The sequence below is a fragment of the Zobellia russellii genome (genome assembly GCF_044597075.1).
GTDB classification, from domain to species: domain Bacteria; phylum Bacteroidota; class Bacteroidia; order Flavobacteriales; family Flavobacteriaceae; genus Zobellia; species Zobellia russellii.
On record NZ_CP139000.1, the window covers coordinates 4484747 to 4542417 of the forward strand.

The following is a 57671-nucleotide window of genomic DNA, read 5'->3' on the forward strand; positions in this document are numbered from 1 at the left end:
CCGTCTTGTGGTTCGTAACAATATCCAGGACCTATTTCCGCAATTTGGGTAGTAGAACCTGTACCAAAATTCTCTAGTAGTACAGTACTTTGCCCAGCTGAAATTGTACTGGTATAACCTACGGTTACCGTTTGTGTTCCAGATGCTACATTATTAAAAATGTTGCTGTCAATTGGTGTATTATCGGTTCCGTTTAGTTGATAAGTATATGTAAAATCAGTTGTGTTGGATGGCGTAATCGTTATGATCCCGTTTCCGTCACAAGCGTAGGTAATAGCATTATCAAAACTTGGGTCGTTTGCTGTAGTCGGTACGGTAATTTCTAAATCCGTAGTACATCCTAACGCGTCCATTACTACCATTTGGTGGGTTCCAGGAGCTAGGCGTTTTTCATCCACAACATCAAAAGAACTACCTCCGTCAAAGCTGAATTCATAAGGTGCCTGACCTCCTGTAGTATTTAAGATTTTTACAAGTGCGGTTGCAGGCGTAGCTCCGGAAGTATCGCAAGAAGCATCTTCTATGATAGCTGGGGATGCAGTAAGTCTAAACGGCTGCATTACCTCATAGTCAATAGATTCCTCACAACCATTTCCGCTAGGGTTGCTAGAATCCTTAACGGTTATAGTGTAAATACCAGCTGAAATGTTGTTGAAAAAATTCTCGGATTGATAGGTTGTTCCCCCATCAAGACTGTATTGATATGGAGCGATACCTCCTGTGGCGTTAATCGTTAGTACCGATGTGGCTGAATCGGCACAGTTGATATCTGTATTAGATGCGGTGATGCTCACTGAACCAAAATCGTTCATGGTTACGATATTGGAAAGCCCGTAACAGCCATTGTCATCTCTTACAACAAAAACATAATCACCATCTTCATTAGGGATGTAGGTGGAAGAAGCTAGGTCATAACCGAATAAGAATGTGGCATTCTCTGAAAATTCAGAATCCGGTATAGTGGTTTCATCGGCATAAGTAGCAACTCCGTCTTTACTATATATAGCATACTCATAGCCAGTTGTTCCACCCGATACTGAAAGGTTAATAGCACCAGAGGTACAAGTGATGTTCTCCAGATTGGTCGCTGTCAGGCTTAATTCTGGAATTTCATTTACCGTAATAGTGCTTTCATCTCTACAGCCATCCACTGTAGTGGTTACCACTACATAGTCACCTTCAGAAAGACCGATAAATGTATGCGTGTTATCTGAGGAAACAAGGTTGTTGGTAACAAACGCTCCGGCATTACCACTTCCGTCACCATAATAAAGTTCATAACTGTATTCTGGAGAAACGTTCAACGCTTGTACGGATATGGTTCCAGAATCATTACAATCAAAAGGAGTTGAACCTAGGGTTACCTCAAATATCCTTTCCGAAATACCAACTTCTTCCGTCTCAAAAATACAACTGTTGGCTATTGGACTACCCGTAGATGGGTTAATTTGTGTAATCTGTACTTTATACGTTCCGCTTACGGCAATGTCAAAAATTGGTCCTTGCCCGGCACTGAACGGCACTGCTATTGTATTGTTTTCTACATCGTACAACTGATATCCGTAGCCCGATCCCAAATCGATAACACGTATGGAACCATCTGTATCACAAATAATATCTGATGTATCCGGTTCTGGTATATCCAAAGTGTTTTGGTAGGCATTGAAATAGAACCTGCTAAAACAACCTCCTTCGTAAGCGATTACCACTCTGTATTTACCACTATTGGTAATCGTAAAATTGTTGGATACTTCTTCTTGCGTCCAAGACCAGTTACTGTCCGTATTCGCACAGTCATCACTTACCTCGCCACATGTAGCTTCGGAACAGCTACTTTCGTCAAGTTTTTCCCAAGTAATACTCTGTGCATCTGTAATGCCCAACTGAATAAAGGCGCTGTCTCCAGTTCCACAAAGGAATATGTTTGGCATGGAGTTACCGTCTATAGAGCAGGTAACTATTTCACCTTGAATATCATTATCGGGATTCGTGTCTCCGTTTACTTGATTAAAGTATTCTATAATAGGGTTGGTCTGCGTTTCTCCATAGCGTTCTACGGAAATAAGTTCAGTATGGTTAGAACAACCGTTACTAACTGTTTTTTCTACTATATAGTTGCCAATGTTGGTTATAGTGATTGTACTAGGGTCGTTATCTGGGTCTCCGTCGTTAAGGATAGTGTCACCAGAATCTATAGTTCCGTTGTTATTATTGTCAATAGCCCAATTGTAGGTTTCAAAACCAGATCCGGCCGTAAGTTCAGCTTCCGTTCCACAAAGTTGTACGGAACGTGCCACATTACAGTTGGTTAAAGCATCGGCGACGTTATTGTTGGCAACTTCAAGGTCGGTAACACAAGAGCCCGCCGTATTGCTACCGTCTTCGTCAGAAAAGGTATTCGTATTAACGATACCTTGGTACGTAGCAAAAGCTTGATTTTCCAATTGAGAGGCGCAAGCAGCCACAAATTCAGAACAATCACCGGATATGGTAACCGTAATCTTAATTTTATATTCTGGGTCATCAATTTCGACCAAGTTATCTGGAATAGTAAAATCTATGGTATTCGTGCCTGCATTGTAGGTATTGGTTACTCCAGGAGCGTCATCAATATTGATATTATCTAGCGTAACATTATTTGGCAATACATTTCTAATCGTAAAATTGGTGGCATCATCATCACCTGTATTTTGAAAGCGGAGCACATAGTTAAACGTATCTCCTAGATTCACATCTTGCCCGTTAATATCCGTGCCGCCCAATAATTCAGAAGTGTTGCCCAAGTTAATGACCGGTGCGTAAACTTGTGTGTAAGAAGCTGCATTTACGGTACCGTCATTAGGGTCTACTACAGGAACACCAGTACCGTATTCTCCGCCATCTCCGCCATCTGCGGAATCACTTTTGTAAAATTCGTTTGCATCGCTACATCCATCATCATCACTATCTAAGTCCAAATGATCAGGATAACCATCCATATCCGTATCCAAGTTCGAGCAAAATCCGGAGAAGGACGCTGTATTGTAGGATAAAAATGCAACATCGGCATTTGAACTAAGTTGCAAGCGTAGATAGGCCACATTACTTAAACTAGCGGTGGGTATTCCAAATTCTGATAATTCTACTGTGGCCAAGCGGTAATCTCTTGTGGTGTTATTATAGAAAATACTTCCGTTTGCGTGATAAATATCTAATCTGTACGAACCAACAACATTTGCAAGTGCACCGCCGCTATAGGCTTGCACACGTACAGCATTTCCTAGAGGAGCGCCTGAAGCATCATAAAGACTAACAACATGACCTACACCACTTGGGTCTGCCACTTGGGTCAATAATATATCTGGTATACCATCTCCAACATTGGTAGCTACTATAGGATCTATTTCATAGGTCCATGTGTCACCAATGTTAACAATACCAGAACCAAGATCTAATCCATTTTGTCCGTGGGTCAATAAAGGATTTAATGGGTCTGAGGTAGGGTCGTTAACAATGGTCAACCCTAAAGCATTATTGTTGTTACCGTCATTTAAATTCGCTTCAAATGTTGCTTCGCCATAAATATTATTTGAAGGTGTCAAGGCCATCCAGCTAGATTCTGTAGCCGAAATGTCTGCAATTCCATCATTATTGGAGTCTATGCCATCTAATAAACCATTAGCGTCAGCATCAAAAAGATTATCGTCTGCAACACCGGTGGAGAAAGTAGTACCTCCTGATGTGAATGCCAATAATTCATGTGATAAGTTAGGTAATACGGGATTATTTGAAGCTGTAGAACTTCGCCAAAAACCTCCGTAATTAGAGAAAATTTCTGTTACCGCAGTACCCCCTTGTATAGTACTTGAAGGAGAAGTGAAATTAACATCACTAGATATGATACACATTTGTTCAACAGCATCATAAATACCGTCATTATCATCATCCAAATCAACACTATCTACTACGCCGTCATTATCAAAATCATTATGTACTATAATTCGGGCAGAGGGCTCGTCCCTTGTAGTGTTGGCATCCGTTTGGTCTTGAGAATTGGTAGCCGTATTGACGAGGTTGACTAAAGGCAAAATGTCTATTTCATCTGCAGTTACTTGCAAGTTTAAAAAGGCAACTTCTCCTGGAGCCAAGGTGCCAATGTTCCAAACACTACCATTCCAAGAACCTTTAATGGTATTAGCTGAGTTTAAGGTCAACCCTGCTGGAATATTATCTGTAATCCGTAAGTTGGTAATATCATTAAAGTACAAATTCTCTACTCTAATGGTAAAGGTGGCCGTTTCGCCTTCTACTATTTCTGGTTTATCAACTGTTTTGTCAACCTTAACGTCTGGTTCACAGTAGAAAATTTTAATAGATTGCGAATCATAGGTACAAGGTCCTTTTGTACCTCTTACGAAGTAGTCACCCGCAATAGTCGCGGCATAATCAAACGAGTTTGCACCTGGAATCAACACTCCATCAAAATACCATTGATAGGCATCAAAATTATCATCCGATGCTTCGAAAATACTAGAACCGGAAAAACATTCTCCAACGGTACCTCCGTTAATTTCGAGCCTTACTTCCGGAACGGTATCAAAACCTGAGAAATAACCTGCAACACCCTGTGCCCCGTTATAACCAAAGAAACCGATAGCCATAGGCCCGGTTGAAGTAACACTGATATCTCCATTTAGATTAGGTATGAAAAATGTTTTCCAGTCTGACGAGCCGGCAACCGCTTCGGACGCTGGTTTGCTTATTTCTACACCATCTTGAAAAACCTTTACATTATTGTCCGGTGTATTTACCGATGCGGTAATCGTTAGTCCACCGGTCATTATTGATGTGGCTACGTTCCTGATATCCGGAATGTTGTCCATTCTATCCGGTAATAAACAATTTACCGGAGCCACAAAATTTAGACCTTGGGTATACAACGCGGAGGAACCCGCTACGGATTGATAAGCGTATGTATCTTTTGATGTTTGAACGAACATGTTACCACCAGCGGAATTGCGAGAATAATTACTGCTAGGAATTTTAAAATACTCGCCATTGTCTATTGTTGCGATAGGGGCTGTATTCCCGTTTACAAAAATCTGTGTATTATCTGCCGTAGCAATAATCAATGGAAATTCTGTAAGTCCGTTGGTATTTCCGTTACCTCTGATAAAAACATAGTCCTTACCCAGTTTATTTACTGGAACAGGTTGGTCAATACCGGCATCCCTATGACTTTGCCCGTCTTGACTACCAAAGTTTATAGAACCGTTACTAATTACAATATCATTGTTAGAAACAATTGAAGCCCCGATCCAACCATCTTCATGGGCTCGGGTATATGAATTACCTATATAGGTCTCAAATACGAACGATTCATTTTTATCTAAAGTTATAGTGTAGGAGTCTGCAGTAATACCGGCCCTGTTGTTACCGACCCTAAACTGACAGCCGGAATCATAACCGGACAAGGTTACTGTGGTATTATCCTCAGTGGCCATAATACCTAAGGTGTTGGATTTTGAAGAATGGGTACCTTTATTCGGTACACCTCCCCATTTAAAATTAGTACCTAGCGCTTGCCTTCCCTTTGCGGTTAAAGAAGCGGCCTGTGATCCGGACTTACCTCTATAGTTAACATAGAATTCTTGCCCGCCCGGTGCCTCAAAACGCAATCCGCTATTTGTAAGTACAACCCCGGTATTACTGTTACTAACCAATGTAATATTGTTGTCTCCGTTACTTAGGGTCCAAACGGCCGAATTTAGATTGTCAATAGAAAAGGTCTGTATAGGAGTATTGCTCGTACCTCTATAGGCGTTAACGGTAAAAGGTGTTGTTTCAGGTGTAGACAAATGAATTGCCTGGTTTTGTATACCTTGGTTATTTTGACCTTGCTTTAATGGGGGTAGGTAATGAAGATCACTTAATTGTGAATAACCGAAAAATGCATTAAACGCAATAAAAAGATAAAGGATGCCCTTTAGAGATGGCTTTAGTAACGTATTCATTGGTCTGGTCAATTTGGAACTGTAACAAAATAACTAAGGTTGCCCCACTCTGCTAAATAAATGTTGTAAACCCTCTAAAAGATGTTGTTTTAAGCGTAATTCTTGTAAGTTGTCTTATAATTTGTGGGAATTGATTAATTTGTAAGGAAATTGGAAATATGTCAGAAGAACGACTCATGTCGAAGAAAAAACCAGCGTACCCGGTGAGCAAGAAGCTAGACCAATATTTAGGGCATTATAGCCGAAAAATAGAGATACCCATCTTTTATGAGGATTTGTTACGTTTTGCTGGCTCTGTAGTGGTCTATGATTCTGATGATGAGGATACACTGTGGATACGGGTATATTATTCAGAGTTTGATAGAATTGAAATTGATAATAGCCTAAAGAAGGTATATTCCATACTCCATTCGGATGGTAGTGATAACATTCATCAATACTTAAATGTAGATGCAGTAGACTTTTGCACCTTTGGAAACTCCAAACCTTTTCGGATAAAGGTCAGGAATATTTTAAACGATAACTTCACCTATTTTTATGTAAAAAAGACCGATGCATCCAGGATATACGGACTGGAATTAGAGCATATGCTTTCTCCTTATAACCTTAACTTTTTGGTCTACAAAGACACCTTGATAGAAGAGCATATTGCCGGTATTCCGGGAGATGTTTTTATAAAGGATATGTTGCCCAATTGTACGGAATCCGAAAAATCTCAATTGGCCAAAGAATTCGTAAAATTCAATGAGCGTTGTATGATTCGTTTATTGGGAGATATGAGGTCTTACAATTACGTTATTGTTCCTGTTCATGACTTTGACCATGTGGTTTATCGTATACGTGCCATAGATTTTGATCAACAGTGTTTTGAAGGGAAACTAAAGGTATATAGACCTCAATTTTTTAAGGAAAATTTTCAGATGGTAGAGCTTGTAAGGAAAAAGCTGAGAAGAGATTCCGTAGATCAATATAAGTTGGAAGAAAGGTCTATTGTTGCCAAGCGAATTTTAAGTTCTGGAGCACGTATAAAACGGCTTCGTGGCATTGTTAAGAAAGATACGATTTCTACTCGGGAAAATTTAGAAATGTTACGAGAACAAATCTACGAACTAACACTGGACCAGCAATTTAGGAAGTCTGAAACTATGGGCGAAGTATTGGATTTAGCCTTGAACTTTGTACGTCGTAATTACGAAGATGTGAGTATGAAGCAAATATTGGAACAACGTATAAAAATACAGTAATAAAAGGGGTTGTTGGCATCAAAGGTAATAGCACTTTAGTGATACCAACAACCCTAATTTTTAGTTTTTTTCCTCTTTGTTAAAATAAACAAGGTAGTAGTACATTTGGCGTTCTTCGTCCCAGCCCTTTTCTACAAATTTCTCTGCAGATTCTGGATTTATAAAATCCATTTTAATCTGTATGTTGGTGTCTAGGTTAATGACATTTTTTATTTTCTTTCGAGCGTCGGATACGGCTTTGTTCGCAATATCAAAATTAGATACGTCCTCAATACTAAATTTGGGTCCTTTTTCTACCTTATAGTTTTTGAATTCGGGTATTAATTCAGGATTTTCCATTACTTCGTTCAGGAATCCTGTCTCTTCAAAAGCATCGTTCTTAGCAAAATGGTTAACCGCACGGTTCATAAAGAGAACCTCTTGTTGCTTATCCTCGGCAGGCAATACCACATCTTTTGCAAAATTCTGACAAAACTTCAAATAGTTTTTAGTGTAGAAGTTTTCATCAGCAAGTGCCTCTACATCCAAGAAATTTTCTAGCCAATATTTGGTGTCATAGCGGTTACTGTCTACAGAAAGAATTTTATATCCTTCTTCTTTGTTTACGTTGAATATAAGACAACCTTTATCTAATTTGTTAATGTTGATACCTTGCTGGATTACAATATCTAGGTTGCTTCCTTTTTCCTCAAATTGAAGAAAATCATGTTTTAGCTCACTTTTGAAAACACCAATAGCTTCGGTCTTTTCATTATCCAGCATAACATTAGACAAATGCGCCACATAGACCTCACCACTTTTAATATGTGGGTGGTTGGATTGTTCAAAAAGGTGTTGTGCTATTTTTTTAGAATTTACGTGCATGCTTTCCGGATCGGAAAACATATCTGTAACTACTTTAAAGAGTTCGTTAAACTCAACATCTACATCATTTACAAACTTAAAATAGTTCTCTTCCTTCTCACGAAAAGGCTTAAAAAAGTACTCTTTAAGGAGACCGGTAGTCTCATCATTTAAAGAAAAAGGCTCCTCGGAAAGAAAGATACCTTCGCCTTTGTTTTTGTTCCCCACACGGTGCAGGGAAATTGTTTCGATTTGGGTAGGATATAGGTTAATCATATTTTAATAGCTGTTTTAATTCTTGATAAGGTACGTGTTGCTTAAAATTAGAATGCTAAATGGATTTGTAAAGATGGATATATTGCTGGTCCGAAAGAAACAAATTAATTCCAGTTTTCATCAAAATCCAAATCATCGTAATTGTCAAAAGTATCGTCAAAATCAAACTTGGGTTTGGACTCAAAATTCTTTTCTGGTGGAGTTTCGGGAAGTTCACCAAAGCTGAACAATACGTTGGGGTATGCAATACCGGATTCAGGTTCAACAATATCCGCTAGTTCTACATAGAACGTCCACATACTTAAAAAATCATAAACGTAAATCAGTTTTGGGCTGTTTTCCGTCATGATATCCTCCAAAAACGTTTCGTTCATCAAGCGTACGTCAGAACCGTTATCGCTCATATCAAAAAGGGCGATTTCCTCATCTTGGTTCCATTCTTCATCGCAAGTGTAAAAAGAGGCCATTTCATTTCCAAGAAACCCAAAAGATTGTGCAATAGCATTATGAAACTCTTCCATAGAAGTACTGGCTTCTATTTCTAGGTCTCGGAAAATATCCTCTTTTGCATCTAATATGACACGTATTTTGTAAATCATAACCACAATTTTTAAGGGTTGACAAAGTTACAAAGATTTATAGCTTCTTTTAGCACTTAACGCTTCTAAAAGCAAATAAAACTGAACCCCAAAAAGCAAGCTGGCCAATACCAGATGAATAGGCTGTGATGCGAACGGAAAATGAAAGTAGTACATGACAACACCGGACAAGGCCTCTAACAGCAAGAATAGTAGTACCCAATTTATTTTAGGGAAATTAAGTTTGTATTTAAAAATGCGTTGAGCCAGAAAAACGTTGAGCAGTACAACAACTATTGAAAACGAACGATGTACGTAAAAATGCCAATCTGCATTAACTAGCCATTGGTTTTTTGCCGCATCGCCAAAAATATCCATCTGATCATCTACAAATTGTCTTACCTGAGTACCTAGAATTACTTGCACCAAGGTCATAAAAAGTAGCAGCGCTACAAGCGGAACAATATCTCTGTAATTTTTGGGTTTTTCTACTTTTCCTTTTGTTAAGTAGATAATGTATAGAAGAACGGCCACAATAACCAATGCCATAACCATGTGGACCGTGATTTTAACCGGCTCTAAGACGGAATAGACTACCGTTGCACCCAACCAGGCTTGAAAGCCCATACCGAAGACTACGAGCCATGACAGAACGGTTATTTTTTTATTGGTTTTAAATTGCGGGATAGACATAACGGCAAGCACTAAAGTAGCCAGACCTGCCAAAGCACCAAATAGGCGATTGATGTACTCTATCCATGTATGGGCGGGATTAAACTGAGCATAATCATGTTTGGTGTAAGTTTTCCAGTTGTTTTTATCAAACGAAGTGCTGGTTCTAAAACTTTCCGTGGCCACTTGAAGAGTTTCGTCTACAATAATGATTTGGCCTTTCTTGATATCGGTATCTGGCTTCCATTGTAGTTGTGAAATTTCAGTGGGAGGAATATAGTGTCCAAAACATTTGGGCCAATCCGGGCACCCCATTCCACTTCCTGTTCCACGTACCACGGCACCGGCAACAATAACAAGATATACGAGGACCAGGGCTACTTTAGCCACTTTTCTGAAGTTCTTTTGCATAGGAAGTTTCCTTTGTGCAAAAATAAGGCTCCTAGAATTATTTTACCCCCTCTCTAATGCTATTTCTTAGACAGGAACCAAGTTATTTTTCTATTACAATAAATTCTGAACGTCTATTCAGTTGATGCTTGCTTTCCGAGCATCTTACACCATTGGCGCAATCGTTCAATAATTGGGTTTCACCGTAACCCGTACCGGAAATTCGGGAAGAATCTATTCCTTTTGATGTTATGTAAGCTACCGTTCTCATAGCCCTTCTTTTGGATAACCATAAATTATAGTCATCTCCCTCACGGCTATCCGTATGTGATCCTACGGCAATTTTTATATCCGGTCTTTTACTCATATAATCAACTACCTTGTCCAATTCGGTGTAGGCGTCCTTTCTTAGGTAGGAGCTGTTCAGGTCAAAATAAATAGGGGTAAGCTTTAATATTTTGACCAAATCGGAACCTACATCTGCAACTTTGGTAGACAGTTCTAGCTCTAAACGCGTACCACTAATCTGTTTTTTATCGCTGGTAGTGAGCATAAACAACGTGCCAACCTCATAACCTTCTTTTTTGCCGGAGAGCTGGTATTGCTTTTCTTGGCAGGGGATACGTATAGTGTACGAGCCATCAGAAGCGGTCAGGGTCTCTGCCAACTTCTGCCCATCATAGTCCAGCGCTTCAATAAGAGTTTCTGCCAATGGTTGGTCAGAATCCTTATCATAGGCATTTCCTTCTATAAAGGTAAAGCAGTCAGTATCATTTCGTTTTAAGGTATATATATCGTCATTGCCTTTTCCACCTTTTCTGTTGGAAGCAAAATAGCCTATTTCTTCGGATGGGTCCAATACAAGTGAAAAATCATCTTCGGGGCTATTAATAGGGCTTCCCAAATTGGTTACCTTATTTTCAGTATTAATATCGAATTTGAAAATATCAAGTCCGCCTAGACCAGGGTGTCCATTAGAGGCAAAATATAAAATTCCTGAATCCGAAATAAAGGGAAACGTTTCTTTACCTTCGGTATTTATAGGAGCTCCTAAATTCTTGGGTTCTCCAAAACTACCATCGGATAATACATCTACCACGTAAATATCAGAAGCGCCCATTCCACCGGGCATATCGGAAGCAAAATAGAGTTTTGTTCCGTCTGAACTTAAAGAAGGATGGGCAACCGAAAAATTGGTGCCGTTAAAGGGGAGGTCTTCTGGTTCTTGCCAAATTTCATTTGTATTGAAAGCTCTGTATATCTTTAACCTACTGATTCCATTTTTATCCCTTTTGAAAGATTTTTTGGAAAAATTGTTCCTTGTGAAATAAACAGTTTTTCCATCCTTTGAAAAAGATGTAGAGGATTCATTGGCTTTGGTATTTAGAACCTCTGAAAGTACAGAAAGCTGTCCCGTTTTGCCCTTTTCTCCAACTTCGCACTCATATAAATTAAGGTAGGGAAGGGGACTGTATTTTTGGGTTTCCAAGTCTCTGGAGGTAGTAAATACGAGGTTTTTTAAAAAATGAGATGGGGCAAAATCCGATTCTTCGGAATTAATTGCAGCTAGGTTCTCTATCGTATATTGTTCCTTTGGAATTTGAATCTCTTTTAGATATTCCGGATTACGGGCGTGCAGATTGGCCCGGGTGTCATTGTTCTTTATTTTTTTGAATTTCTCCATCCATTGGTTGGACTCATCATATCGTTTTATGGATTTGAGCGCTAAAGCATACCTGTAAAGATAGTCTGGAGAAACTGCAACTTGGTCGTTTTCTAAAAGCTTCCCATACCAAAAAGTGGCTACGTCATAGTTGGCACTATGGTAATTGGCATTACCAAGTTTCTTGTGAATAGTGACTTCATCATACCCTTTTTCCAGCAAAGATGCATAGGACTCAATTTCCTGCATGTAGGCATAATGGTCAAAGTTATCAACATCCGTGTCTTTCTTTTTCCTCTGCGAAAAACAATTCGTGCTCCAGCAGATTAAAAGGATTAGAAGTAATAGATATGTGGGTTTTATCTTCATATCTAAAAGAATCTTGGGGTTAAATCTATTTTAGCGCTTTTAATGAATTCATATCTAAGGAACATTTCAAAAGAACCGTTGTTAAATTGTTGCCCTCCCAGAGATGATATTTCACGGTCATAGGCTAGTCCTAGCATAAACTTTTTTCCCATTTGAAATCCAAATAACGCGCTCACTGCAGCATCTAGCCGATATGCCGCTCCCAATGTGAATTTTTCATTGAGCAGGAAATTGGCGGAAACATCCACTTGAAGTGGAGCTCCGGCAACTGCCTTGATGAGGTATGCCGGTTTGAATTTTAAGTTTGAATTTAGGTCAAAGACATAACCCGATATTAAATAGACATTCACACGCTCTGAAGCTATTACGGTGCCATCATCATCTGGATTTTGAAAATGTCCGGTTTCTAAGAGGTTAGGGGTAGAGAGACCTATGTAGAACTTGTTGGAGTAGAAATAAACGCCAGCCCCAATACTAGGGGAAAACTTTTTGTAGAGTTCACTTTCTACGGAAGGTGCCAAGTTAGCACTATAATTCCTTAACTTATTGAAATCTACATTTAATAGATGACCTCCGGCTGAAAGGCCGAATGAAAGTTTGTAGTTTTCCGATGTTGGAATATTATATGAGAAACCAAGATCAAAATTTGTGTTTTGGTTGGTGTTATTCCCTATTTCGTCATGAACGATAGAAAAACCTAAACCTATTTTATTAGTATAAGGTCCTTGGATATTGAAGGTTTGGGTACTAGGTGCGCCATCCAAGCCTACCCATTGTGACCTATGTAATAGGGAGACCCCAAGGACATCTCTAGAACCGGCATATGCAGGGTTCACAGACAATGTGTTGTACATGTACTGAGTGAACTGCGCATCTTGCTGACCAAAGCAAAAAACAGTGGTTAGAAGTAGTATTAGAGATGTAAGTTTTTTTTTCATCCTTAATTATTGGCGCATCAAATAGAGATACCCGCTTATCATTTTATCTTCTCCTTTTGAGACATATTTTATTTGATAGAAATAAACACCAGAGGGTAATTTCTGATTTTCGATTATAGTTATACGTCCTTGTGAAGAACCTTCAAAAGCATTATTCTGATTATCATAACCCTCGGATTCCCAAACCAAAATTCCCCATCGGTTAAAAATTTCTACGTGGTTATCGGGGAATCGGTCAATATTTATAATTTTAAAAGCTCCGTTTAAAATATCCCCGGGCTTAACTATATCTATTTCAACGAACAACTCACATGAAATATTGGCTGGTGGATTTCCTCCTACGGAATCGCACGGATCAAGCGGGTCTGTGTTATCCAAAACTTCTTGACCGTCGGTAATTGTATCCCCATCGGTATCCGGATTTGCAGGGTCGGTTCCTCTCATTACCTCCTGTTGGTTGTTCAGGTTGTCCATATCGCAATCTTCCAACTTCCAATCTGCGCTAGGTTCAAGAGTCTGACTTACCAATAAGAAATCGCAAGAATCCAAGGGGTCGGTATTATCAGTTACTTCCTGTCCGTCCAGTACGCCGTCACCGTCGGTATCAGGTTTCTTAGGGTCTGTGCCCAATAAATTTTCTTCCTCTTCTGAAAGGTTATCATTGTCACAATCACTATTGGACAAGGGGGTTCCACCAATGGAGTCGCAATCATTAAAACGATCGGTAGTATCCAGGTCTTCTTTACAATCTATAATGGTATCTCCGTCTGAATCTAGATTTGATATTGTTACTGTAACTGAAGCCTCAGAATTTCCGCCGCAAATATTGCCTGCAATGCTATAGACATAAACCCCTGCACCAGCGTTCTCGGGATTTGGACTCCAAGTTCCTCCAGTTTCTGAAGTTCCTAAGAGTGAAAAAAGTTGAGCAGTGGATACTGTAGTATCAGGGCATATGATTAATGAGGTGCTGGTACCGGCATCCGGCAATGTTTCTTCATTAACAGTAACGGTAGCAGTTGCATTGGGACATGAGAAACCTTCTATAGTGTACGTATAGGTTCCCGCTCCAGAGGGAGTTGGCGACCATGTCCCACCGGAATCAGGATTACCACCGAGCTGAGCAAAAAGCTGTGATTCTGTAACTGTCGAACCTTGGCAGATGGTCAACGTTCCGTCGGTACCCGCATCGGGAGCTGCCTGTTCGGAAACTACTACCTCGGAAGTATCATCAACGGTACAAGGTGCTGTCGCCGCAACAGTGTAGGCATAGGTTCCTGCTCCCGAAGGAGTAGGTGACCAAGTCCCTCCTGATTCCGGAGAGCCACCCAGTTGAGAAAAAAGTTGTGATTCGGTAACTGTCTCCCCTTCGCAGATAGTCAACGTTCCGTCCGTACCTGCATCGGGAGCGGCCTGTTCGGAGACTACTACTTCTGAAGTATCATCAACGGTACAAGGTGCTTTCGCTGTAACGGTGTAGGTATATGTGCCAGCACCTGCCATTGTAGGAGACCAAGTCCCACCGGAATCCGGAGTTCCACCGAGTTGGGCAAAAAGTTGGGTTTCGTTTACCGTTGCCCCTTCGCAAATGGTCAACGTTCCGTCTGTACCTGCATCGGGAGCGGCCTGTTCGGAGACCACTACTTCTGAAGTATCATCAACGGTACAAGGTGCTGTCGCCGCAACGGTGTAGGTATATGTGCCGGCACCTGCCATTGCAGGAGACCAAGTCCCACCGGAATCCGGAGTTCCACCGAGTTGGGCAAAAAGTTGTGCTTCTGTAACCGTTGTGCTTTCACAGATGGCCAACGTTCCGTCCGCACCTGCATCGGGAGCGGCCTGTTCGGAGACGATTACTTCGGATGTACTGTCTAAGGTACAGGGTGTTGTCGCCGCAACGGTGTAAGTATAGGTTCCTGCGCCTGATATTGCTGGAGACCATGTCCCACTGGAATCCGGAGTGCCACCGAGCTGAGCGAAAAGCTGTGATTCTGTAACCGTTGTGCTTTCACAGATGGTCAATGTTCCGTCTGTACCTGCATTTGGAGCAGCCTGTTCCGAAACGATAACTTCCGATATACCGTCGATAGTACATGGTGCAGTAGCTGCGACCGTGTAGGTATAGGTTCCTGCTCCTGAGGGAGTAGGCGACCATGTCCCACCTGAATCGGGAGTTCCACCAAGTTGAGCAAAAAGCTGTGATTCGTTTACCGTTGCGCCTTCGCAGATAGTCAACGTTCCGTCCGTACCTGCATCGGGAGCGGCCTGTTCCGAAACAATAACTTCTGAGATATCATCAACGGTACAAGGCGCTGTCGCCGTAACGGTATAGGTATATGTGCCGGCACCTGCCATTGCAGGGGACCAAGTCCCACCTGAATCTGGTGTTCCACTGAGCTGAGCAAAAAGCTGAGATTCGGTAACCGTCGAACCTTCGCAGATGATCAATGTTCCGTCCGTACCTGTATCGGGAGCGGCCTGTTCGGAGACTACTACTTCTGATGTGCTGTTAATTGTACATGGTGAAGTTGCTGTAACGGTGTAGGTATATGTGCCGGCACCTCCCATTGCAGGAGACCAATTCCCCCCTGAATCTGGAGTGCCCCCGAGTTGAGCAAAAAGTTGGGTTTCGGTAACCGTCGAACCTTCGCAGATGATCAATGTTCCGTCCGTACCTGTATCGGGAGCGGCCTGTTCGGAGACTACTACTTCTGATGTGCTGTTAATTGTACATGGTGAAGTTGCTGTAACGGTGTAGGTATATGTGCCGGCACCTCCCATTGCAGGAGACCAATTCCCCCCTGAATCTGGAGTGCCCCCGAGTTGAGCAAAAAGTTGGGTTTCGTTTACCGTTGCTCCTTCACAAATGGTCAACGTTCCGTCGGTACCTGCATCGGGAGTTGCCTGTTCGGAGACCACTACTTCGGAAGTATCATCAACGGTACAAGGTGCTGTCGCTGCAACCATGTAAGTGTAGGTTCCTGCACCTGCCATTGCTGGGGACCAAGTCCCACCTGAAACGGGAGTTCCACCGAGTTGAGCAAAAAGTTGGGTTTCGTTTACTGTTGAACTTTCGCAAATGGTCAACGTTCCGTCTGTACCTGCATCTGGAGCGGCCTGTTCCGAAACAATAACTTCTGAGATATCATCAACGGTACAAGGCGCTGTCGCCGTAACGGTGTAGGTATAGGTTCCGGCACCTGCCATTGTTGGTGACCAAGTTCCTCCTGAGTTGGGAGTTCCTCCAAGCTGGGCAAAAAGTTGGGTTTCGTTTACTGTTGACCCTTCACAGATCGTCAATGTTCCATCGGTACCTGCATCGGGAGCGGTCTGTTCGGAAACTACCACTTCGGATGTGTTGTCCACTGTACATGGTGCAGTAGCCGCAACGGTGTAGGTATAGGTTCCTGATCCTGAGGGAGTTGGCGACCAGGTCCCTCCTGAGTTTGGAGTTCCACCGAGTTGAGCAAAAAGTTGAGTTTCGTTTACTGTTGATCCTTCGCAGATGGTCAAGGTTCCATCGGAGCCTGCATTTGGAGCGGCCTGTTCGAAAACGACTACCTCGGATGTGCTGTCAATTGTACATGGTGAAGTTGCTGCGACCGTGTAGGTATAGGTTCCTGCTCCTGAGGGAGTAGGCGACCATGTTCCACCTGAATCGGGAGTTCCACCGAGTTGTGCGAAAAGTTGAGTTTCGTTTACTGTTGACCCTTCACAGATGGTCAACGTTCCATCGGTACCTGTATCGGGAGCGGCCTGTTCGGAAACTACCACCTCGGATGTGCTGTTTATTGTACATGGTGAAGTCGCCGCAACGGTGTAGGTATAAGTACCGGCACCTGCCATTGCCGGTGACCAGATTCCTCCGGAATCGGGTGTGCCGCTGAGCTGTGCGAAAAGTTGGGTTTCGTTTACCGTTGCGCCTTCACAGATTGTCAAAGTTCCATCGGAACCTGCATCGGGAGCGGCCTGTTCCGAAACTACCACTTCGGATGTGTTGTCCACGGTACATGGCGCTGTTGCTGCAACGGTATAGGTATAAGTTCCGGCGCCTGCCATTGCTGGCGACCATGTCCCACCGGAATCAGGAGTACCGCCAAGTTGAGCAAAAAGCTGAGATTCGTTTACCGTTGCACCTTCGCAGATGGTAAAAGTTCCGTCGGTACCTGCATCAGGGGTGGCCTGTTCGGAAACTACCACTTCGGATGTGCTGTCCACTGTACATGGTGAAGTTGCCGTGACCGTGTAGGTATAAGTTCCGGCGCCTGCCATTGCTGGCGACCATGTCCCACCGGAATCAGGAGTACCACCGAGCTGAGCGAAAAGTTGAGTTTCGGTAACCGTAGAACCTTCACAGATGGTCAAAGTTCCGTCGGAGCCTGCATCGGGAGCGGCCTGTTCGGAGACCACTACTTCTGAAGTATCATCAACGGTACATGGCGCTGTCGCCGTAACGGTGTAGGTATAGGTTCCGGCACCTGCCATTGTTGGAGACCATGTTCCACCTGAATCGGGAGTTCCACCAAGCTGTGCGAAAAGTTGGGTTTCGTTTACTGTTGAACCTTCGCAGATGGTCAAAGTTCCGTCTGTACCTGCATTGGGAGCGGCCTGTTCCGAAACAATAACTTCTGAGATATCATCAACGGTACAAGGCGCTGTCGCCGTAACGGTGTAGGTATAGGTTCCCCCACCAGCCATTGCAGGAGACCAAGTTCCTCCTGAGTTGGGAGTTCCTCCAAGCTGAGCGAAAAGTTGAGTTTCGGTAACCGTAGAACCTTCACAGATAATCAAAGTTCCGTCGGAGCCTGCATCGGGAGCGGCCTGTTCGGAGACCACTACTTCTGAAGTATCATCAACGGTACATGGCGCTGTCGCCACTACGGTGTAGGTATAGGTTCCTGCTCCAGCCATTGCAGGAGACCAAGTTCCTCCTGAATCAGGGGTTCCACCGAGTTGAGCAAAAAGTTGGGTTTCGTTTACTGTCGCTTCTTCGCAGATGGTCAATGTTCCATCAGTACCTGCATCGGGAGCTGCCTGTTCGGAAACTACCACTTCGGATGTGCTGTCTAAGGTACAGGGAGCTGTCGCTGTAACGGTGTAGGTATAGGTTCCGGCACCTGCCATTGCTGGCGACCATGTCCCACCGGAATCTGGTGTACCTCCAAGCTGAGCAAAAAGCTGTGATTCGTTTACCGTTGCCCCTTTGCAGATGGTCAACGTGCCGTCTGTACCTGCATCGGGAGCTACCTGTTCGGAGACCACTACTTCTGAAGTATCATCAACGGTACATGGAGCAGTAGCCGTAACGGTGTAGGTATACGTACCGGCACCAGCCATTGCCGGTGACCATGTCCCCCCTGAATCGGGAGTACCTCCAAGCTGGGCAAAAAGTTGGGTTTCGTTTACCGTTGCCCCTTCACAGATGATCAAGGTTCCGTCTTTACCAGCATTCGGTAAAGCTTGTTCGGAAACTACCAGCTCGGATGTACTGTCCACAGTACATGGTGAAGTTGCTGCAACGGTATAGGTATAGGTTCCAGCACCTGCCATTGCAGGAGACCAAGTTCCTCCTGAATCAGGGGTTCCACCGAGTTGAGCAAAAAGTTGGGTTTCGTTTACTGTCGCTTCTTCGCAGATGGTCAATGTTCCATCAGTACCTGCATCGGGAGCTGCCTGTTCGGAAACTACCACTTCGGATGTGCTGTCTAAGGTACATGGCGCAGTAGCCGCTACGGTGTAGGTATAAGTTCCGGCACCAGTCATTGCCGGTGACCAAGTCCCACCTGAATCTGGTGTACCTCCAAGCTGACTGAAAAGCTGTGATTCGTTTACCGTTGCGCCTTCGCAGATAGTCAACGTTCCGTCTGTACCTGCATCGGGAGCGGCTTGTTCTGTAATGGAAACCGTGGCGTGTTGGGTGTATCCTTTGCTATCCCTTATTCCGTAAACAAAACTGTCTGAGCCGGTATACCCCGTGGCCGAAGTATAGGTTATATAGTCGTCCAAAGGGTTGGATGAAGTACCATTGTCATTAACCAAAACAGTTCCCGAACTTGCGGAACTGACAATAAATATACTGTTAGAGGCAGGCCCATTTCCACCAAAATCATCGTTTAAAAGAACATTAATATCAATTGTGTCTTCTTCACATATGGTAACGGTTTCATTTTCTGCAGTAGGGAAATAGCTTATGGTAGGGTCGTCTTCAATGTTTCCATCGGTATCAATGCCGTCATCGGAAAGGTCGTTTACGTCATCGGTTCCATATGGACTATCGGCAAGAACAGTAATTTGATTGCTGACCCCTCCAGCTTCTATAGCGGTTGAGTTTAGAGCGAAACTTGCTAAGTAAGTTGCGTTTTCGGTAGGAAGGAGTGTTCCTTCACCAGAACCCATAGTTGATGAGTTAAAGGTTGGGCCACTTGTTAGTGATAATGTATTTGTGTCTATATCGGTAAACGTATCCATTAGGTCTATGGCGTTCAAAGCAACGTTTCCGGTGTTTTCTACGGTAATGGTATAATCAATTGTATTTCCAATACTGACCGGGTCTCCAAAATTTTCAATGACCGTTTTGGTTACTTCAATTTTTGGGTCGGCAATGATGAGATTGGTAAGTACGAATTCGACTTCATCGGAAGCAGTAAGGAGAGAAAGTAAACCGCCAGTGACATCTACATCCATTTCTATGGAACTTGTAACATTTTCAACACGTAAGCTTCCTCCACCTGTTCCAATGTTGGAACCGTTTACACATTCTCCTCCTCCACTAATCAACAGGGAAGTGTCGTCAATATTGAAAAGGGTAGGGGTAGATTGAAAAATAGGACCATTGGAACTTAACTCTGTCCATGTGCCGTTTGTAATATTAAAGTTTCCAGTTGCTGCATCGGAAAGTATTGCGACCACGGCAAAAGTGCCCACTTTATCAGCATGCAAAATGGGATTTACAATATGAACGGGATCCCCTGTAATTGCATCAAAAAAATAAAAGTTTAAATTGCCATCGGCAGTGGAACTTGCGGAAATTTCTAAAGAATTACTACCAAATACCAGAGGGTCGCTATAAGTGGAAGCGTTTGTACAGCCCATGGTTTCGTTTCCTAAAACAGTCACCCCTCCTGCTACTCTACACTCCACACGCACTAACCCATCATCGGTAACAGACTCCCATACAGAAGAGGATACCGCTGTCCAATTTGTGGTTTGTTGGGCGTTTGCCACATGGGCAAGTAAGAACAAAAGAAAGGCCCCGAAAATTTTTTTAAAACGATTCGCCAAAAGGGAATGTATTTTATGCGGTCTTTATAAAATTATTGTAGATAAAGACTTACAACGTTGTAACGTAAATTTAAGCAGGGATACAGACGTCTCAAATTATATGTTGTATAGTACGAAAAACCAGATGTATAGACCTTATAAGCTGTAGGATGATTTATTTGCCATAGGGTAGATACGGTAGATTGAGAAAAAGGGAAGTAGGGAGAAAGAATGGTTAATACCGAAAAAATTTTTTTAAAGCTGTTGTGGAAATTTTTTTAAAAGAATCTTGGAGCGGTTGTTCTTCTATACCTAGATTTAAATTCATATCTCAATACCACTTCAAAAGAGCCATCGTTAAATCTGGTGCCACCTAATTCCGTAACCTCTCTGTCATAAGCCAGACCTAGCAATATTTGGTCCGAGGCTTGAAAACCGAACATGCCACTTAGAGCCGCATCCCAACGATAACCCGCCCCCAATATAAATTTATCGTTGAACATGAAATTAGCGGATATATCTATTTGTAATGGAGCTCCATTAACTGCTTTTAATAGTACTGCGGGTTTAAACTGCCATCTTTGGTTTAGGTCATAGATATATCCCGAAACCAAATAAAAATTCATGCGTTCTTTGGCTAAAAAAGAAGAGCTAGAGGCATCACCGTCAAAATGTTTTGTAGCCAAGAAATTAGGCACGGAAAGCCCCATGTAAAATCGTTCATCGTAATAATAGACACCGGCTCCAAAATTTGGGGAAAGCTTATTGTCAATGTTGGTAAGGCCTGCTCCAGAGGCTTCGTTGCTGTAGTTGGACAATTTACTAAAATCCAAGTTTAGGACATGAGCACTGGCTTTTAGTCCAAATGAAAGATTTGCTTCTCTTGAAATAGGTACCGTATAGGAAAAAACACCGTCAAAATAGGTTTCTTGGCTGGTTCCGTTTCCTATGTCATCATTTACAATGGAAAGACCAACGCCTACCCTGTCATTGATAGGAGTGTGCAAACTGAGAGTCTGTGTTTTTGGCGCGCCTTCTACACCAACCCATTGCGAACGGTGCAATCCCGCAATACTAAATACGCCGCGAGAACCGGCGTAAGCTGGATTAATAGCCATAGTATTGTACATGTATTGTGTATATTGGGCATCTTGCTGTGCTCTAAGTCCACAAAGTGAGGCAGCGGTTAAAAGTACAATCAGGAGGAATTTTTTCATGACTTTTTAGTTGGATAAAAAGAAGGCAATTTTGTATATGTGGTTGTAAAGGTATCTATTTTTGTTGCTAAGCACTACTGTTCTTTGTTCATCACCAGAAAAGCGGGTACTTTAACCTGCAAACAGAGGTTGCTAAAAAAACACCTCACATATTTTAATTGTTTTTCATTTGTGTTCAACATTAAAACGTGATAATCTGCGGTGTATTGTTAAGCTAAGTCCAATCTTTTTTAGGGATATAAATAGGCATTGTACCCTATTTAGGAGGGTGTAAGACCAAGCGCTTTTCCTTTTGCCAACATAAATTCTTTTGCGGCCTCGTATTCATTGGGAATTTCACCTTCTAGAATGGCTTCTTTGATAGCCTCTTTAATGATACCAATTTCCTTTGACGGTTTTAGGTTGAAGGTTTTCATGATTTCTTCACCGCTCACCGGAGGTTGAAATTGGCGTATATGGTCTCGCTCTTCTACTTCAATAATTTTTTGACGGACAACTTTAAAGTTGTTCTTATATCTTCTTTGTTTCTTAGGGTTTTTGGTAGTGATATCGGCTTCGCAAAGCGTCATTAAATCCTCTACATTTTCCCCTGCGTCAAAAACCAAGCGGCGTACAGCAGAATCCGTAGCATAATCTTCCGCAAGAACAATAGGTCTAGAACTCATTAGTACCATTTTTTGAACGAATTTCATTTTATCGTTCAATGGCATACGGAGTCTTTTAAACAGTTTGTAAACCATTTTAGAGCCCACAAATTCATGTCCGTGGAATGTCCAACCAATTTTTTTGTGAAACTTTTTCGTTGGCGCTTTCCCGATGTCGTGCAATAGTGCGGCCCAACGCAACCATAGGTTATCCGTAGTTTTTGAAATGTTGTCTACCACCTCTAATGTATGCCAAAAGTTGTCTTTGTGGCGTTGCCCTTCAATTTCTTCTATGCCTTGCAATGCTACCAGTTCAGGAAGAATATACGGCAGAAGCCCAGTTTTATGGAGTAAGGCGAACCCGGTTGAAGGTGATTCGCAGGATAGAATTTTATTCAGTTCATCAACTATTCGCTCCTTGGAAATAATTTTTATACGCTCCTTGTTATCCGTAATGGCTTGTAGAGAAGCTTGCTCAATGGTAAAATTTAGCTGTGTAGCGAAGCGAATGGCACGCATCATCCGCAACGGGTCATCAGAATAGGTAATACCCGGTTCAAGAGGGGTGCGAATGATTTTTTTCTCTAAATCGGCAACCCCATCAAAGGGGTCAAGAAGCTCTCCAAAGTTATCGGACTTTAATGATAGTGCCAATGCATTTATGGTAAAATCCCGCCTATTTTGATCATCGGCCAGGGTTCCGTCTTCTACTACGGGTTTACGGCTATCCCTATGGTAACTTTCTTTACGGGCCCCAACAAATTCCAGTTCTATATCACCATGACGTAACATAGCTGTCCCAAAATTTTTAAATATGCTTACCTGCGGTTTTCCCTTGAGCAGGACCGCCACCTTTTTTGCCAGTTCAATACCACTTCCAACAGCAACAATATCTATATCTTTGGCCGTTCCTCTTTTTAAAAGGAAATCCCTGACAAATCCCCCAATAACATAACAGTCCACACCAATTTCATCGGCTGCTTGAGAAACGATTTTAAAAATAGGGTTGGAAAGCGCTTTTTCGTAGTTCAAAGATTTCATTTTTAGTATACTGCCCAAAATACGAATAACTAATAAGGGTCAATGTCTTGAAAGACATGAACTTTATTCACGTATGATTTTTACCGTGCCATCACTGCTTAATTTGATAATGGCAGAAGGAACTGCATTTTTTTGTTCGGGCTGCAAATTTACCACATAGTCTACACCTTTTAAAATAACTTCGTCTATTTCGGCGAAACTTTTGGGGGTTGGCTGCCCTGAAATGTTGGAAGAGGTAGAAACTATAGGTTTTTTGAACTTATTGATCAGGTAACGGCAGAATTTATCCGAAGCTACACGAATGGCCAGAGTATTGTCTTCTGCAATTAAATTTTTGGCAATCCCTTTTGGGCCATCATATACAATAGTGGTGGGTTTGGTAGAAAGGTCCATGATATCATAGGCCAAATCGGGAACATTTTCTACCGTTCTTTCGAGCATGGCATCGTTGGCCACCAGACAAATTAAAGCTTTACTGTCTTCTCTTTGCTTTAGGTCGTAAATTTTTTTTACGGCCGCTTCATTGGAGGCGTCGCAACCAATGCCCCAAACAGTATCAGTTGGGTAGAGAATGAGGCCGCCTTGATTTAGGACTTCTATGCATTTGTTGATTTCTTCGGTCATGATTCAATAAATTATTACTCTAGAGGAAAAAATAGTTGTTCCGTATTTCTCATCATTTTTTCTAAAGAAAAACTACTTGTGATTCTCTGTTTTAAATAATCGGGCTCAAATTTTATATGTTGCTCCATTATGGATTGAATACCATTGGCCATAGCGGTCACATCATTTATTTCAGTTAAAATACCGTAGGCACCGTTATCCAACAATTCTTCGCTACCAGGTACTTTTGTGGATACAATGGGCACACCGTGACTTAATGATTCCAATAATACGTTGGCCATGCCCTCTTCTCTAGAACATAATAGGAACACATCAATATTTTGAAAAAATTGGTCCATTGTACTAACATGTCCAAGAAAGTGAATACGTGATAAAAGATTGGGGTATTTGGATAGTATTTCATCCATATTCAGTTCAAAACCACCAGTGCCCGCATGTAATATATGCACATTTTGGGGTAATTTTTCTAGTATCTCAGGTAAAAGATCGAATCCTTTTCTGTAATTCAACCATCCCGCAACACCTACGAAAAATGTATCTGCGGGAAGATTTAGAGATTTTAAAGGAAGCCAATCTTCATCTTTTTTAGTAATTGGGAGTTCTATACCATTATTAATTTTAATAAGATTACTTGAATTAAAGTGAGAGCTATTTTGTAACAAGTCATCTTTTAAAGAATCGCTATTGACCAACACCTTGGACTTAAAAACCTCAAATACTAGACGATACTTTAGACTGGACTTAACCTTTCTGAGGTTGCCAAGATATAGGATTTTATTGGGTACTTTGGTTAAGTGGGCCGATAACGAAACTAACCACCAATCTCGTTTAAGCGCTGCAAATACCGTTATAGGCCTAACTTTTTTAATAAGTCTTACATATCTTAAAACAACAAAGAAATTTAAATCTCCACCCCGTTTTGTAATTGTGTGAACAGTAACATTTGTGAGATTTAAAAAATTTGTTTCGAATGTGTTTTCTAATAGTACTACTACAACTTTATAGCCAGCATTACCTAAATATATGGCTCTCAATAAAAGATTTTTTTCTATCCCACCCCAATTTTTTGTGGGACAGAAAAGGATTATACTTTTAGGATTCCGTCTCATTTATAATTTGCTGAATTCAGACGTTTAAGTTCTTTGAATCTGGTGTAAACCCCCAGTGCATTTAGATAGGAAATAACAAGACCTTTTTTGCCATCTAAAAATCCCAATCTAAGTATATAGTGATTAAAGAATTTCCAACTGGGTCTTAAAACCGAATGATACCACCTAGCTTTTTTACCTGCATCAAAGGATTCTTTGGCCTTCATTTTACCATATTTAACCATCTTTGATTTATACTCTTCATAACTGTTGAAAGAGTAATGTATAAGTCTGTTTTTTAGAGTTTCAGACCTGCCATTGACTTCTAGGGTTTCATGAACAATCCTGTCAGAAACGAATTTTACTTTATCTTTTTGAAACAGTCGGTAATTTTTGTCCGTTTGCCATCCACTAAAATGTAGGACTTTGTCTTTGTACATGAATATTCTTAAAAAATAATAAGCGGCAGCAGGATCGCTGGCGTGCTCAATTTCATGAAGAATTTCTTTTTCAAGATCAGGGGTAACTCGTTCATCGGCATCCATGAACAGCACCCAGTTAAAATTAGCTTGATCTAAAGCGAATTGTTTTTGATCGGTATAATTTTTAAAAGGGCGTTGTATGAGTTGTACATTCCGGTGCTTTTCTATAATTTCTATAGTGCGATCAGTACTAAAAGAATCCACAACAATGATTTCATCACAAAACGATAAGTTCTGTAAGACCGCATCTATGTGTTTTTCCTCGTTGAGAGTAATTAGTAAAGCCGAGATTTTCTCCTTTCTATTCATCTATCAAGTACGCTTCTATTTCTCTTAGTTTTTTTGATTTTTCAAATTGATTTACTGCAAAAGCTCTTGCTGCTGCACCCATTTTCTCAATCAGAAATTTATCCTTAACAAAAGTTTCGATAGCTTCTACAAAGCTGTCTATATTGTTAGGGGGAGTTAATATTCCGGTTTTTTGGTGCACAACTACTTCCGGGTTGCTACTAATATTAAAAGCAATAGATGGTTTGCCACAAAGTGCCGCTTCTGCCAAAACATATCCAAAGCCCTCCCAATGAGATGAAAGCAAAAAAACGTCACCCATGGAAATAAAATCATAAGGTTTTTCAATGAACCCCCTAAGCTCTACATTTTTTGATAGACCTTCATTATCTATTCTTGATTGTAATTCATCGCGTAAACGTCCTTCACCACCAATCAATAACTTAAAATCTATTCCTTTTTGTAATAATTTGTTGGCGACATCCAGCAGAAAACCTTGGTTTTTTTGATGCTCTAATCTGCCTATATTTATTAATGTAATAGTTTTGTTTTTTTCGGGAGGACTATCCGTTTTTGGTAATTTTGGAACTTTAACCCCGTTGTATATGACCGTTATTTTCTCATTAGGAAACAGCTTGGGGTTGTATTCCAAAACGGTTTTTTTTGTAGCTATTGAATTGGCAAGTATTTCTGTAAGAACTTTTTTAAATAGATACCTATTGAGAAAAGTATCTTTGATAGGAATAGCACTACCACGCCTATAAATAACTCTTGGGATATTCAGGGATTTAGCTATTGGCCCCGCAATTTTCACATCACTTGATAGATTCATAACAATAGAATCAATGATACAAGTTTTTAAAATATTTCTTACCAGCACTATTTTTAAAGGGTTTATAAAGCTAAGGTTGGAGAGTGCAATTTCTTTATGGGGAATGTCTGTTTTCTTTAGTTTTTCTAATAATATACTTTTTGAGTGTGCAACTACAAAAACGGGTATTCCTTTGTTATGGAGGTGTTGGCTGACTTCAAAGTGCCACTTTTCTCCTCCGCCCCAAGCAATGGCCGTATTAAAAAAGCAAATAGACCCCATTTATCCAATTTTTTTATAGAGAGCAACAAGACTGGCGCCCACATTTTCATCATTGAATTTTTGAACATAAGAATAGCCTTTTTCAGCTAACTCTTTTCTTAATTCGGGATACTCATATAATTTCTTAATATTTTGTAGAATCTCGTCGGTATTATCCGGGTCAATATAAATAGCATCAGGCCCAGCAGCTTCCGGAAAACATCCACCTTTGGTAACAATAATGGGTATTTTGCTGAATAGCGCTTCAATCAAAGGAATGCCAAACCCTTCACAATATGAAGGATAGCAGAGTAGGGTGGCAGCTTGGTATAAAATGGCCAAATCTTGAACGCTTATCTTTTTTACAAAGGTTACCTGTTTCTGCATGTTATGCTCTTGGATGTATCTGCGTACCTTTTTTGCATAAGACTTTTCTCCTCCTACCAGAGCCAAATGGTAGTTGGTACCTTTTATAGATTTAATTATGGCCAAGACGTTTTTACGCTCCTGAATAGTACCTACATTTAGTATAAATTGTTCAGGAAGAAAATAACGTGCTCTAATCTCATTTTTTTGTTCTTCGGAATATATAGTTTTGAATGCGTTGTGACATCCTTGATACACTACCGTAATCTTATCAGGAGATACTTTTAAGAACTTTATTATATCTCTTTTGGTTTGTTCGCTAATAGCCACAATATGGTCTGCCGCATGCACCGCATAATAAAATTTTAGGCGATAAATGACACGGTCCCAAAAATTATAATATTTAGGGTGGCTTATAAAAATAAGGTCGTGAATTGTGACAATTTTTGCTGTACCTTGTTTTTTAAGCTGAATTGGAATTTCTCCGGATAGGCCATGGTACCAGTCTAACTTTAAATGGTTTATTTGATTCCATTGGCCGAACAAACGCCATAAGGCGGGAAAGTTTTTCCAAAACCAGCCCGTTGGATAGATAATGGTTGATTTTTCTAAAGCAATTTTTCTATTTACGCTCGGGGTTTTGGTGTTGAAAAGGAAAAACTCTTCCATTTCAGGATATGAGTTCATTATTCTCAGGATGTCGCGACCATAGTTGCCTAATCCAGTTCTATTGTGAAAAATCCTTTTGGCGTCATAACCTATTCTCATGTGTCTCTAAAAAGCTATAATCGTAAAGCTAAACATTATTCATTAAAGAGCTTAAAAAATCTAAATTATAAGTCACATTTAATGTGTTAGGCGAAGAAAATTAAGGTAGTTCTTTTTCTGGTTTTCAAATGACCATTTATCTAACTGTTTAATAGCAGGATGCTTTAGATTTCTCTTATCAAGTTCTTCAAGAATGAAATGTAAATTATCTTTATGAAAAAAGATTGCATGTCCTGAAAAATCAGGTATATCCATGAAAAAATCTTGGGCCAAGATAGGTTTTTCATAGGCATACGCTAAATTAAAGCTTCCGGATATTTTATGATTTAAGTAGGAACTGTCCGATTTTAATAGAGGCATTATAAAATCTGCACTGGACAAGTATGCCTGATATTCTTCATTTTCAATATAATAATCAAAAAAGAGAATTTTTTTAAAGAAAGCACTTTTTTTGAATTCAAAAAGAAGTGCTTTGCCATCTTTAGTTGTTTCCAATAGCTTTCCTAAAAAAATAAACCTAACGTTGGTTAGAGTACTCACCTTTTCTAAGGCGTTTGAGAGTAAAGTATAATTTCTTCTTGAAAAGTCTATTCTTCCAGGAATAACGATCCAAATTTCATTTTCTTTTTTAACAACGCTTGTTTTAATTTTTGGAAAGTAAATAGGGTAGAAGCTTTCAAGTTTAATTTTTCTTGAAGGTGATTTAACGAGATGGTCGGCTAGAACAAAGTACTGCTTTATTTTGGTGGAAATTATTTTTTGGGTAAAGCTAGACTCTAACTTTTTGGTATTATGGAGTAGGCCAATACATTTGGTTTTTGGGTAAAGATTTAGAAGGAATATGGTATTTCTAATTAATTTGCTGGAACTAGCAGTATTAAAAATAATAAGGTCATAGTTTTTCAATTTTTTTACAAGTTGAATTGATGACCAGAGTTTTTTAAACAATCCACTCTCTTCTTTAGCAAAGAAAATGCTTTTAAATAACCTTTGATAGGAAGCAATTTGGGAATTTAGATTAGGGTGAATATAAAGGTCAAGTTCAAATTCTGTATTCTGCATAAATCTAGCCTGAGAATAAAAACATTCTTCATGGCTGGTACTAACTTCCACAAGTGCCGTTTTTGTCATATTATTTTGCGCCAATTATAAAATGTAGATTTATTTTGTTCAATATGAAGGCTCAATGGGTAATAGCAATTTTCATCCGTTTACCGAAGTGTGAAAATAGGAATATAAAAACAAACGGTTGTGAAGGTTTGGAAAAAGAGAACAAATCTATTCTATTTCCTAATACAATTTATTGATTAGGACCATAGAGTTTAGTTGGTTACTATATCAACATTATTAAGTTTATAAGCTTCCTTGCCTATAGTTTTTTGTGCTTTAGCATTTGCTTCTAGCTTAGAAAGCTCAGAATATCTAGTATAGACACTCAAAGCGTTTAAGTAACAAACAGTAAAACCTCTATGTAAGTCAATGAAACCTAGCCGTATGAAGTAATTATAGGCAAATTTCCAAATAGGTTTAATGAGAAGCTTCAAAATATTGCAAGATTTTTTATGGGCGTATAATTCCTTAGCTTTTAGTCTCCCATAATGAACCATTTTTGCTTTATAGTCCGAATAGCCTTTATAGCAATAATGGATTAGTTTTTCTCTAAGGACACCAGTTCTACCGTTTACTTGCAAAGTTTCGTGAACTAATTTGTTTTGGGTGAACTGACATTGACTTTTTTTGAATAACCTTATATTCTTATCGGTTTGCCATCCGCTATAGTTCAGTTTACAATTTTTGAACATGAACTTTCTATAAAACCAATAGGCACTCAAGGCATTTGGGTCGTGTATGGTTTGGGTAATTTCAGTTTTTAAAGAGCTAGGTACAACTTCATCGGCATCTACAAATAGAATCCAATCGTTAGATGCTCTGTTTAGGGTAAATGACTTTTGATCGGTGAAATTTTTAAACGGACGTTGAATTACCTGAACATTGGGTAGTGCATTTAAGTATTCGTACGTACCATCAGTACTATAGGAATCAACCACGATTATCTCATCCGCAAAGGAAACGGAAGCAATACATTTTTTAATGTGCTCCATTTCGTTAAAGGTAATGATCAATGCCGAAAGCTTATGGTCAGAATTACTCAAAATCAATGAAAATTTATATATGTTCGTTCTTAACTTGCTAGTTTATAACTTAAAAAATAACTATAAATTGCTTTTTTAAGTACTTTTCTTACGCTTCACTTATTAACTAGACCAAAGAATTTAAAAAGGTTGCGTACAAATCACATTATTTTACCAAAAAAGCCCATAGACGCTTACAGTAAACGACTATGGGCTTAATTGATATTTTAGTTTACTTAAACCGCTACATCATATTCCCTTAAAGCATCGTTTAAAGAAGTCTTTTTATTTGTACTTTCCTTTCTTGTACCAATGATTAATGCGCAAGGCACTTGAAATTCACCGGCAGGAAACTTCTTTGTATAGCTCCCTGGTATAACAACTGAACGTGCAGGAACCCTACCTTTAATTTCAATAGGTTCATCTCCGGTAACGTCTATGATTTTTGTAGAGGCCGTAAGAACTACGTTAGCTCCTAGAACTGCTTCTTTTTCAACACGAACACCTTCTACAACAATGCACCTAGAACCTATAAAAGCATTGTCTTCAATAATTACGGGGGCAGCTTGTAACGGCTCAAGAACGCCACCAATTCCTACACCACCACTTAAGTGAACATTTTTGCCTATTTGGGCACAGCTACCAACAGTGGCCCAGGTATCTACCATAGTTCCTTCGTCTACATAAGCACCAATGTTAACGTAACTTGGCATTAGAATGGTTCCGGCAGAAATGTATGCGCCATGACGTGCAACAGCGTTTGGCACTACACGAATACCTTTTTCTTGATAACCGCGTTTTAGAGGAATTTTATCATGGTATTCAAATATACCGGCTTCAAGAGTTTCCATTTTTTGAATAGGAAAGTAAAGTACCACGCCTTTTTTTACCCATTCGTTGATTTGCCATCCATCTGCGGTTGGTTCTGCACAGCGTAATTTACCTTGGTCCAAAAGATTTACAACTTCTCTTATGGCATCTTGGGTGGCCGTTTCCTTTAAAAGATCTCTGTTCTCCCACGCACTTTCTATGGTCTTTCTTAACTCCGTCATCTGTTCTATATAATTAAGTGTTATGTATAGTTATAATAATTTTTTCATTGGACTTTCCAAGAAAATCAAAATTGGATTATCCGTTTAAAGTTGCAAATATAGGGGGTCAAATATGATTTAAGGTTTCAATTTTACGGTTATAACAATTTATAGGTTATTTTTGCAAAAAATAAATGAGGGTTGGGAAGATTGTTGGCATTGGATTACGGAAAAAAACGAACGGGGATTGCCATTACGGATGAACTTCAGTTAATAGCCTCAGGTTTAACTACCATACGTACTTTTGAACTAATAGACTTTTTAAAAGATTATACCCAAAAGGAAAGTGTAGAGAAGTTTATAATTGGTGAGCCGCGCCAAATGGATAATACTCCCAGTGCGTCAGAAGCTTTGATCGTTCCTTTTTTAAATCGGTTAAAAAAAGTTTTTCCACACATACCCGTTGAAAGACAGGACGAACGTTTTACCTCTAAAATGGCCTTTCAGACTATGATAGACAGTGGCCTAAAGAAAAAACAAAGAAGAGATAAATCTTTGGTGGATGAAATTAGCGCAACAATTATTCTACAAGCCTATTTAAATAAAATTTAGATGATATTACCAATTATCGCTTATGGCGATCCAGTGTTACGAAAAGTGGGCAGTGACCTGCCAAATGATTATCCAAAATTGAACGAGTTAATAGAGAATATGTGGGAAACCATGTATAATGCCAATGGTGTGGGCTTGGCGGCACCACAAATTGGATTGCCTATACGTTTATTTTTGGTAGACACTACTCCTTTTTCTAAGGATGAAGATTTATCCGAAGAAGATCAAAAGAAATTGGACGGTTTTAAGAAGGTATTCATTAATGCATATATTGAAGAAGAAACCGGTGAGGAATGGGCTTTTAGCGAGGGTTGTCTAAGTATTCCGGATGTTCACGAAGATATAAAGCGAAAAGATACGGTAACCATTACTTATCTAGATGAAGATTTTAAGGAACACACAGATACATATGATGGGCTCTTGGCAAGGGTAATCCAACACGAGTACGATCATATAGAAGGTGTTTTGTTTACAGACAAACTTTCGGCATTAAAAAAGCGAATGCTTAAGGGCAGATTGAACAACATCTCTAAAGGAAACATTAGAGCAGATTATCGTATGCGTTTCCCGAACCAGAAAAAAGGACGTTAAAGTTGTATCGTAATTCGTTGAAAAGTGCAATATTTGCGCTCCTAAAATGTAAATTTTTATATGAGTTTAGATAAAATCTTATCCATTGGCGGAAAGCCGGGCCTTTACAAATTGGTAACCCAGACCCGTACCGGGTTTGTAGCTGAATCACTTATTGATCAAAAACGTATTACCGTTGGTATGCGAAGTAATGTTAGTATCCTTTCTGAAATTGCAATTTATACGCTAGACGAAGAGTTGCCTTTAAGAGATGTATTCTTAAAGATACAGGTTAAGGAAAAAGGAGAGAAGACCTCGGTTCCCCATAAAGCGGAAAAAATAAAGTTGGAAGAGTATTTTTTTGAAATTTTACCCAACTATGATGAAGACAGGGTATATGCCAGCGACATTAAAAAGGTAATACAATGGTACAATATTCTTCATGAGAATGGTATTACGGATTTTTCCGGAGATAAAGAAAACGCTTCTGAAGAGGAGTAGAGTCTAGTTTTTAGAATATTATATATTAGTTAAGACCCTCCTTTTAGGAGGGTTTTGTTTTTCGTATACTGTTACTAGAATAAACGGTGTGTCAATAAATTTATAGCGTAAGATAAATCTTTCTTTTGATGAAAGAATAAATTGTAAAATATTGAATTACAGTAATTTCGATATTTTTTTCGTTATTAAATCGTTATCTTAGCTAGTAACAAGCCAACCAAACACATACCAAATTACATGTTCTGTTTAGTATATACCTCTATTGCTAATGCTGATTTTGGTCCCCAAGAAATCCAGGAAATGGTGGAAAAGGCCAAGGAATTTAATAAGCAAAATAACATCACCGGATGTTTGCTTTATTTTAAGGAAAGGTTTATTCAATATATTGAAGGAGACGAAACCACGATTAGAGAACTTTTTGAGAGAATAAAGCTTGATGACAGGCATACAGGGGTAACCTATCTGTCCGGAAACAAAATCCATAATAGAGAATTTAATGATTGGCTTATGGCTTTTGAGCATCTTAAATCAGAGAATAGTAACTTACAATACTTGAAACTATTAGTCAGTACTTTTTTTGAGAATCCAGAAAATTCTTTATCTCCAAACCCCACTAGCATAGAATTTTGGAAAGCTACAAAGCTGTTGTTATCCACAAAATATGCTGGTAAAAACGTTTAAACTTCTTCTAAATACTTGATGATAAAGTTTGGACTAAATTAAAATTATCAAAAAGAATATTTGGTGCTACCATGGGCAAAATTCCTTAGTCCTTGCTATTTTTAATTTCTTACTTAGATACTTCAATTCTTTTATCAATTCTTGATTGTGAAATTGTCTATGGTTTTTCATCGATAGATAATTACCATTCATCGTCAGCTTCTTACTACATAGCTCTTTTTATTAATGATTTGTGTTAAAATTCTGGAAATTAGCACAGTAAGTGATTTTTAACCAAATGATAAATGATGAAAGATGTAGCCGAAATTAACAGCGAATTAAAAAGTGCTTTTTTTGAAAATGCCTATTCTCCCTTTGTAATTCTAGATAACCAAATGAATTTTGTAGACGTTAATAATGCCTCAATAGTTACATTGGGGATTAAACGACCTGACATTATTGGGAAAAATTTGCTGGAAATATTTCCTCACTTAACAGGAACAACTCGCTACAAATCTTACAAAGAAGTATTTAAGACTGGAATTCCTGTTGGCTACGATCAACTTTCGTTTAATTTAAATAATGTAGAATATAAATGGATGGTGAGGGCTTTTAAAATTGGAGATTATCTGGGGATTTCTACTCGAGACATTTCAAGTTTAAGTAGAACAATAGATGAGTTAAAAGATACTCAGGATTCTTTAAAAAAGGTAAACGATAATCTAAAAAAGTCTAATAAGGAGTTAGAGGAGTTTTCCTATGTGGCCGCCCATGACTTAAGGGCGCCGCTTACAAACTTAAAAAGTCTTTTTGAAATGTTTATGAAAGCAGGGCCGGTCTCAGAAGACTTAAGCCCAATTGTGGATAGAATGAAGAAAGTGACTAAAGTTATGTGTGATAAAGTTAGAGCCTTAAATCATGTAATCGCTGTAAAATCCAATTTTAACGGAAATCATGAAAATGTTGTTTTTGCAGACGTTGTAGCAAAGATTAAAGCAAGCTTGTCAGAAGATATAATCAATAGTAGAGCTATTATTGAAGCTGATTTTTCGAGTTGTCCTATGATAAATTATTGTCCAGTTCAAATGGAGAGTATTTTGCAAAACCTTATGTCCAATGCTCTTAAATACAAACATCCCAATCGCAAACCCATTATTAAAATAAGGACAAAAAAGATTGATGATAAGATATTTCTCACTTTTAAAGACAATGGTCTCGGGTTTGATCAAACTGTAGCCAACAAAATATTTGGATTATTTAAACGAATGCACACTCACGTTGAAGGTCTTGGTATTGGCCTCTACATTATTCACTCTATAATAACCGAAAAAGAAGGAAGAATAGAGGTTAAAAGTCAAGTTAATAAAGGAACCGAATTTAATATTCAATTTTAATAATCAATAACCAACGAAAATGATAAAGATTCTGATTATAGAAGACGACGACGTAACAAATTTCATTTCTGAAACTAAATTAAACGATTTGGGTTTCAATGATATAACGATAGTAACTAATGGTCAAATGGGAATAGACTATTTAAAGACCAATGAATGTCCAAATATTATTTTACTGGATATAAATATGCCAATTTTAGATGGTTGGGAATTTCTGGAAATTAAACAGAATCTAGGCATTTGTCCTAATGTGCCAATAATAATTACTACCTCATCAGGAAGACCTGAAGATAGGCTTAAATCTTCCGCTTTTGGAGATATTTTTGATTATTTAGAAAAGCCTATCAATTTTGATTTATTACACTCGCTTCTTTTAAGATTAGAAAAAGAAAACCTACAATGTTAAGATTCAACTATATTATGTTACAGCAAAATTTTTTAAAAAACCTCTAATCTTTATCGATTGTTTTATACGTGAATTTGCTTTTTTTCCAATCTATTAAAGGAGACGGGTAGTACTTTACGTTCATCCGGTCTAAGAATGGAGCTTGATTGGCTAACCGAAGCTTATACTTTTCCCAATTTCTGTTTTCGGGAGTTGACCAATTTAGTTCTGCATAACCAATGGCTCGGGGAAAAGCAAGGTATTCCAGTTCATCAATATTACTAATGGTTTCGGACCATAGAGGAGCTTCAATACCCAAAATGTTTTCTAAGGGAATACCTTCATAGGTTTCCGGAGACCAGACGTAAGCCGTGTCTGTTGGAATATAACCGGCCCAGTGTAATCCGTGTTTGGACAGGGTGTCATATTCCATATCCAAGTATGCTTTTTTAGCAGGAGACATGATAATTTTCATGTTCTTTTTTACGGCCAAATCTGCATTCTCTTTACTCGACCAAAACTGAGAAACCGAAGTGGAATCTATATCTGCAGTGGCAATTTCATCCCAGCCTATCATACGTTTTCCATATTTCTGAACTATTTTTTCAACCTTTTCAACAAAGTAGATGTAGTCTTTCTTTTTGGTAACGTGGCTCTCGTCTCCACCAATATGAAAGTAAGGGCCGGGAGTAATAGCGGATAGCTCTCGAACCACATCATCTATAAAGGCATATGTAGTGTCTTTTCGAGTATCAAAAGTGCTAAAACCAACTCGCATGCCCGTATATAGTTTTACTTCCTTACCATTTCCGTTTAAAAAGGGGTAAGAAACAGATGCCGCATTGGTATGTCCGGGCATATCAATTTCAGGTACTATAATCATATGGCGCTCCGCAGCGTAGTTTACGATATCCTTATATTCTTCTTGTGTGTAAAAGCCACCGGATTTGCCACCAACTTCAGTACTACCGCCAATTTCCGTAAGTTTTGGCCAAGATTTTATTTCTATTCGCCATCCTTGATCGTCCGATAGGTGCAAGTGTAAAACGTTGTATTTGTAATACGCCAAGAGGTCTATATACTTCTTTACATCTTCAACACTAAAAAAATGACGGGCTACATCTAACATGCTTCCGCGGTATTCAAAAACAGGGTTGTCTATAATTTTCCCGGTAGGAATATTCCATACTTCATAAGGAGCAACTGAGTCAAGTGGTGTTTCCGGAATGATTTGTCTAATTGTTTGTACTCCTCTAAAAGCACCGGCAGCCGTATTTGAGTTTAGAATAATAGAATCTTTGGTAATGTAAAGCTGATATGACTCAGGACTATTTAAATCAACACTATCAGATTGGTTTATATAGATGACACCCTCCCTGCTCGGAGTTTCTTGAACGTTCACGGAAATATCCAAAGCGGTCTTAGCATGGATTTTTTCCGATAGAAATTTTCCCACTTCAGGAAATCCATCTGCATTTTCAGAGGTATAGATAGCCGTAAATTTATCCAAGGCAAAACCGGAATTGGTAGGTATGATTTTCATTGGCAACGGAATCATGTTTTCCATGGCCAGATTGGTCTGTGGGAGGTTCAGCACACGTTTCTTTTTCTCGGGTTCACAAGAACAAAGGACAACAAATATGCAACTGATAAATAACGCGCTGATCAAGTTAGATTTCATCTTTAGTTTTTTTTGGAGTGGACTCTTTTATGCCTAGTTTACGTAATCTTTTAAGACGGTATACCAAATTTCATATCCCTTAGAGTTCATGTGCAGGCCGTCAGATACAAAGATATCTTGTTTTACCTTTCTTCCATTAAGCATAGGGTTCCAAACATCTACATATTGTAGTCTATTATCAGTAAGCGTCATTTTTTCCATTTTCCGGTTGAGCCTTTTGTATTTCCTTCTCAGTTTCCATCTGGAAATACTTGGTTTGGCAGAAATGAATACAATCTGTGTTTGCGGACTTTCCGTAAAAATTATACGCTGTATTTCTGCTAGGGTATTAATAATTTCTTTGGGTCTCTTTTTGCTCTGAATATCGTTGTCACCTTCATAAATAAAGACCTTTTTAGGTTTGTATTTTAGGATAAGATCATTCGTAAATTCAAGAAGGTCTACTGCTTGTGAGCCTCCAAACCCAGAGTTAAGGACTTGGTATTCAGGAAACCTTTCTTGTAAATCTTTCCATACGCGTATGCTTGAGCTTCCTGTAAAAACAATACTCTCCAGTGAAGGGTTGTACAATGAATCGTTCTTTTGAACAATGGTTTCTACTTCTTTTTTAAAGACGCTTTGCGCATGTAAGCTGAAACCCGTGAGCAATAGTAAGATTAGGGAAAACCTCATTTATTTTTATTTAGATGTTTTAGTAATTCCTTGTGCAACGGACCAATCATGAAAGCGTTGAATCCAATTGTCGGATGGTAGGCTTTGTTTTTTCATTCCAAAACCATGTCCTCCTTTGGCGTACATATGTAGTTCTGGTATGAAGCCGGCTTTCAACCACGAATTATAAATTTCAATACTGCCCGGAGCAAGACCTAATGGGTCGTCACTAGCGCAAATTACAAGCAAATCCGGAGCGTTCTCGGGAGCTTCCTGAACGGGGTAAGCACTCGTCCATGCATAGACGGGAACTATAAAATTTGGCCGATTATCTTCTGTATAATTGTAAGCTACGCCCATGGTTACGGCTCCTCCAGCAGAAAATCCCATGAACCCTATTTTATTTGGATCCAATTGATATTTTTCTGCGTTTTGTCTGACATAGGAAATTGCAGAAAGCCCATCAGCAACAGACAAAGGTAGTACGGGAGCTACTCTTTCTGCTATTCGGGCGGGGTTGTTCTTACCGTCATCACTAACTTCTTGTACCGCATCTTTACCGGTAGGGACAAGACGATATTTTAAAACGAACGCAGTTATACCTTTATCGGCGAGCCATTTGGCTACGTTACGTCCTTCACTATTAATGCTATGCGCGTACAAAGCACCGCCTGGAGCAATAATAACAGATGTACCATTGGGTTTCTCCGGTTGAAAAACTTGAAGGGTGGGTACGGAAACATTTGTAACTACCTCTGTGTTCCAAATATCCGAGAAGTATTGTTTTTCTTCGTTTTCCCATTTTACGGTCTTACTTTTTTCATAGGGTATTTCTATGAACTCTTGTGCAAGACCAATTTGTACGATTAAGAAAAATGAAAATAGAAGGCTTATTTTTTTCATGAGTTTAGAATAAAGGTTGCTTAAACGGATACGGCAAGGTAAACCAGAGCTGCTAAAAACCCACCGAACAATGGACCTACAATAGGCACCCATGCATAGCCCCAATCACTACTGCCTTTACCCTGTAAGGGTAAGATAGCGTGTAATAAACGCGGACCAAAATCACGTGCCGGATTTATGGCATAACCTGTTGGGCCCCCAAGCCCAAAACCAATACCCATTACCAATAGAGCTACAGGAAGGGCATCTAAGGAACCCAAGGAAATGGCTTCCTCTCCAAACTTGCCGCCTGCAATAAAGAACACACCAAAAACTAAGGTAAAGGCTCCAATTGCTTCCGTAACAAAGTTCCAAAAGGGGCTTCTTATGGCCGGGGCGGTACAAAAGGTAGCCAGTATAGCTCCTTGGTCTTCGGTGGCATCATAATGTTTTTTGTAAGTGAGCCAAACTAGGAAATTCCCCATCATGGCACCCAAAATTTGGGAAACCATATAACCGGGTACCAACCCCCAACTAAACTTGCCTGCTGTGGCCAATGCCAAAGTTACAGCTGGGTTTAAATGGGCGTGGCTAACATCTGCACTTACATAAACACCTATAAAAACGGCAATACCCCATGCTAGTGAAATACCGGTCCACCCGGTGTCAGGGCCCTTGGTGCCTTTTAAAACGAGATTGGCAACAACACCGTTACCTATAAGAATAAGTAAAGCGGTTCCAATAAATTCATAGAGATAAACAATCATAGTTGAGTTAGTTAAGTTGTTGAGTTAGTTAATTAGTGGAAAGATAATGAAAAATCAAAATTTTATCCGTGTAGTACATATAGGGGCAATCATAAGATACAGGCAGTTTTAGCCCTGCTATTTACTGTAAGGAATAAAGGTAAAGCGAATCAGACATTAAATTGTTGAAGGTGATGGTCCAAATGTTTATAAAAAAGGACGTTCCATTCTTGAGAGGTGAGTTTTCCAAAAGCATGCGACTCTTTATTTTGAAAATGAGCGGCACCTAGTTGTTGTGTTTTTTCTAAATGTGCAATAAGTCTCTCTTTTTCCAATTGAAAATCCCGCTCATCGGTAATATAAAATTCTGGAGCTGTACGAATATTTCTTTTATAAGGTTTAGGACCTATAACTAGATTTTTTGCAAAAAGTTTAATCATAAACTTCTTAAACCCTTTAGGTTTGGGGTATTTGTCCGTATAGGTCATGTCATAAGCCACATTACAATGAGCCAACATTTGGCCCACATTCATCTTTCCCCATAAATTAGTACTTGTTGGATTTAGTTGGTTGATACGGGAAATAATTTCGTTTACATCATTTTGGTCAAATACATTTTTCATGCTGCCTATGGTTTTATAAAAGATGGTAATCTAAAGGACCTGACGGAAAGATATTAAAAAAAACGAACCTTTTACTTCTCTTTTGTTAGATAAATTAGGGAAGGAATAGTAATATGAAAAAAAATAAAGCGGTTAACAAATTTTTAAGAAGATACTATTTGTGCACCTTAAGAACGTACACTAGTTTTGCTCACAGATGAAAAAAAGGTATTTACAATATTTTTTATCTCTTTCAATACTCCTTTTAGGCGTTTGTGGTCAAATATCCGCAAATTCAGCTTACGGTGCTGGTACGGATGTAAGTGTAGGTCGGCAAACGGAAAGGAACAATGCTGCTATTGAACTAGAGCAGTTCATTCCTTCGGGATTAAGTTCCTCCTCGTCTGAAAAAAGACATACCAATAAGATTGAAATTACGGATGAACAAGAGGAAGAAGAGGAAAATGAGCCTACGCTATCCGAAAAGCAATTAAAGGAATACAACTCCTTAAACTTACTTTCTAGATTTTACAGAACAGGCTACTTTTTTCACCTGATCAAAAATCAACTTACGTTTTACAAGCATTTTACTTATCTGTCTACGTTTAAGACACTTCACCTTATGTTCAGCGTTCTACAGCTGTGATACTTGGTTTTGTTCGGCATATATACTACGCGCCGAACTTTTCTTTTTTAGTGCCATGCGGAAAATAAGGCACTTTAGAAAATTACCTCAATGATGTTTTAAACACATCAACATAAACCATTATCAAAACTAAAATTTTAAGTAATGAGAAGAATCTTCATGCTCATGAGCTTGTCTGTGCTATTGTTTCATTCAAGTTGTACGTCCGAAAAAAAACATAAAGAAAAAGAGGCAAAATATCTGGTTACCAATCCTATACTAATGGATACCGTTATAACCAAAAATTATGTTTGCCAAATCCACTCCTATAGAAATATAGAACTACGAGCCTTGGAAAAAGGGTATCTAAAAACCATTTTTGTAGATGAGGGCCAACATGTAAAGAAAGGCCAACCCATGTTCAAAATTATGGACAAGGTCTATAAGTCTGAGTTACAAAGAGCTGATGCGGAAGCCGAAGTAGCTAAAATTGAGTATAACAACACACAGTTGTTGGCAGACAGTAACGTAGTTTCTCCCAATGAATTGGCTATGAGCAAGGCCAAATATGATAAGGCCAAGGCAGAAGTTGCTATGGCGGAAACACATTTGAGCTTTACGGATATCCGCGCCCCTTTTGATGGAATAATTGATCACCTTATGGTAAGGGAAGGAAGCCTTTTGGATGAGGGCGAGTTACTCACCTCCTTATCCGATAACAGCAAAATGTGGGTCTACTTTAATGTCTCGGAAGCGGAATACCTAAACTATGCCCTTAACGGTAATTCAGATGATAAGGTAGGGGTAGAGCTGCTAATGGCCAATAATCAAAAGTTTGACCAAGAAGGAATAGTAGAGACTATAGAAGGAGAGTTCAATAATGAGACGGGAAATATTGCATTTAGGGCAACCTTTCCTAATCCTAAGGGTATTTTACGCCATGGGGAAACCGGAAATGTCCTAATGAAAATGTCCCTTAAAGATGTACTTATAATTCCTCAAAAAGCAACCTTTGAAGTGCTTGACAAAAAGTACGTTTTTGTGCTTGACGAAGACAATGTGGTTCATCAAAAAGAAGTTACCGTAGGTTCCGAGTTGCCACACTTATTTGTGGTGCAAGACGGATTGTCCAAAAACGATAAAGTACTGCTGGAAGGTATTCGGTTGGTAAAGGAAGGAAGTCACATAGAGCCAGATTTCATGGCGCCTAAGAAACAATTGGCCCTTCTTGATCTCTATGCAGAGTAATATCCAATCTTAAATACCAAAAATATGTTCAGTAAATTTATAAAACGGCCAGTTCTGGCTATTGTAATTTCGGTAATTATTGTTTTTGTGGGACTCTTGTCCATTAAGCAATTACCTATATCACAGTTTCCACAAATTGCCCCTACAACGGTAAATATTTTTATAGCATACCCAGGAGCAAGTGCGGATGTATTGGTGAAATCTACCCTAATACCTATTGAAACGGCAATCAATGGCGTGCAAGACATGCGTTATATTGCGTCTGATGCCACCAGTGCCGGAGAAGGTACTTTACGTATCATTTTTGAGCCTGGTACCGACCCGAACGAAGCGGTTGTTAGGGTAAAGACCCGGGTGGATCAAGTAATGCCTTTGTTACCGCCATTGGTGCAAAGAGAGGGGGTTATTATTACCCCGGTACAACCGAGTATGTTAATGTATGTGAATCTTTTTAGTAGCTCTAAAAAGAACGATGAAAAGTTCCTGTACAATTATGCGTATACCAAAATAGTTCCGGAGCTTCAACGTATAAAAGGCGTTGCCAGTGCAAAGATATTGGGTAGTAGAAAGTATGCCATGCGGGTTTGGTTAAAACCTGATCGTATGCGGGCGTACAATATTTCCGCAGAAGATGTCCTCGAGGCTATGGATGAGCAAAGTGTTATTGCGCGGCCCGGTCGTTTAGGGCGTAGTTCGGGTAAAAAATCCCAAGCGTTGGAATATGTGCTCACTTATGAGGGTAGGTATAATGAGGCAGACCAGTACAAGGATATTATTATAAAGGCGAATGAAGATGGTGAAATACTTACTTTAAAAGATATTGCGGATGTAGAATTAGGAAGTGAATTTTTTGATATTTACTCTAATTTGGACGGGAAACCCTCGGCATCGGTAGTTCTCAAGCAAACTTTTGGAAGTAATGCCAGTGATGTAATTGATTCCGTAAAAGATAAATTAAAAGAGCTAAAGGAAAACTTGCCGCCGGGCATAGACTATCAAATAAGTTATGATGTTTCTAACTTTTTGGATGCCTCAATAGAGCAAGTTGTGCATACCTTACGTGATGCTTTTATCTTAGTGGCCATTGTTGTGTTTCTTTTCTTGGGCGATTGGCGTTCCACTCTTATTCCTATCATTGCGGTGCCCGTTTCTTTGATCGGGGCATTCTTTATCATGCAGCTTTTTGGACTGTCAATTAACCTAATAACTCTCTTTGCCTTGGTATTGGCAATTGGTATTGTGGTAGATGATGCCATTGTTGTGGTAGAGGCCGTTCATGCAAAGATGGAAGAAGAACACCTAAACCCGTATCAAGCGGTTAAACAGGTGATAGGTGAAATTGGAGGAGCTATTATTGCCATTACCATGGTTATGGTATCCGTATTCGTTCCTATTTCTTTTATGACAGGGCCTGTTGGGGTATTTTATCGCCAATTTAGTATTACCATGGCCGGTTCCATTATTATATCCGCCATTGTTGCGCTTACACTTACTCCGGTGTTGTGTGCCATGATATTGAAGAACAATCACGGAGTGCCAAGAAAAAAATCACTTGTTGATAGGTTTATAGATTGGTTCAATAGAGGGTTTGAAAAACTCACGGGCAGATATGTAAACGTACTTAAATATATAGTGAATAGGCGAGTGGTTACTTTTGGAATTCTGATCGCTTTTTGTGCTGGTATATTTTTCACGAACGAAACCTTACCCGCAGGTTTTATACCAAACGAAGATCAAGGTACCATTTATGCCATTATTCAAACGCCACCAGGGGCCACATTGGAGCGGACTAATGATGTAGCTCATAAGCTTCAGGCAATGTGCGAAGAAATGGATGCTGTAGAGTCCGTATCATCATTGGCCGGTTACGAAATTATGACCGAAGGTCGTGGTTCCAATGCGGGTACCTGTCTTATCAACTTAAAACCATGGTCGGAAAGGCATGAGTCGGTACATGAAGTAATGGAAGAACTTGAGGAAGAAAGTAAGAACCTTGGGGCAGTTATTGAGTTTTTTGAACCGCCCGCAGTGCCAGGTTTTGGTTCTTCCGGTGGATTTTCTATGCGTCTTTTGGATAAAACGGATAATACAGATTATCATGAATTTGAAAGAATAAACAATGAATTTATGGATGCCCTAAGCAAAAGGGAAGAACTTACCGGGCTCTTTACTTTTTTTGCGGCCAATTACCCTCAGTATGAACTTGTGGTAGATAATAAGGCGGCAATGCAAAAAGGGGTGTCTATTGGTAAAGCCATGGAAAACCTGAATATTCTAATTGGTAGTACCTATGAACAGGGTTTCATAAAGTACGGGCGTTTCTTTAAAGTGTACACACAGGCCGCTCCGGAATATAGGCGTATGCCATCTGATCTAGAACAGCTTTTTGTAAAGAACGAAAAAGGGGAGATGGTACCTTATTCGTCATTTATGAAACTTGAAAAACGTTTAGGTCCAAATGAAATTACGCGTTACAATCTATATAATTCCGCAGCTATAAGGGGTCTGCCGGCTCCGGGCTATACCAGTGGAGATGCAATTAAGGCCATTCGTGAGGTAGCGGAAGAGAGTTTGCCCAATGGCTTTGATATTGCTTGGGAAGGCCTTTCCTATGACGAAGCGGGCAGAGGTAACGGCTCAATTTACATATTTCTAGTTGTACTGATTTTCGTTTACTTGGTATTAGCGGCTCAATATGAGAGTTTCCTATTGCCATTGGCGGTTATTTTGTCGCTTCCTGTTGGTATTTTCGGGTCTTTTCTACTCCTGAAGGCTATGGGATTGGCAAATGATGTATACGCTCAAATTGGTTTGATCATGTTAGTTGGTCTTTTGGGTAAAAATGCGGTATTGATCGTAGAGTTCGCAGTTCAGAAAAGACGTGAAGGCGCTACAATACTTGATGCGGCCATTGAAGGTGCAAAAATGCGTTTCAGGCCTATCTTAATGACTTCTTTTGCCTTTGTAGCCGGGTTGATCCCACTAGTTATAGCAACTGGTGCCGGTGCCATTGGTAACCGTACCATAGGTGGTTCGGCTATGGGTGGTATGCTATTGGGTACACTTCTAGGGGTTCTAGTAATTCCCGGGTTGTATTTTGTTTTTGCAAAAATGGCAGACGGTCGTTCATTGATAAAAGATGAAAACAGCGAGCCTTTTACAGAAGGGCTGATCAGAACTTCGGAAGAGGAAAATGTTACTCAAGAGCAAGTAAGCCAGCTGCGTAGAATGCTCAAGAAAATCCTATCGCGAAAGAAAAATCCAAAAAATTAAAAGATGATAAAATATATTAAGACCCTGGTCTCCATTTGTGCGGTACTGGTAGTACATTCTTGTGTGCCAACCAAAACGGTACGTGAAGCTGATGCCTCTGTTCCCGAGCAGTATTCAGGGGAGATGAATGATACGGTAAATACGGCCACGGTAAAGTGGAGAGATTATTTTAAGGATGAAAATTTGACGTCCCTCATTAATGTTGCATTGCAGAACAACCAGGAGCTCAACATTGTGTTACAGGAAATAGCAGTAGCACAAAGCGAGGTGAAGGAGAAGAAAGGGGAATACCTTCCTTTTGTTGACCTGAAAGCTGGTGGCGGACTGGAAAAAGTGGGTCGGTATACGAGTCAGGGTGCAAGCGATGCGAATAACGATATTAGGCCTGGAGAGGAATTTCCGGAGCCTTTGGGCGATTTCTTACTTGAAGCGCGAGCTGATTGGGAGATAGATGTGTGGCATAAACTTAAAAATGCAAAAAAAGCCGCGGTCATGCGGTACCTCTCTTCGGTAGAAGGTAAGAATTTTATGGTAACCAATCTCATTTCCGAGATAGCAAATGCCTATTATGAGTTATTGGCCTTGGACAATCAAATGGCTATCGTGAAGCAGAATATTGGTATTCAGAGCAATGCTTTGGAAATTGTGAAACTTCAAAAGGCCGCCGCTAAAGTAAATGAGTTGGCCGTTAAGAAGTTTGAGGCCGAAGTTTTGCATACCAAGAGCCTTCAGTTTGAGATTCAACAGGAAATTGTTCAGAAGGAAAACGAAATCAATTTTCTTTTAGGCCGATATCCACAACCTATAGCAAGGAATTACAGCGGGTTTGAAACCTTGGTTCCGGAAACGGTTCAGCTTGGGTTGCCTTCTCAGCTGTTGGCCAATCGTCCTGATATAAAACAGGCGGAACTGGATCTAATGGCTGCCAAACTAGATGTAAAAGTAGCCAAGGCCAGATTTTATCCTTCTTTGGGTATATCTGCGGGAATAGGTTTTCAATCCTTTAAAACGGAGTATTTATTGGAAAGCCCAGAATCTTTGATTTACTCTGTATTTGGTGAATTAACAGCGCCTCTCATCAACAGAAATGCAATAAAGGCGGCATATACAGGTGCCAATGCAAAACAGTTGCAAGCGGTCTACAATTATGAACAGACCATTTTAAATGCTTATGTTGAGGTAGTAAATCAATTAGCGAAAATAGATAATCTGGAAAAGAGCTATGATTTAAGGTCAAAAGAGGTTGATGCTCTAACCGCATCTATAGATATCTCAAACCGACTTTTTAGATCGGCCAGAGCGGATTATATGGAAGTACTTATGACCCAGCGTGACGCGTTGGAAGCAAGGGTAGAGCTTATTGAAACCAAAGAAAAACAGATGAGTGCCGTGGTAAATGTATACCGTGCTCTTGGTGGCGGGTGGAATTAGCGTTTAAAATCCCCTACTTATTTTTACCTGTAAAAGCCATTTCACACTAGTGTGAAATGGCTTTTTTTTATAACATATCTGGGACTATCGTACGCCGTTCACGTTCATTTCTAAGGTATAGGCAGAGTCCATTGCGGTAATGAACAGTGTTTTTTGTTCGGGACCTCCAAAAGTTACATTGGCCGTCCAGCTCTCCGGAACATCAATATGTTCTATTTGTTCGCCTTTTGAGTTGAACACAGTAACTCCGTCTCCGGTAAGATAAACGTTTCCTTGGTTGTCCAAGGTCATGCCATCGGAGCCCATATCGGTAAACAACTTTTTGTTGGTTAGGTTTCCGTTCGCTTCAATGGTATAAGAGTAGGTTTTTTTAGCTCCATTATCGGAAACATATAAAGTTTTGCCATCCGGCGAACCTATAATTCCGTTGGGTTGTTCAAAATTATCATCGGCTACAATACGCGGAACGGAATTCCCTTTTGGTAAATAATATACACGCCGGGCAGATTGTTCCGGCTCGGTATGTTTCCACCAAGATCTTTTGTAAAAAGGATCGGTAAAGTAAATACCTCCATTTAAATCAACCCAAAGGTCATTAGGGCCGTTCAGCTTTTTTTCTTCGTAGTCATCAATTAGAACGGTCACTTTTTTATCCGGGGCTATACTCCAGAGTTCGTTCTTTTCATCGGCTGCTGCCAAAAGATTGCCGTCATGGTCAAAATAGAGTCCGTTGGCACGCCCGGAGGGCTTCATGTAGTCGGAAACGGTATTAGTTGCGGCATCCCATTTCACGATACGGTCATTGGGCTGGTCCGTAAAATAGATGTCACCATTTTTATCAACGGCCGGGCCTTCCGTAAATTTATATTCATCGGAAACCAAAGTTAATTTGGCATCTTTAGCTATGATGTTTTTGGATAAATTTTGCTGCCCCTTACAGGAGGATAGTGCCAGTATAGCGGCAACTGAAAACAGTAAGGGTATAGATATATTTTTCATTAGTATAGTGTTTTTAGAAAGTTCATGTTATGCTTCATGCTTTTCATAGGAGTGCTGGCATATTCTTCTTGCTCTATAAAAATATGTTCAACACCGGAGTTTGATTTGTGTTTCATCATAGTGGCAATATCAAGACCGCCTTTACCAAATTCCGTACTTACCTTTTCGTGCATGTTCATATCCTTTAAATGCCATAACGGAAACCGATTAGGGTACTTTTTAAAATAGTGCAATGGGTCTTTTTGAGCAACTATAACCCATCCTAAGTCCAACTCCATATGAACAAGTTCCGGATCAGTATTGTCCATGAGAACATCATAGAGTACTTCGCCTTTATGGGATTCAAATTCGTACTCGTGGTTGTGGTACCCGAATTTTAGACCTAGTTTTTTGCAGGCTTTTCCAGCTTGGTTGAATGCGTCGGCCACTTTTTTGTAATTATCAATATTTTGCCCTTTACTAGGTAGGGAAGAACAAATAACATACTCTTGACCTGATTCCACAGCTTGCCGCATGGTATCGTCAAAATTTTTGTCCAAAGCAACGTGTCCACTACAGAGTTTCATGCCCAAGCTATTACAGGTGTTTTTCATTTCCTTTGGAGAAAGCCCGTAATAGAGTCCCTCTTTGCTTCTTGCCGATTCTATTTTTTTAATACCGATAGCCGCAATTTGTTCCAAGGTTCTCTTGGCATCTTTGGCCATTTCATCACGAAAAGTATAAAGCTGTACGCCATACGCTTCATCAGGTATTTTAGAAAAGCCCATTGTTGGCATTATCAAGCTTCCGGCAGTGGCCAATCCGGACTGCTTCAAAAATTTTCTTCGGTTTATATTGGTCATAATCGGGTAGGGATAAATCTTAGTAAAGACTTCTAAAATACTCTAAATTTTCGACACGTTAAAGGGAGGGTCTTTGTACTTTTACGCAAATTTTCAGCCATGAATACAAGACAGCAGAAATTGGAGGCGTTTGATCGTTTATTGACCATAATGGATGAACTACGTGAGCAGTGTCCGTGGGATAAGAAACAGACCATGCAAACCTTACGTCATTTAACTATTGAGGAAACCTATGAACTTGGCGATGCTATTCTTGAAGATGATTTGGAAGAGGTTAAGAAAGAACTTGGCGATGTATTATTGCACATTGTTTTTTATTCAAAAATTGGAAGTGAAACCAATGACTTTGATATAGCCGATGTTTGTAACGAAATATGCGAAAAGCTCATTAACAGGCACCCCCATATTTATGGTGATGTAAAGGTTACCAATGAGGAAGATGTAAAACGGAACTGGGAAAGCATAAAACTTAAAGAGGGAAAGGGCAAAAAGAGTGTCTTGGAAGGCGTGCCCAAAGGTTTGCCGGCCTTGGTTAAAGCAAGTCGTATTCAAGAAAAAGTGGCAGGTGTTGGTTTTGACTGGGAAAAGCCGGAACAGGTTTGGGAGAAAGTACAGGAAGAACTTGCCGAGTTACGGGAAGAGGTAAAATTAAAGAACCAAGATAAGATGGAAGCCGAGTTTGGCGATGTCATGTTCGCCATGGTGAATTACGCACGGTTTTTAAAGATAAGCCCGGAAAATGCATTGGAACGGACTAATAAAAAATTTATAGGTCGCTTTCAATATCTGGAATCCAAAGCTAAGGAAATGGGAAAGGAACTAAAGGAAATGACCTTAGCGGAAATGGATGTTTTTTGGGACGAAGCCAAGCTATCCGAATAAACTTTCCAAAAACAAAGTCTCTTAATTAGGTAAGATAAATTAAATCCTTACCTATAAAATACATTCAGTTTTGTTTCAGCAATACACTAAAGAATTCAAATATAACATTCAGCTCTCAGTACCTGTGATATTAGGGATGTTGGGGCATACATTTGTTCAGTTGGCCGATAATATTATGGTAGGTCAACTAGGAACGGCAGAGTTGGCGGCAGTTTCATTGGGTAACAGTTTTGTTTTTATAGCCATGTCATTGGGTATAGGGTTTTCAACCGCAATAACACCTTTGGTTGCGGAGGCGGATGGTGCCGGGAACAAGTCCGATGCCAAAAGTGCCCTAAAACATGGTCTGGTGTTGTGCACCGTTTTAAGTTTGATGCTGTTTGGGGTCATATTATTGGCCAAACCATTAATGTATTCTATGCGGCAATCGGAAGAGGTGGTTGCCTTGGCTTTACCCTATCTGGATTTAGTAGCTTTTTCCTTGGTTCCGTTGGTTGTGTTTCAGGCGTTCAAACAGTTTTCAGAAGGATTGTCGCAAACCAAATATCCCATGTACGCTACAATTATGGCCAATGTGGTGAATATTGCAATTAATTATTTGCTGATTTTCGGCTCCTTTGGTTTTCCTAAAATGGGGATTGTAGGAGCGGCAATAGGTACTTTGGTTTCCCGCTTTTTAATGGTGGCCTATATTTGGTATTTGTTAAAAAGTAAAAAGAAATTCCATGATTACGTAACCGGATTCGATTTTAAGAATATTGAAAGAAAAGTAATCAAAAAAATTATCGATTTGGGTTTTCCATCGGCATTACAAATGTTTTTTGAGGTAGCTATTTTCACTGCGGCAATATGGCTTAGTGGTGTGTTAGGTAAGAATGCACAAGCGGCCAACCAAATTGCATTAAACTTAAGCAGTATGACCTTTATGTTCGGAATGGGGCTAGGTATTGCCGCTATGATCAGAGTGGGAAACCAGAAGGGTCTGCGCAATTTTGTGGAATTGAGGCGTATTGGTCAGTCTATATTTTTTCTAACCTTATTATTGGAGATTGTATTTGCTGCGCTATTTCTGTTAGGTAGGCACTGGTTCCCTACCTTGTATCTGGATTTGGATGATGCCTTAAACGTGGCGGATAATACAGAGGTTATTGTTTTGGCCGCTGAATTATTACTGGTGGCGGCGTTCTTTCAAATATCCGATGGGGTACAAGTGGTAGTTCTAGGAGCGTTACGTGGTCTTCAAGACGTTAAAATACCAACGCTCATAACTTTTATAGCCTATTGGGCCATAGGTTTTCCGGTAAGCTACTTTTTAGGTTTATATACAGATTTGGGAAGTACCGGTATATGGATAGGTTTGTTGACCGGGTTGAGTGCATCGGCGGTTATGTTGTATATTCGCTTTAATTATTTGACTAAAAAGTTAATAGTAAATTCATAAGATGGAATTCCCAAAGTTTTTGTTAGGTGATAATACAGATTATCCTACAGCTATATTTGTTGTACATACTGAGTACCCTAGGTTTATTATCAACCTGGAAAATGATGAGGTAGAATGGTTAGAGGATTTTTCAACTGAAGATGAAAAGGAGTTGGAGTCCGAAGCACAAAGCCTTATAGAACAGGCGGGTGAATTTTATGACCGTGAGGTATCTAGATACGAAGAGTAGCTATCATGTGGCAAGAACTTATTCAGCAAGATAAAGAGCTTTTCCTTTTTTTAAATAATTTGGGAACTTCATCCTGGGATGCTTTTTGGTTATTTATCTCTAATAAATTTAGCGCTATTCCCTTATATGCGGCCCTATTGTTCTTGGCGTATAAAACATACGGACTTAAAAAAACCTTGGTGCTTTTGGTTTCCGTTGTCCTGTTGATAGTAGTAACGGACCAGTTGGGCAATTTCTTTAAATACGGTGTGATGCGTTTACGACCTTGTCATGACCCTAGTTTAGACGGATTGGTAAGATTGGTAAAGTCATCCTGTGGAGGTAAATTTGGTTACTTTTCTGCGCACGCGGCAAATAGTTTTGCGGTAGCTTTTTTCTTTACGTTACTACTAAAACATAAGTATGCTTTTATTGGATACGTTCTTATATTTTGGGCCATTTTGGTAGCTTATAGCAGAATCTACTTGGGAGTTCACTTTCCATTGGATGTGCTTACTGGCGCCTTTATAGGATTGTTTTTTAGCTGGTTGTTTTCAAAGTTATATATATTTGCAATCGAGAAATACTTGAATGATATCTAACTTCAGATACATATTTTTATTGGTGCTGATTGTTCTGGTTTATATAGCCGGTATGTTCGTTACCCTTTTTGAGAACGATTCTGCCCAATTTGCCGTAATGGCAATGCGAATGGTTCAAGAGAACGATTTTATAAATCTCATAAAAGGCGGCACGGAGTATCTGGATAAACCCCATTTGCATTTTTGGTTAGCGGCTATATCTTTTAAAATATTCGGGTTGTTTGAATGGGCCTACAGAATACCTGCAATACTGGTAACTTTGGTTGGGGCGTATAGTTGTTTTGGCTTAGGAAAGCTTCTTTACAATACGAACACGGGTAAGTTGGCAGCGTTGATATATATGACCGCACAAACTATTGTGCTGTCCGTCATAGATGTGCGTACAGATGCGGTTCTTACCGCTTTTACCATCTTGTCCATTTGGCAATTTGCGACCTATATTGAAAAGCGAACGTTAGTTTCTATACTTATTGGAGGATTGGCAGCTGGTATGGCATTTTCGGCAAAAGGTCAGATTGCACTTTTTGTAATTGGGGTATCCATTATTTGCCATTTAGCTTACACCCGTAAATGGGAAAGCATTCTTAGTTGGAAAGTTCTGATAGGGTTGGTGTGTTTTGGAGTTGCTACGGTACCTATGTTGTATGCGTACTACCATCAGTTTGATATGCATCCTGAAAAGGTGATTAGAGGAGCGGCCAATCGTAGTGGTATTCTTTTCATTTTTTGGGAGCAAAGCTTAGAACGTACCGGCGGAACTATGGGAAAGGCTTCTAAGGATTATTTTTTCTTTTTCCATACGTTTTTGTGGGTTTTTATTCCTTGGACCATTCCGGCAATCTTTGCTATTGGCGCCCGGTTTAAAACCTTGTATAAATTAAAATTTAGATATAATAGCAAGGTTGAGTTTTTAACATTGGGTACTATTACCATATTTTTTGCGGTAGCGAGTCTATCCCAATTTAAATTACCTCATTACCTGAATATAACCATTCCATTATTCGCAGTGCTTACGGCATCTTACATAAATGATTTAATCAGGCATGATCAGAAGAAGATTTTGAGAATCCTTTTAGGCTCGCAATACTTTGTATTGAGCATAGTCTTTACTGCCGTTCTATTTATATGTTTTTACGTATTTAAATTTGAAAGTCTTTTGGCATCAGTTCTTTTGACCCTTTTGCTAATGGTTATCATTTATTTCTGCCTAAAAAGAGAAGCACGTTTTCTACGGATTATAACCTTGTCGGTTTATAGTTCTTTACTGTTAAATTCCGTGCTGAACCTACATTTTTATCCAGAGTTGCTAAAGTTTCAGGCCGGTTCTAGTATGGCCGAGGTTGTTTCGGAGGAAAATATTCCTGTAGACCAAATTTATAAAGTATCCAATTTTCACACGTGGTCGTTGGATTTTTATAACCAATATCCGGTGCAGTACGCTTCCGTTAAAACTCTTGAGAATAAAAAAGATATCTGGCTTTACGTAAATGATACCGATTTACGGAGCATTCAAGATGCTGGATTTGATTGGGACCAGCAGTTTACGGAAAAGGATTTTAGAATCTCTAGGTTGTCCAAAAGTTTTTTAAATCCTTCAACCAGAAAGCGGACTTTAAAAAAGATGCATCTGGTGCATATTCATTAGACTTTCTATCCTAAGGATTAGGGCTGAACTTGGTCCGCTATGGTAACATCCTTTACTCTGTATGGTCTTTTCTTCTGTGACTCGTAATAGGTACGTATTAATAGTTCCATGACGATACCTATAGTAAAAAGTTGAATACCTGCGAGAATGAACATCATACCAAAAGTCAATAATGGACGTGAACCAATGTCTTCTCCCATTCCAAATTTTACTACCAGAAGATAAATGTTTGTAATAATTCCAATTAAAATTAGAACAACACCAAAGATTCCAAAGAAGTGAATTGGCCTCTGAAAGTACTTTCTTATAAATAAAAGCAGCATAATGTCCGCAACCACCTTAAAGATGCGTTCTAAGCCATATTTAGAGCTACCGGCATGCCTGGCATGATGTTTTACCGGTACTTGTTTGATACGGGCTCCTTCAAAATGGGCGAGTAGGGTAATGAACCTGTGCATTTCGCCATACAGATTAAGGTCTTTTGCAATATCCTTGGTAAAAACTTTTAACGCACAACCATTATCCTTAATATCCAATTTGGCCGTACGACGTATTAATGCATTGGCAATTTTAGATGGAATTTTTTTAACAAAGGAATCTTTTCTTTGGGCACGAATACCTGTAACTACATCATAATCGCCATTAACCACATACTCTAGCATAGAGGGAATATCGCTAGGGTCATTCTGCATATCGCCGTCCATAGTAATGATATACTCTCCTTGGGCATAATCGATACCGGCCGCCAATGCTAAACTTTGACCGTAATTTCTTTTAAGACTAATAAGATGAACTTTATCATCCTTCATCTCCTTTATAACCTTACGAGTACCGTCAAAAGAAAAATCGTCTATATAAACAATTTGATAATTGTATCCGGCTAAGCTTTCATGAATTTTTTTTGTGAGCAGAACAACATTTTCCGACTCGTTAAAAACAGGAATGACAATTGATAAGAGTGATGTGGTAACTAAATCCATTAGGCTATAAGAAATTAAGCTCACAAAATTAAGCTAATTATTTAAGAGCGGCTTTTAAAAATTGCTATCAATTGGTCCGCAGCTTGAAAAGGTGAGATTTTTTTGGAAATTATCTGTTCAATATAGTGGTTTATTTCGTTTGATATTAAGGAGTCTTCAAAAAAATCCGATTTCAGCTTAACTTCAATAGTTTCGTAGAGCCAGTTTTTATTCTGTTGTGTTCTTTTTTTATGGAAATAGTCCGTTTTTCTACTTTGAAAAATATAATTCTCAATATTTCCCCAGACCTCTTTAATACCGGTGTTTTCCGTTGCGGAGCAGCAAGATACCGTAGGTCTATATCCATTTTCTTTAGGTGGATATAACTGTAAGGCATTTTCAAACTCACTTTTGGCAATAAGTGCTTTAGGCAGGTTGTCTCCATCGGCTTTATTGATGACAATACCATCTGCCATTTCAATTATCCCTCTTTTAATACCTTGAAGTTCATCGCCTGCGCCGGCCAATTTTAAAAGTAAAAAGAAGTCTACCATACCATGTACAGCGGTTTCGCTCTGTCCAACTCCAACAGTTTCTATAAGAATAATGTTAAAACCTGCAGCTTCGCACAGAATGATGCTTTCTCTTGTTTTTCGGGCTACTCCTCCCAATGAATGTCCAGAAGGTGAGGGGCGGATAAAGGCGTTAGAATCTTTGGTTAAAGATTCCATTCTAGTTTTATCCCCTAAGATGCTACCCTTGCTTTGGCGACTGGTAGGGTCAACCGTAAGTACGGCAACTTTATTTCCTTTGGAAGTTAATAGTTGGCCAAAAGTTTCGATAAAAGTACTTTTTCCCACACCTGGAACTCCTGTGATACCTATACGTATGCTTTGGATTGGTTTCTGAAGACAAAGGGCAATGATCTTATTGGCTACCGTAATATGTTTTTGGTGGTTACTCTCAATTAAGGTGATTGCGCGACTAAGTGCAGTTTTGTCTCCTTGGCAGAGGGCTTCGGCCAGTTTACTAGGGTCAATGGTACTTTTCCTTTTCTTCCTAATTTCAGAAATACCTTTTGCATCTATATTTTTATGGTTCTCCACACTTATTTACTAATAGGTACCTTAACTAGTGTTTTATCCCACATGATGCGCATATAGAGCTGTCCTGTATTATCAAAGTCTATAGTAAAATGCTCTACGGTTTCCGCCAATTGTTCGGTTGGGATTTGAATTTCGATAACATCTTCTTCAAGAATATGTGTTGTCTCTTTGCCTCCACTTAATATACTCACACCCCAATCAGGTATATTTTTATTGAATATTACCGACCACGTTTGCCTACCGGGTCTTGTCCATAGAGAATAAACCCCAGAAGAAAGGTTTTTACCGTCAATTTTAATATCAAATGCAGTAGAAAATGTAGTGGGCTCATTTGCCCCTGTACGCCAAACTATATCATAGGGCACGAGCTCGCCAAATATAATTCTATCCTTTTTAGAAGGGCTAGAATAGTTTACGGACAAATCCATTCCGTTATTTGTGTATACGGCTGTCTTTTCCGGACTATGCTTTTTGGTCTGTGTTCTCATGTAGGGTCCAACAACAAAAAAGAATAAAAAACCTACTATAGCAAATACGATAAGAATCCATTTCGTAAATTTCATTGTAACGGCATTTGTTACCCCAAGTTACGAATTAGGGGTGTAATCCATTCTTTTTTTAACCGTAAAGATGCTTTTCACATTAATTTAATAATCCATTTTATTTTTTCACAAATTCATAGCTTAACTTCATGAAGTAATCATAAACTTATATGTAATGAAAACTATTTTTAAAGCGGAAGCAACGAATACAGGAGGTAGAGCAGGTCATGTGAAAAGTGATGACGGAGCTGTAGATTTAGATATAAAAATGCCAGGTGCGGACGGAAAAACGGACGGTAAATCTACAAACCCTGAACAGCTCTTTGCTGCGGCATATTCCACATGTTTTGCCGGGGCACTTCAGGCAGTTGCCAAAGAACAAGGTGTAGAAGATCTTGGGGATTTTAGCGTAACGGCAATTATTGGTTTTAACAAGGACGAGGACGGTTTTTTCATAGATGCCACTCTAGACTGTTTATTACCAACTGTAGATAAGCAAAAAGGCGAGGAGTTAATCAATGCTGCGCATGAAATATGCCCTTATAGTAAGGCTACAAGGGACAATATTACCGTAGAACTTAATTTAATGGTTGAAGCATAATTGTCAAGACTAAATGTAAAAGCCCTGAAAATTTTAATTTTCAGGGCTTTTTTTGCTATTTGACCGAAAAATGATATTTGGATATATTTTGATATTTCTCACCAGGTCTTAATACCGAACTTGGGAAGTTAGGTTGATTGGGGGCATCTGGAAAGTTCTGAGTTTCAAAACAGATTCCCGGAAACTCTGGAGGCGTATAAACAATAAGTGCTGGTTGGTTGGTTTGCACCGTCATTGTAATTCCTGATCTTTTAGATCTAACGCGGGCGGCAAGATTAGTTTTAGGGTGAATGGCAAAGGGAATATCCAATAATGAGTTACCTATGGGCCTTTCTTCAAGAAAGTTATAGGGAGTTCCTTTAACGGATACAAATTTTCCGGTGGGTAACTGATCTTGGTTAGATTCGGTAAAGTGCGTGCAGTTCATCTGTAATAAATGATCTGCTATGCTATCTCCATAATCTAATTTAAAGTACGAATGATTAGTGAGGTTAAGCACTGTGGTACGGTCTGTTTCCGCTTTATGCTCTATAACCAATGCACTGTCTACTATTTTATAAGTAACCGTTACTTTTAAGTTTCCAGGATAGCCTTCCTCTAAATGTCCACTAGTGTATGATAATTTTACAAAAGGTTCCGGGCCGTTATTGACTTCTTCAAACTTCCAGGTTTTCTGGGCAAAACCTTGCTTCCCTCCGTGTAAATGGATTCCATTAATATTATGTAACGGATATTTTTCTCGGTCTAAGATAAATCCGCCGTTAGAAATTCTTCCGGCATATCTACCTACACAAGCTCCTAGGCATTTCTTATCGTTTTTATATGCGCTGGGGTAGTTAAAGCCAACCACAACATTTTTATAATTGCCGTCATTGCCTTTTACCAATAATTTCTGAATAACAGCACCGTAATCCAAGACAATTAAGATGATGTTTTTTGTCTGTATTGTAACCTGTTTCAAATGTCTCTAATTAAAATTAGTGCAAAATTATGTGTTTTTTAGAACACAGGGGTATAGTTTGACGCTTATAATAGTATAAGTTTAAAATAGATATTGAAACCGTTCAATTTTTTTGATTTTAGCAATTGGAACAGGATGGTTAAGAATAGATAAAATTAGGTGGATTATAAAACAAAACTTAGGTCCTAATGGGCATCTTCCTTTAAATATTTTTTGAAATTTGCTTTAAACCGATTTAATCTTGGAATGGATACATTGGTGATGTACGAGTTGTTAGGATGCTTTTTTTCATAATCTTGGTGATAATCTTCGGCATCATAAAACTTGGTGAATTGGGTTACTTCTGTTGTAATTGGAAAACCTTCATAAACATTTTGGTCTGTCAGAGCCTTTATGTAAGCTTCAATAATCTGTTTTTCTTTTTCATTTTTATAAAATGCAACAGAGCGGTATTGAGCACCACGGTCAGGTCCTTGTCTGTTTAGTGTGGTAGGGTCATGGGAGCCAAAAAACACCTGTACTAGAGCGGTAAATGAAATAACTTTTGGGTCATAATAAATTTTAACGGCCTCTGCGTGACTTGTCATTCCTCCACTAACTTGCTCATAAGTTGGATTCTTTTCGGTACCACCTGAATATCCAG

46 protein-coding genes (2 of these 46 running past the window's edge) are annotated in these 57671 nt (G+C 39.4%); 17 read left to right on the forward strand and 29 right to left on the reverse strand.

What is annotated here, in order from left to right; genetic code table 11:
• Positions 1-5993 carry the beginning of a T9SS type B sorting domain-containing protein gene (locus SJY45_RS18455; protein WP_400072623.1) on the reverse strand. Its footprint begins 6796 nt before the window's first position, so only the first 5993 of its 12789 coding nucleotides appear in the window; its start codon is at positions 5991-5993; its stop codon lies off the left edge, out of view.
• Positions 5994-6151: 158 nt separating this feature from the next.
• Between SJY45_RS18455 and SJY45_RS18460 the strand changes: the two genes are divergently transcribed.
• Positions 6152-7237 (forward strand): hypothetical protein, encoded by a 1086-nt coding sequence (locus SJY45_RS18460; protein ID WP_215441556.1) that lies wholly within the window; start codon positions 6152-6154, stop codon positions 7235-7237.
• 60 nt (positions 7238-7297) lie between these two features.
• On the opposite strand, the gene SJY45_RS18465 is transcribed toward SJY45_RS18460, so the two are convergent.
• From SJY45_RS18465 to SJY45_RS18540, 16 genes are all read right to left on the reverse strand, one after another.
• On the reverse strand, positions 7298-8356 hold the full coding sequence (locus SJY45_RS18465) for a nucleoid-associated protein (RefSeq protein WP_215441558.1): 1059 nt from the start codon (positions 8354-8356) through the stop codon (positions 7298-7300).
• Positions 8357-8460: 104 nt separating this feature from the next.
• On the reverse strand, positions 8461-8955 hold the full coding sequence (locus SJY45_RS18470) for an IS1096 element passenger TnpR family protein (RefSeq protein ID WP_215441560.1): 495 nt from the start codon (positions 8953-8955) through the stop codon (positions 8461-8463).
• A 27-nt stretch (positions 8956-8982) separates the two neighbouring features.
• Positions 8983-10017 (reverse strand): heme A synthase, encoded by a 1035-nt coding sequence (locus SJY45_RS18475; protein WP_400072626.1) that lies wholly within the window; start codon positions 10015-10017, stop codon positions 8983-8985.
• 82 nt (positions 10018-10099) lie between these two features.
• Positions 10100-12028, reverse strand: a complete 1929-nt coding sequence (locus SJY45_RS18480) for an OmpA family protein (RefSeq protein ID WP_400072628.1) — start codon at positions 12026-12028, stop codon at positions 10100-10102.
• A gap of 2 nt (positions 12029-12030) precedes the next feature.
• Positions 12031-12966 carry a type IX secretion system membrane protein PorP/SprF gene (locus tag SJY45_RS18485; RefSeq protein WP_400072630.1) on the reverse strand — a complete coding sequence of 312 codons (936 nt, stop codon included), beginning with the start codon at positions 12964-12966 and terminating at the stop codon, positions 12031-12033.
• Between the two features lie 6 nt (positions 12967-12972).
• Positions 12973-20190: a gliding motility-associated C-terminal domain-containing protein gene (locus tag SJY45_RS18490; RefSeq protein ID WP_400072632.1), complete on the reverse strand. Its 7218-nt coding sequence runs from the start codon at positions 20188-20190 to the stop codon at positions 12973-12975.
• Between the two features lie 314 nt (positions 20191-20504).
• On the reverse strand, positions 20505-21443 hold the full coding sequence (locus tag SJY45_RS18495; RefSeq protein ID WP_400072634.1) for a type IX secretion system membrane protein PorP/SprF: 939 nt from the start codon (positions 21441-21443) through the stop codon (positions 20505-20507).
• A gap of 260 nt (positions 21444-21703) precedes the next feature.
• Entirely contained in the window at positions 21704-23128 is a 1425-nt protein-coding gene (locus SJY45_RS18500; protein ID WP_400072636.1) for a CCA tRNA nucleotidyltransferase, read from the reverse strand.
• 63 nt (positions 23129-23191) lie between these two features.
• On the reverse strand, positions 23192-23752 hold the full coding sequence (locus SJY45_RS18505; protein ID WP_400072638.1) for an L-threonylcarbamoyladenylate synthase: 561 nt from the start codon (positions 23750-23752) through the stop codon (positions 23192-23194).
• Positions 23753-23766: 14 nt separating this feature from the next.
• Positions 23767-24786, reverse strand: coding sequence for a glycosyltransferase (locus tag SJY45_RS18510; protein ID WP_400072640.1), 1020 nt, complete (start codon positions 24784-24786; stop codon positions 23767-23769).
• A gap of 71 nt (positions 24787-24857) precedes the next feature.
• Positions 24858-25631, reverse strand: coding sequence for a glycosyltransferase family 2 protein (locus SJY45_RS18515; protein ID WP_215912672.1), 774 nt, complete (start codon positions 25629-25631; stop codon positions 24858-24860).
• The gene (locus SJY45_RS18520; RefSeq protein ID WP_215912673.1) at positions 25624-26703 is read right to left on the reverse strand and encodes a glycosyltransferase; all 1080 of its coding nucleotides are present in this window, start codon (positions 26701-26703) and stop codon (positions 25624-25626) included. The genes SJY45_RS18515 and SJY45_RS18520 overlap by 8 nt, the downstream gene beginning before the upstream one ends.
• Positions 26704-27816, reverse strand: a complete 1113-nt coding sequence (locus tag SJY45_RS18525) for a glycosyltransferase family 1 protein (RefSeq protein WP_215912674.1) — start codon at positions 27814-27816, stop codon at positions 26704-26706. It lies immediately after the preceding gene.
• A gap of 78 nt (positions 27817-27894) precedes the next feature.
• Positions 27895-28947, reverse strand: a complete 1053-nt coding sequence (locus tag SJY45_RS18530) for a hypothetical protein (protein ID WP_215912675.1) — start codon at positions 28945-28947, stop codon at positions 27895-27897.
• Between the two features lie 191 nt (positions 28948-29138).
• Complete coding sequence (locus tag SJY45_RS18535) at positions 29139-29969, reverse strand: glycosyltransferase family 2 protein (protein WP_400072643.1); 831 nt, start codon at positions 29967-29969, stop codon at positions 29139-29141.
• Between the two features lie 215 nt (positions 29970-30184).
• Entirely contained in the window at positions 30185-31000 is an 816-nt protein-coding gene (locus tag SJY45_RS18540; protein WP_215912676.1) for a 2,3,4,5-tetrahydropyridine-2,6-dicarboxylate N-succinyltransferase, read from the reverse strand.
• A gap of 180 nt (positions 31001-31180) precedes the next feature.
• On the opposite strand from SJY45_RS18540, the gene ruvX reads away from it, so the two are divergent.
• The 6 genes from ruvX (at position 31181) to SJY45_RS18570 (ending at position 35122) form a co-directional block, all read left to right on the forward strand.
• On the forward strand, positions 31181-31591 hold the full coding sequence (ruvX, locus tag SJY45_RS18545; RefSeq protein WP_303407465.1) for a Holliday junction resolvase RuvX: 411 nt from the start codon (positions 31181-31183) through the stop codon (positions 31589-31591).
• Positions 31592-32182, forward strand: a complete 591-nt coding sequence (gene def / locus SJY45_RS18550) for a peptide deformylase (protein WP_215912677.1) — start codon at positions 31592-31594, stop codon at positions 32180-32182.
• Between the two features lie 60 nt (positions 32183-32242).
• A complete protein-coding gene (locus tag SJY45_RS18555) occupies positions 32243-32662 on the forward strand; it encodes a DUF5606 domain-containing protein (protein WP_400072646.1) in 420 nt (139 codons plus the stop codon).
• 237 nt (positions 32663-32899) lie between these two features.
• The gene (locus SJY45_RS18560; RefSeq protein WP_400072648.1) at positions 32900-33343 is read left to right on the forward strand and encodes a BLUF domain-containing protein; all 444 of its coding nucleotides are present in this window, start codon (positions 32900-32902) and stop codon (positions 33341-33343) included.
• 284 nt (positions 33344-33627) lie between these two features.
• Positions 33628-34716: a PAS domain-containing sensor histidine kinase gene (locus SJY45_RS18565; RefSeq protein ID WP_215912680.1), complete on the forward strand. Its 1089-nt coding sequence runs from the start codon at positions 33628-33630 to the stop codon at positions 34714-34716.
• 19 nt (positions 34717-34735) lie between these two features.
• The gene (locus SJY45_RS18570) at positions 34736-35122 is read left to right on the forward strand and encodes a response regulator (RefSeq protein ID WP_400072650.1); all 387 of its coding nucleotides are present in this window, start codon (positions 34736-34738) and stop codon (positions 35120-35122) included.
• Between the two features lie 43 nt (positions 35123-35165).
• Here SJY45_RS18570 and SJY45_RS18575 read toward each other — a convergent pair whose 3' ends face one another.
• The 5 genes from SJY45_RS18575 to SJY45_RS18595 form a co-directional block, all read right to left on the reverse strand.
• Positions 35166-36782: a family 20 glycosylhydrolase gene (locus SJY45_RS18575; RefSeq protein WP_400072652.1), complete on the reverse strand. Its 1617-nt coding sequence runs from the start codon at positions 36780-36782 to the stop codon at positions 35166-35168.
• A gap of 33 nt (positions 36783-36815) precedes the next feature.
• Entirely contained in the window at positions 36816-37454 is a 639-nt protein-coding gene (locus SJY45_RS18580; protein WP_400072654.1) for a GDSL-type esterase/lipase family protein, read from the reverse strand.
• Between the two features lie 6 nt (positions 37455-37460).
• The gene (locus tag SJY45_RS18585) at positions 37461-38336 is read right to left on the reverse strand and encodes an alpha/beta hydrolase (RefSeq protein ID WP_400072656.1); all 876 of its coding nucleotides are present in this window, start codon (positions 38334-38336) and stop codon (positions 37461-37463) included.
• Positions 38337-38356: 20 nt separating this feature from the next.
• Positions 38357-39082: an MIP/aquaporin family protein gene (locus SJY45_RS18590; protein ID WP_215912684.1), complete on the reverse strand. Its 726-nt coding sequence runs from the start codon at positions 39080-39082 to the stop codon at positions 38357-38359.
• Positions 39083-39231: 149 nt separating this feature from the next.
• Positions 39232-39684 carry a DUF1569 domain-containing protein gene (locus SJY45_RS18595; protein WP_289041310.1) on the reverse strand — a complete coding sequence of 151 codons (453 nt, stop codon included), beginning with the start codon at positions 39682-39684 and terminating at the stop codon, positions 39232-39234.
• A 196-nt stretch (positions 39685-39880) separates the two neighbouring features.
• On the opposite strand from SJY45_RS18595, the gene SJY45_RS18600 reads away from it, so the two are divergent.
• The 4 genes from SJY45_RS18600 (at position 39881) to SJY45_RS18615 (ending at position 46240) form a co-directional block, all read left to right on the forward strand.
• Entirely contained in the window at positions 39881-40309 is a 429-nt protein-coding gene (locus SJY45_RS18600) for a hypothetical protein (RefSeq protein WP_400072658.1), read from the forward strand.
• 144 nt (positions 40310-40453) lie between these two features.
• Positions 40454-41536: an efflux RND transporter periplasmic adaptor subunit gene (locus SJY45_RS18605; RefSeq protein ID WP_289041306.1), complete on the forward strand. Its 1083-nt coding sequence runs from the start codon at positions 40454-40456 to the stop codon at positions 41534-41536.
• A gap of 24 nt (positions 41537-41560) precedes the next feature.
• The gene (locus tag SJY45_RS18610) at positions 41561-44809 is read left to right on the forward strand and encodes an efflux RND transporter permease subunit (protein WP_215912687.1); all 3249 of its coding nucleotides are present in this window, start codon (positions 41561-41563) and stop codon (positions 44807-44809) included.
• Between the two features lie 3 nt (positions 44810-44812).
• Positions 44813-46240 (forward strand): TolC family protein, encoded by a 1428-nt coding sequence (locus SJY45_RS18615; protein ID WP_400072661.1) that lies wholly within the window; start codon positions 44813-44815, stop codon positions 46238-46240.
• A gap of 84 nt (positions 46241-46324) precedes the next feature.
• On the opposite strand, the gene SJY45_RS18620 is transcribed toward SJY45_RS18615, so the two are convergent.
• Positions 46325-47239 (reverse strand): SMP-30/gluconolactonase/LRE family protein, encoded by a 915-nt coding sequence (locus tag SJY45_RS18620; protein ID WP_215441779.1) that lies wholly within the window; start codon positions 47237-47239, stop codon positions 46325-46327.
• Positions 47239-48081 (reverse strand): sugar phosphate isomerase/epimerase family protein, encoded by an 843-nt coding sequence (locus tag SJY45_RS18625; RefSeq protein WP_400072663.1) that lies wholly within the window; start codon positions 48079-48081, stop codon positions 47239-47241. The genes SJY45_RS18620 and SJY45_RS18625 overlap by 1 nt, the downstream gene beginning before the upstream one ends.
• A 99-nt stretch (positions 48082-48180) precedes the next feature.
• Here SJY45_RS18625 and mazG point away from each other — a divergent pair, with 99 nt between their 5' ends.
• From mazG to SJY45_RS18650, 5 genes are all read left to right on the forward strand, one after another.
• Positions 48181-48963 (forward strand): nucleoside triphosphate pyrophosphohydrolase, encoded by a 783-nt coding sequence (gene mazG / locus SJY45_RS18630; protein WP_215912691.1) that lies wholly within the window; start codon positions 48181-48183, stop codon positions 48961-48963.
• Positions 48964-49033: 70 nt separating this feature from the next.
• On the forward strand, positions 49034-50404 hold the full coding sequence (locus SJY45_RS18635) for an MATE family efflux transporter (RefSeq protein ID WP_400072665.1): 1371 nt from the start codon (positions 49034-49036) through the stop codon (positions 50402-50404).
• 1 nt (position 50405) lies between these two features.
• On the forward strand, positions 50406-50633 hold the full coding sequence (locus SJY45_RS18640) for a hypothetical protein (protein WP_215441783.1): 228 nt from the start codon (positions 50406-50408) through the stop codon (positions 50631-50633).
• A gap of 5 nt (positions 50634-50638) precedes the next feature.
• On the forward strand, positions 50639-51214 hold the full coding sequence (locus SJY45_RS18645; protein ID WP_289041295.1) for a phosphatase PAP2 family protein: 576 nt from the start codon (positions 50639-50641) through the stop codon (positions 51212-51214).
• Complete coding sequence (locus SJY45_RS18650; RefSeq protein ID WP_400072668.1) at positions 51204-52859, forward strand: ArnT family glycosyltransferase; 1656 nt, start codon at positions 51204-51206, stop codon at positions 52857-52859. The genes SJY45_RS18645 and SJY45_RS18650 overlap by 11 nt, the downstream gene beginning before the upstream one ends.
• A gap of 17 nt (positions 52860-52876) precedes the next feature.
• On the opposite strand, the gene SJY45_RS18655 is transcribed toward SJY45_RS18650, so the two are convergent.
• From SJY45_RS18655 to SJY45_RS18665, 3 genes are read right to left on the reverse strand one after another with little or no spacing between them, the layout of a single operon-like run.
• Positions 52877-53839 carry a glycosyltransferase family 2 protein gene (locus SJY45_RS18655; protein WP_215441786.1) on the reverse strand — a complete coding sequence of 321 codons (963 nt, stop codon included), beginning with the start codon at positions 53837-53839 and terminating at the stop codon, positions 52877-52879.
• Between the two features lie 41 nt (positions 53840-53880).
• Complete coding sequence (gene meaB / locus SJY45_RS18660; RefSeq protein WP_400072670.1) at positions 53881-54924, reverse strand: methylmalonyl Co-A mutase-associated GTPase MeaB; 1044 nt, start codon at positions 54922-54924, stop codon at positions 53881-53883.
• A 2-nt stretch (positions 54925-54926) separates the two neighbouring features.
• Positions 54927-55487, reverse strand: coding sequence for a DUF2911 domain-containing protein (locus tag SJY45_RS18665; protein WP_400072672.1), 561 nt, complete (start codon positions 55485-55487; stop codon positions 54927-54929).
• A gap of 154 nt (positions 55488-55641) precedes the next feature.
• Here SJY45_RS18665 and SJY45_RS18670 point away from each other — a divergent pair, with 154 nt between their 5' ends.
• On the forward strand, positions 55642-56067 hold the full coding sequence (locus tag SJY45_RS18670) for an organic hydroperoxide resistance protein (RefSeq protein ID WP_215441789.1): 426 nt from the start codon (positions 55642-55644) through the stop codon (positions 56065-56067).
• Positions 56068-56122: 55 nt separating this feature from the next.
• On the opposite strand, the gene SJY45_RS18675 is transcribed toward SJY45_RS18670, so the two are convergent.
• Both SJY45_RS18675 and msrA read right to left on the reverse strand, forming a co-directional pair.
• On the reverse strand, positions 56123-57028 hold the full coding sequence (locus SJY45_RS18675; RefSeq protein WP_400072674.1) for an aldose epimerase family protein: 906 nt from the start codon (positions 57026-57028) through the stop codon (positions 56123-56125).
• 185 nt (positions 57029-57213) lie between these two features.
• Positions 57214-57671 carry the 3' portion of a peptide-methionine (S)-S-oxide reductase MsrA gene (gene msrA / locus SJY45_RS18680; protein WP_400072677.1) on the reverse strand. 142 nt of this gene lie beyond the right edge of the window, so 458 of the gene's 600 nt are visible here — the last part of the coding sequence; its start codon lies off the right edge, out of view; it ends in the stop codon at positions 57214-57216.

What these genes read in the sequence shown, in the direction of transcription:
- SJY45_RS18460 (WP_215441556.1), top strand. Translation starts at nt 6,152, where the DNA reads ATGTCAGAAGAACGACTCATGTCGAAGAAAAAACCAGCGTACCCGGTG.
- SJY45_RS18465 (WP_215441558.1), bottom strand. Translation starts at nt 8,356, where the DNA reads ATGATTAACCTATATCCTACCCAAATCGAAACAATTTCCCTGCACCGT.
- SJY45_RS18470 (WP_215441560.1), bottom strand. Translation starts at nt 8,955, where the DNA reads ATGATTTACAAAATACGTGTCATATTAGATGCAAAAGAGGATATTTTC.
- SJY45_RS18475 (WP_400072626.1), bottom strand. Translation starts at nt 10,017, where the DNA reads ATGCAAAAGAACTTCAGAAAAGTGGCTAAAGTAGCCCTGGTCCTCGTA.
- SJY45_RS18480 (WP_400072628.1), bottom strand. Translation starts at nt 12,028, where the DNA reads ATGAAGATAAAACCCACATATCTATTACTTCTAATCCTTTTAATCTGC.
- SJY45_RS18485 (WP_400072630.1), bottom strand. Translation starts at nt 12,966, where the DNA reads ATGAAAAAAAAACTTACATCTCTAATACTACTTCTAACCACTGTTTTT.
- SJY45_RS18495 (WP_400072634.1), bottom strand. Translation starts at nt 21,443, where the DNA reads ATGAAAAAATTCCTCCTGATTGTACTTTTAACCGCTGCCTCACTTTGT.
- SJY45_RS18500 (WP_400072636.1), bottom strand. Translation starts at nt 23,128, where the DNA reads ATGAAATCTTTGAACTACGAAAAAGCGCTTTCCAACCCTATTTTTAAA.
- SJY45_RS18505 (WP_400072638.1), bottom strand. Translation starts at nt 23,752, where the DNA reads ATGACCGAAGAAATCAACAAATGCATAGAAGTCCTAAATCAAGGCGGC.
- SJY45_RS18515 (WP_215912672.1), bottom strand. Translation starts at nt 25,631, where the DNA reads ATGAATAGAAAGGAGAAAATCTCGGCTTTACTAATTACTCTCAACGAG.
- SJY45_RS18520 (WP_215912673.1), bottom strand. Translation starts at nt 26,703, where the DNA reads ATGGGGTCTATTTGCTTTTTTAATACGGCCATTGCTTGGGGCGGAGGA.
- SJY45_RS18525 (WP_215912674.1), bottom strand. Translation starts at nt 27,816, where the DNA reads ATGAGAATAGGTTATGACGCCAAAAGGATTTTTCACAATAGAACTGGA.
- SJY45_RS18530 (WP_215912675.1), bottom strand. Translation starts at nt 28,947, where the DNA reads ATGACAAAAACGGCACTTGTGGAAGTTAGTACCAGCCATGAAGAATGT.
- SJY45_RS18540 (WP_215912676.1), bottom strand. Translation starts at nt 31,000, where the DNA reads ATGACGGAGTTAAGAAAGACCATAGAAAGTGCGTGGGAGAACAGAGAT.
- def (WP_215912677.1), top strand. Translation starts at nt 31,592, where the DNA reads ATGATATTACCAATTATCGCTTATGGCGATCCAGTGTTACGAAAAGTG.
- SJY45_RS18555 (WP_400072646.1), top strand. Translation starts at nt 32,243, where the DNA reads ATGAGTTTAGATAAAATCTTATCCATTGGCGGAAAGCCGGGCCTTTAC.
- SJY45_RS18560 (WP_400072648.1), top strand. Translation starts at nt 32,900, where the DNA reads ATGTTCTGTTTAGTATATACCTCTATTGCTAATGCTGATTTTGGTCCC.
- SJY45_RS18565 (WP_215912680.1), top strand. Translation starts at nt 33,628, where the DNA reads ATGATGAAAGATGTAGCCGAAATTAACAGCGAATTAAAAAGTGCTTTT.
- SJY45_RS18570 (WP_400072650.1), top strand. Translation starts at nt 34,736, where the DNA reads ATGATAAAGATTCTGATTATAGAAGACGACGACGTAACAAATTTCATT.
- SJY45_RS18575 (WP_400072652.1), bottom strand. Translation starts at nt 36,782, where the DNA reads ATGAAATCTAACTTGATCAGCGCGTTATTTATCAGTTGCATATTTGTT.
- SJY45_RS18580 (WP_400072654.1), bottom strand. Translation starts at nt 37,454, where the DNA reads ATGAGGTTTTCCCTAATCTTACTATTGCTCACGGGTTTCAGCTTACAT.
- SJY45_RS18585 (WP_400072656.1), bottom strand. Translation starts at nt 38,336, where the DNA reads ATGAAAAAAATAAGCCTTCTATTTTCATTTTTCTTAATCGTACAAATT.
- SJY45_RS18590 (WP_215912684.1), bottom strand. Translation starts at nt 39,082, where the DNA reads ATGATTGTTTATCTCTATGAATTTATTGGAACCGCTTTACTTATTCTT.
- SJY45_RS18595 (WP_289041310.1), bottom strand. Translation starts at nt 39,684, where the DNA reads ATGAAAAATGTATTTGACCAAAATGATGTAAACGAAATTATTTCCCGT.
- SJY45_RS18600 (WP_400072658.1), top strand. Translation starts at nt 39,881, where the DNA reads ATGAAAAAAAGGTATTTACAATATTTTTTATCTCTTTCAATACTCCTT.
- SJY45_RS18605 (WP_289041306.1), top strand. Translation starts at nt 40,454, where the DNA reads ATGAGAAGAATCTTCATGCTCATGAGCTTGTCTGTGCTATTGTTTCAT.
- SJY45_RS18610 (WP_215912687.1), top strand. Translation starts at nt 41,561, where the DNA reads ATGTTCAGTAAATTTATAAAACGGCCAGTTCTGGCTATTGTAATTTCG.
- SJY45_RS18615 (WP_400072661.1), top strand. Translation starts at nt 44,813, where the DNA reads ATGATAAAATATATTAAGACCCTGGTCTCCATTTGTGCGGTACTGGTA.
- SJY45_RS18620 (WP_215441779.1), bottom strand. Translation starts at nt 47,239, where the DNA reads ATGAAAAATATATCTATACCCTTACTGTTTTCAGTTGCCGCTATACTG.
- SJY45_RS18625 (WP_400072663.1), bottom strand. Translation starts at nt 48,081, where the DNA reads ATGACCAATATAAACCGAAGAAAATTTTTGAAGCAGTCCGGATTGGCC.
- mazG (WP_215912691.1), top strand. Translation starts at nt 48,181, where the DNA reads ATGAATACAAGACAGCAGAAATTGGAGGCGTTTGATCGTTTATTGACC.
- SJY45_RS18640 (WP_215441783.1), top strand. Translation starts at nt 50,406, where the DNA reads ATGGAATTCCCAAAGTTTTTGTTAGGTGATAATACAGATTATCCTACA.
- SJY45_RS18645 (WP_289041295.1), top strand. Translation starts at nt 50,639, where the DNA reads ATGTGGCAAGAACTTATTCAGCAAGATAAAGAGCTTTTCCTTTTTTTA.
- SJY45_RS18650 (WP_400072668.1), top strand. Translation starts at nt 51,204, where the DNA reads ATGATATCTAACTTCAGATACATATTTTTATTGGTGCTGATTGTTCTG.
- SJY45_RS18655 (WP_215441786.1), bottom strand. Translation starts at nt 53,839, where the DNA reads ATGGATTTAGTTACCACATCACTCTTATCAATTGTCATTCCTGTTTTT.
- SJY45_RS18665 (WP_400072672.1), bottom strand. Translation starts at nt 55,487, where the DNA reads ATGAAATTTACGAAATGGATTCTTATCGTATTTGCTATAGTAGGTTTT.
- SJY45_RS18670 (WP_215441789.1), top strand. Translation starts at nt 55,642, where the DNA reads ATGAAAACTATTTTTAAAGCGGAAGCAACGAATACAGGAGGTAGAGCA.